Source organism: Mycobacterium sp. ACS4054 (assembly GCF_001667275.1).
Taxonomy (GTDB): Bacteria; Actinomycetota; Actinomycetes; order Mycobacteriales; family Mycobacteriaceae; genus Mycobacterium.
Map to the genome: position 1 here is coordinate 57,086 of NZ_LZHV01000065.1, position 50,931 is coordinate 108,016.

General features: G+C 68.9%; 48 protein-coding genes and 1 pseudogene (1 of these 49 running past the window's edge). 22 read left to right on the forward strand and 27 right to left on the reverse strand.

Annotation, left to right across the window (positions count from 1 at the left end; translation table 11 throughout):
- From A5730_RS21585 to A5730_RS21605, 5 genes are all read right to left on the reverse strand, one after another.
- Window positions 1-857, reverse strand: partial view of a CHASE3 domain-containing protein gene (locus A5730_RS21585; RefSeq protein ID WP_369829909.1) — the 5' portion only. Its footprint begins 679 nt before the window's first position; only the first 857 of its 1,536 coding nucleotides appear in the window; its start codon is at window positions 855-857; the stop codon falls past the left edge of the window.
- 71 nt (window positions 858-928) lie between these two features.
- Window positions 929-2,119 carry a PP2C family protein-serine/threonine phosphatase gene (locus tag A5730_RS21590; RefSeq protein ID WP_067905090.1) on the reverse strand — a complete coding sequence of 397 codons (1,191 nt, stop codon included), beginning with the start codon at window positions 2,117-2,119 and terminating at the stop codon, window positions 929-931.
- A 138-nt stretch (window positions 2,120-2,257) separates the two neighbouring features.
- Window positions 2,258-3,427, reverse strand: a complete 1,170-nt coding sequence (locus A5730_RS21595; protein ID WP_067815552.1) for an acyl-CoA dehydrogenase — start codon at window positions 3,425-3,427, stop codon at window positions 2,258-2,260.
- 19 nt (window positions 3,428-3,446) lie between these two features.
- Window positions 3,447-3,965: a 5-(carboxyamino)imidazole ribonucleotide mutase gene (gene purE, locus A5730_RS21600; protein ID WP_067905093.1), complete on the reverse strand. Its 519-nt coding sequence runs from the start codon at window positions 3,963-3,965 to the stop codon at window positions 3,447-3,449.
- Window positions 3,966-3,980: 15 nt separating this feature from the next.
- Entirely contained in the window at window positions 3,981-5,234 is a 1,254-nt protein-coding gene (locus A5730_RS21605) for a 5-(carboxyamino)imidazole ribonucleotide synthase (RefSeq protein WP_082946941.1), read from the reverse strand.
- Window positions 5,235-5,331: 97 nt separating this feature from the next.
- On the opposite strand from A5730_RS21605, the gene A5730_RS21610 reads away from it, so the two are divergent.
- The gene (locus A5730_RS21610; protein WP_067905099.1) at window positions 5,332-5,991 is read left to right on the forward strand and encodes a GtrA family protein; all 660 of its coding nucleotides are present in this window, start codon (window positions 5,332-5,334) and stop codon (window positions 5,989-5,991) included.
- Here A5730_RS21610 and A5730_RS21615 read toward each other — a convergent pair.
- Genes A5730_RS21615 through A5730_RS21625 form a run of 3 tightly spaced genes read right to left on the reverse strand, consistent with a single transcriptional unit; the run spans window position 5,946 to window position 8,874 of the window.
- On the reverse strand, window positions 5,946-6,464 hold the full coding sequence (locus A5730_RS21615; RefSeq protein ID WP_055405326.1) for a PH domain-containing protein: 519 nt from the start codon (window positions 6,462-6,464) through the stop codon (window positions 5,946-5,948). The two genes, A5730_RS21610 and A5730_RS21615, sit on opposite strands and share 46 nt — an antisense overlap.
- Window positions 6,465-6,474: 10 nt before the next feature.
- Entirely contained in the window at window positions 6,475-7,281 is an 807-nt protein-coding gene (locus tag A5730_RS21620) for a biotin--[acetyl-CoA-carboxylase] ligase (RefSeq protein WP_067905102.1), read from the reverse strand.
- Between the two features lie 33 nt (window positions 7,282-7,314).
- Window positions 7,315-8,874, reverse strand: a complete 1,560-nt coding sequence (locus A5730_RS21625; RefSeq protein ID WP_067905207.1) for an MFS transporter — start codon at window positions 8,872-8,874, stop codon at window positions 7,315-7,317.
- A 242-nt stretch (window positions 8,875-9,116) separates the two neighbouring features.
- Here A5730_RS21625 and A5730_RS21630 point away from each other — a divergent pair, with 242 nt between their 5' ends.
- The 7 genes and pseudogenes from A5730_RS21630 to A5730_RS21660 all read left to right on the forward strand — a co-directional run bounded on the left by A5730_RS21630 (window position 9,117) and on the right by A5730_RS21660 (window position 16,547).
- On the forward strand, window positions 9,117-10,766 hold the full coding sequence (locus A5730_RS21630) for an acyl-CoA carboxylase subunit beta (RefSeq protein WP_067905105.1): 1,650 nt from the start codon (window positions 9,117-9,119) through the stop codon (window positions 10,764-10,766).
- Entirely contained in the window at window positions 10,763-11,014 is a 252-nt protein-coding gene (locus A5730_RS21635; RefSeq protein ID WP_067905108.1) for an acyl-CoA carboxylase subunit epsilon, read from the forward strand. The genes A5730_RS21630 and A5730_RS21635 overlap by 4 nt, the downstream gene beginning before the upstream one ends.
- On the forward strand, window positions 11,011-11,652 hold the full coding sequence (locus A5730_RS21640; RefSeq protein ID WP_067905111.1) for a nucleoside triphosphate pyrophosphatase: 642 nt from the start codon (window positions 11,011-11,013) through the stop codon (window positions 11,650-11,652). The genes A5730_RS21635 and A5730_RS21640 overlap by 4 nt, the downstream gene beginning before the upstream one ends.
- A gap of 162 nt (window positions 11,653-11,814) precedes the next feature.
- Window positions 11,815-13,215, forward strand: a pseudogene (locus tag A5730_RS21645) (serine hydrolase domain-containing protein); the annotation flags it as partial.
- Window positions 13,216-13,315: 100 nt separating this feature from the next.
- A complete protein-coding gene (locus A5730_RS21650; RefSeq protein ID WP_067905117.1) occupies window positions 13,316-14,224 on the forward strand; it encodes a class I SAM-dependent methyltransferase in 909 nt (302 codons plus the stop codon).
- A 161-nt stretch (window positions 14,225-14,385) separates the two neighbouring features.
- Entirely contained in the window at window positions 14,386-15,315 is a 930-nt protein-coding gene (locus A5730_RS21655) for a class I SAM-dependent methyltransferase (protein ID WP_067905210.1), read from the forward strand.
- Window positions 15,316-15,326: 11 nt separating this feature from the next.
- On the forward strand, window positions 15,327-16,547 hold the full coding sequence (locus tag A5730_RS21660) for a peptidoglycan DD-metalloendopeptidase family protein (RefSeq protein WP_067905120.1): 1,221 nt from the start codon (window positions 15,327-15,329) through the stop codon (window positions 16,545-16,547).
- A gap of 12 nt (window positions 16,548-16,559) precedes the next feature.
- Here A5730_RS21660 and A5730_RS21665 read toward each other — a convergent pair whose 3' ends face one another.
- Complete coding sequence (locus tag A5730_RS21665) at window positions 16,560-17,591, reverse strand: hypothetical protein (protein WP_231994754.1); 1,032 nt, start codon at window positions 17,589-17,591, stop codon at window positions 16,560-16,562.
- Between the two features lie 134 nt (window positions 17,592-17,725).
- Window positions 17,726-18,709 carry an NAD-dependent epimerase/dehydratase family protein gene (locus tag A5730_RS21670; protein WP_067905125.1) on the reverse strand — a complete coding sequence of 328 codons (984 nt, stop codon included), beginning with the start codon at window positions 18,707-18,709 and terminating at the stop codon, window positions 17,726-17,728.
- A 96-nt stretch (window positions 18,710-18,805) separates the two neighbouring features.
- Here A5730_RS21670 and A5730_RS21675 point away from each other — a divergent pair, with 96 nt between their 5' ends.
- The 4 genes from A5730_RS21675 (at window position 18,806) to A5730_RS21690 (ending at window position 22,634) form a co-directional block, all read left to right on the forward strand.
- Window positions 18,806-19,699, forward strand: coding sequence for a sulfurtransferase (locus A5730_RS21675; protein ID WP_055405331.1), 894 nt, complete (start codon window positions 18,806-18,808; stop codon window positions 19,697-19,699).
- Complete coding sequence (locus A5730_RS21680; RefSeq protein ID WP_067905129.1) at window positions 19,696-20,142, forward strand: SufE family protein; 447 nt, start codon at window positions 19,696-19,698, stop codon at window positions 20,140-20,142. Before A5730_RS21675 ends, A5730_RS21680 begins: the two co-directional genes overlap by 4 nt.
- A 99-nt stretch (window positions 20,143-20,241) precedes the next feature.
- Window positions 20,242-22,035: an acetyl/propionyl/methylcrotonyl-CoA carboxylase subunit alpha gene (locus A5730_RS21685; RefSeq protein ID WP_067905132.1), complete on the forward strand. Its 1,794-nt coding sequence runs from the start codon at window positions 20,242-20,244 to the stop codon at window positions 22,033-22,035.
- Between the two features lie 167 nt (window positions 22,036-22,202).
- Window positions 22,203-22,634 (forward strand): STAS domain-containing protein, encoded by a 432-nt coding sequence (locus A5730_RS21690; RefSeq protein WP_067905135.1) that lies wholly within the window; start codon window positions 22,203-22,205, stop codon window positions 22,632-22,634.
- On the opposite strand, the gene A5730_RS21695 is transcribed toward A5730_RS21690, so the two are convergent.
- The 4 genes from A5730_RS21695 to A5730_RS21710 all read right to left on the reverse strand — a co-directional run bounded on the left by A5730_RS21695 (window position 22,605) and on the right by A5730_RS21710 (window position 24,999).
- Window positions 22,605-23,393: an RNA polymerase sigma factor SigF gene (locus A5730_RS21695; RefSeq protein ID WP_067905139.1), complete on the reverse strand. Its 789-nt coding sequence runs from the start codon at window positions 23,391-23,393 to the stop codon at window positions 22,605-22,607. The genes A5730_RS21690 and A5730_RS21695 overlap by 30 nt on opposite strands.
- Window positions 23,390-23,827 carry an ATP-binding protein gene (locus A5730_RS21700; protein WP_055405180.1) on the reverse strand — a complete coding sequence of 146 codons (438 nt, stop codon included), beginning with the start codon at window positions 23,825-23,827 and terminating at the stop codon, window positions 23,390-23,392. The genes A5730_RS21695 and A5730_RS21700 overlap by 4 nt, the downstream gene beginning before the upstream one ends.
- A gap of 386 nt (window positions 23,828-24,213) precedes the next feature.
- A complete protein-coding gene (gene usfY, locus A5730_RS21705) occupies window positions 24,214-24,525 on the reverse strand; it encodes a protein UsfY (protein ID WP_067905142.1) in 312 nt (103 codons plus the stop codon).
- A 90-nt stretch (window positions 24,526-24,615) separates the two neighbouring features.
- Window positions 24,616-24,999 (reverse strand): hypothetical protein, encoded by a 384-nt coding sequence (locus A5730_RS21710; protein ID WP_055405178.1) that lies wholly within the window; start codon window positions 24,997-24,999, stop codon window positions 24,616-24,618.
- Window positions 25,000-25,284: 285 nt separating this feature from the next.
- Between A5730_RS21710 and A5730_RS21720 the strand changes: the two genes are divergently transcribed.
- Genes A5730_RS21720 through nei2 form a run of 3 tightly spaced genes read left to right on the forward strand, consistent with a single transcriptional unit; the run spans window position 25,285 to window position 31,315 of the window.
- Complete coding sequence (locus A5730_RS21720; RefSeq protein ID WP_067905147.1) at window positions 25,285-25,956, forward strand: TetR/AcrR family transcriptional regulator; 672 nt, start codon at window positions 25,285-25,287, stop codon at window positions 25,954-25,956.
- A gap of 33 nt (window positions 25,957-25,989) precedes the next feature.
- A complete protein-coding gene (locus A5730_RS21725) occupies window positions 25,990-30,546 on the forward strand; it encodes an ATP-dependent helicase (protein ID WP_067905150.1) in 4,557 nt (1,518 codons plus the stop codon).
- A gap of 13 nt (window positions 30,547-30,559) precedes the next feature.
- Window positions 30,560-31,315 (forward strand): endonuclease VIII Nei2, encoded by a 756-nt coding sequence (nei2, locus tag A5730_RS21730; RefSeq protein ID WP_067905153.1) that lies wholly within the window; start codon window positions 30,560-30,562, stop codon window positions 31,313-31,315.
- On the opposite strand, the gene A5730_RS21735 is transcribed toward nei2, so the two are convergent.
- Complete coding sequence (locus A5730_RS21735; RefSeq protein WP_067905213.1) at window positions 31,312-32,229, reverse strand: PHB depolymerase family esterase; 918 nt, start codon at window positions 32,227-32,229, stop codon at window positions 31,312-31,314. The two genes, nei2 and A5730_RS21735, sit on opposite strands and share 4 nt — an antisense overlap.
- Window positions 32,230-32,389: 160 nt before the next feature.
- Here A5730_RS21735 and A5730_RS21740 point away from each other — a divergent pair, with 160 nt between their 5' ends.
- Together A5730_RS21740 and A5730_RS21745 are read left to right on the forward strand one after the other, a co-directional pair.
- Window positions 32,390-32,740: a DUF732 domain-containing protein gene (locus A5730_RS21740; protein ID WP_067905156.1), complete on the forward strand. Its 351-nt coding sequence runs from the start codon at window positions 32,390-32,392 to the stop codon at window positions 32,738-32,740.
- 82 nt (window positions 32,741-32,822) lie between these two features.
- Complete coding sequence (locus A5730_RS21745; RefSeq protein ID WP_067905159.1) at window positions 32,823-33,035, forward strand: hypothetical protein; 213 nt, start codon at window positions 32,823-32,825, stop codon at window positions 33,033-33,035.
- Between the two features lie 3 nt (window positions 33,036-33,038).
- Here A5730_RS21745 and mgtA read toward each other — a convergent pair whose 3' ends face one another.
- The 3 genes from mgtA to phoU are packed head-to-tail and all read right to left on the reverse strand — an operon-like array spanning window position 33,039 to window position 37,371.
- Window positions 33,039-35,675: a magnesium-translocating P-type ATPase gene (gene mgtA, locus A5730_RS21750; protein ID WP_067905163.1), complete on the reverse strand. Its 2,637-nt coding sequence runs from the start codon at window positions 35,673-35,675 to the stop codon at window positions 33,039-33,041.
- Window positions 35,672-36,670: a magnesium transporter CorA family protein gene (locus A5730_RS21755; protein WP_067905166.1), complete on the reverse strand. Its 999-nt coding sequence runs from the start codon at window positions 36,668-36,670 to the stop codon at window positions 35,672-35,674. The genes mgtA and A5730_RS21755 overlap by 4 nt, the downstream gene beginning before the upstream one ends.
- Before the next feature lie 35 nt (window positions 36,671-36,705).
- Window positions 36,706-37,371, reverse strand: a complete 666-nt coding sequence (gene phoU / locus A5730_RS21760) for a phosphate signaling complex protein PhoU (RefSeq protein WP_067905169.1) — start codon at window positions 37,369-37,371, stop codon at window positions 36,706-36,708.
- A gap of 212 nt (window positions 37,372-37,583) precedes the next feature.
- On the opposite strand from phoU, the gene A5730_RS21765 reads away from it, so the two are divergent.
- Together A5730_RS21765 and A5730_RS21770 are read left to right on the forward strand one after the other, a co-directional pair.
- Window positions 37,584-38,201 carry a DUF5994 family protein gene (locus A5730_RS21765; protein WP_067905216.1) on the forward strand — a complete coding sequence of 206 codons (618 nt, stop codon included), beginning with the start codon at window positions 37,584-37,586 and terminating at the stop codon, window positions 38,199-38,201.
- Between the two features lie 102 nt (window positions 38,202-38,303).
- Window positions 38,304-38,492, forward strand: a complete 189-nt coding sequence (locus A5730_RS21770) for a hypothetical protein (RefSeq protein WP_055405509.1) — start codon at window positions 38,304-38,306, stop codon at window positions 38,490-38,492.
- A 16-nt stretch (window positions 38,493-38,508) separates the two neighbouring features.
- On the opposite strand, the gene A5730_RS21775 is transcribed toward A5730_RS21770, so the two are convergent.
- On the reverse strand, window positions 38,509-38,913 hold the full coding sequence (locus tag A5730_RS21775; protein WP_067905219.1) for a CBS domain-containing protein: 405 nt from the start codon (window positions 38,911-38,913) through the stop codon (window positions 38,509-38,511).
- A 108-nt stretch (window positions 38,914-39,021) separates the two neighbouring features.
- On the opposite strand from A5730_RS21775, the gene A5730_RS21780 reads away from it, so the two are divergent.
- The gene (locus tag A5730_RS21780; RefSeq protein ID WP_067905171.1) at window positions 39,022-41,349 is read left to right on the forward strand and encodes a heavy metal translocating P-type ATPase; all 2,328 of its coding nucleotides are present in this window, start codon (window positions 39,022-39,024) and stop codon (window positions 41,347-41,349) included.
- Here the strand turns inward: A5730_RS21780 and A5730_RS21785 are convergent.
- The 8 genes from A5730_RS21785 to A5730_RS21820 all read right to left on the reverse strand — a co-directional run bounded on the left by A5730_RS21785 (window position 41,338) and on the right by A5730_RS21820 (window position 49,937).
- Window positions 41,338-42,489 carry a PPE family protein gene (locus A5730_RS21785; protein ID WP_067905221.1) on the reverse strand — a complete coding sequence of 384 codons (1,152 nt, stop codon included), beginning with the start codon at window positions 42,487-42,489 and terminating at the stop codon, window positions 41,338-41,340. The genes A5730_RS21780 and A5730_RS21785 overlap by 12 nt on opposite strands.
- A 121-nt stretch (window positions 42,490-42,610) precedes the next feature.
- The gene (locus A5730_RS21790) at window positions 42,611-43,750 is read right to left on the reverse strand and encodes a PPE family protein (RefSeq protein ID WP_067905173.1); all 1,140 of its coding nucleotides are present in this window, start codon (window positions 43,748-43,750) and stop codon (window positions 42,611-42,613) included.
- 210 nt (window positions 43,751-43,960) lie between these two features.
- Complete coding sequence (locus A5730_RS21795) at window positions 43,961-44,767, reverse strand: MBL fold metallo-hydrolase (protein ID WP_067905176.1); 807 nt, start codon at window positions 44,765-44,767, stop codon at window positions 43,961-43,963.
- A 33-nt stretch (window positions 44,768-44,800) separates the two neighbouring features.
- Window positions 44,801-45,157: a hypothetical protein gene (locus A5730_RS21800; RefSeq protein ID WP_067905178.1), complete on the reverse strand. Its 357-nt coding sequence runs from the start codon at window positions 45,155-45,157 to the stop codon at window positions 44,801-44,803.
- A gap of 118 nt (window positions 45,158-45,275) precedes the next feature.
- On the reverse strand, window positions 45,276-45,734 hold the full coding sequence (locus A5730_RS21805) for a DUF2834 domain-containing protein (RefSeq protein WP_067905224.1): 459 nt from the start codon (window positions 45,732-45,734) through the stop codon (window positions 45,276-45,278).
- A 99-nt stretch (window positions 45,735-45,833) separates the two neighbouring features.
- Window positions 45,834-46,706 (reverse strand): pseudouridine synthase, encoded by an 873-nt coding sequence (locus A5730_RS21810; protein ID WP_231994758.1) that lies wholly within the window; start codon window positions 46,704-46,706, stop codon window positions 45,834-45,836.
- Window positions 46,702-48,456 (reverse strand): glycerol-3-phosphate dehydrogenase/oxidase, encoded by a 1,755-nt coding sequence (locus tag A5730_RS21815; protein ID WP_067905184.1) that lies wholly within the window; start codon window positions 48,454-48,456, stop codon window positions 46,702-46,704. Before A5730_RS21815 ends, A5730_RS21810 begins: the two co-directional genes overlap by 5 nt.
- A 65-nt stretch (window positions 48,457-48,521) precedes the next feature.
- Window positions 48,522-49,937 carry an NAD(P)H-quinone dehydrogenase gene (locus tag A5730_RS21820; RefSeq protein WP_067905187.1) on the reverse strand — a complete coding sequence of 472 codons (1,416 nt, stop codon included), beginning with the start codon at window positions 49,935-49,937 and terminating at the stop codon, window positions 48,522-48,524.
- 93 nt (window positions 49,938-50,030) lie between these two features.
- On the opposite strand from A5730_RS21820, the gene A5730_RS21825 reads away from it, so the two are divergent.
- Together A5730_RS21825 and A5730_RS21830 are read left to right on the forward strand one after the other, a co-directional pair.
- The gene (locus A5730_RS21825) at window positions 50,031-50,510 is read left to right on the forward strand and encodes a gamma-glutamylcyclotransferase (protein WP_067905190.1); all 480 of its coding nucleotides are present in this window, start codon (window positions 50,031-50,033) and stop codon (window positions 50,508-50,510) included.
- Between the two features lie 5 nt (window positions 50,511-50,515).
- Window positions 50,516-50,931, forward strand: a 416-nt coding sequence (locus tag A5730_RS21830) for an alpha/beta hydrolase fold domain-containing protein (protein WP_197506311.1), incomplete at its 3' end; no start/stop codon positions are given.

Consider the following 50,931-nt stretch of genomic DNA (forward strand, 5'->3'; position numbering starts at 1 on the left):
ACCTTGCGCAGCGGCTCCTGCAGGTCGTGCGACGCGACGTAGGCGAATTGCTCGAGTTCGGTGTTGGATCTTCGCAATTCGGCGGCCTGCTCATCCAACTGCACCTGGGCCGCACGCGATACGTCCAGTTCCTCGACCATCCGCTTGCGCATGTTCTCCACGTCAAGCGCCATGTCGCGAACGTCCTTGGGCCGCTTGGGCGGCGCGATGTTCTCCTCGAAGTTGCCGTTGGTGATCCGTCGGCACGCCGCGGCCAGCGCCGCGAGCGGCCGGGCGACGGTGTCCCGGATCAAGAATCCCAGCAGGGCGGCGGTGACGAAGAACAACAGCACCATCGCGAAGAGCGCCCGGTCGCGCCACGCGTCGGTGCGTTTGAGGTCGCCGGCCGCGGCCGCCCGCGCCGCGGACAGGTTGGCGTTCTGCCTGTCGAAAAGCGTTCGCAGATGGTCGAATTGGGCCTTGCCGCGCTCCGCGGACGGTTTGTTCGTGACGTTCTTGCCGTTGGGGATCACGTCGGCGATCACCGGTTCGGCATAGCTCGCGCGCCAATTGCCCGCGGCGTTCTCGATCGCGTCCAGGTCGCCGATCAGGTCGGGCCGCTGACCCAGCCGTCGCCGGATCTCTTCCGCCGCAGCCTGTTCGGCGTGCTGGCCGTCGTAGTACGGGGTCAGAAACTGCCGATCCCCGGCGATCAGATAGCCACGGATGCCCGTCTCCTGGTCGCGCAACGCGGCCTGCAGCTCGAAGGCCGCCACCCGCGCCGGCTGGATGTTGTCGACGAGCTGGTGCGTCATGTCGTCGGTGCGGTTCAGCAGCAGCGCGCCGACGACCGCGCCGGCCAGCACCATCACGCCCATGCTGATCAGCACGACGGCCTGCCACCCGCGCACGGTGAGCTCCGAGAGACGCAGGCCGCGCAACGTCGCGGTCACGCGGTGGTCCTTTCGATCCGCAGCACGGCGATGTCGTCGGTGAGCCCGCCGTGGGACTGGGCGAGTCCCTGGGCGCCGTCGATCAACGCGTCGACGAACTCCGGGCCGGGCTTGTCCGCGTGCGCCCGGGCCAGCTCGAGCAGGCCGTCCTCGCCGAGGCGTTGGTTGCCGCGTCCCGCGTAGCCCTCGAACAGCCCGTCGGTCAGCAGCAGCAGGCCCTGGCCCGCCGGCAGGTCCATCTCGTAGCGGGGCCAGTCGTCGGCGCGCAGCCCCAGCGCCGGGCCGCCCGGCGGCTCCACCCATTCGACGGTCCCGTCGCGCTGCAACAGCATCGCCGGGTGGCCGGCGCGGATCGCGGTGATGCGCGGGCCGTCGGCCGGGATCTCGAGGGCGAGCACCGTCGCGAAAACCCCTGTGCCCGTTCGCTCGGAGTGCAGCACCCGCTCCAGCTGACGCATCAATTCCACGCCGTGCACGCCGGCGAAGGTGAGCGCGCGAAACGCGATCCGCAGCGCCGCGCCGAGCGCGGCCTCGTGCGGTCCGTGGCCGGCGACGTCGCCGATCAGGACGTGCACCACCCGGTCGGGCGTCTGGACGACGTCGTAGAAGTCGCCACAGAGCAACGCATTCTCCCGGCTGGGCCGGTACCGGGCGACGATGTCGACCCCGGGATGGTCCAGCAGCAGGGGCGAGGGCAGCAGGCCGCGTTCCAGCAGCGCGTTCTCGCGGGCGCGCAGCTGGGTCGCGTGCAGGTCGGCGGCGATCAGCTCGGCGCGCTTGCGCTCGATCGCGTACAGCAGCGCCCTGCGCAGCATCTCGGGCTCGACGCGGCCCTTGACCAGGTAGTCCTGCGCACCCGCCGCGACCGCGGAGGCCCCGAAGTACTCGTCGTTCAGCCCGGTCAGCACGACGATCGGGACGGTGGCATCGCGCTGGGCGATGCGGTCCAGCGCGTCGATGCCGTTGGCGTCGGGCAGGTGCAGGTCCAGCAGCACGCAGTCGGGGCGGGCGGACGCCAGCTCGCGCTCGGCGTGCGCCATCGACTGCGCCCACACCACCCGGATGTCGGCCAGCGCGTCGGCGATCAGTTCCTCCACCAGCAGGGCGTCGGCACGGTCATCCTCGACCAGGAGCAACGACAGGGACTGCCAACTCGCCGCCGGCGTCACGGGAGCGCCCGCGGGCATCAAATCCCGGTCACCCGTCGACGCGCAAAGGAAGTCGCGCTGTTCACTTCGACCCCCCTGGCTGCGGAACGACCCATCTGGACGACTCTACGGTGGCCAATCGGCCCGAGAACGGTTAACCGCCGGAGATCCTATAGGTCAACGCAGCAACGCCCGCGACATGACCACCCGCTGAATCTGGTTGGTGCCCTCATAGATCTGGGTGATCTTGGCGTCGCGCATCATCCGCTCCACCGGGAAGTCGACCGTGTAGCCGGCACCGCCGAAGAGCTGCACCGCGTCGGTGGTCACCTCCATCGCCACGTCGGAGGCCCAGCACTTGGACGCCGCGGAGATGAACCCGAGGTTGGATTCGCCGCGCTCGGCGCGGGCGGCCGCGTGGTACACCATCAGCCGGGCGGACTCGAGCTTCATGGCCATGTCGGCCAGCATGAATTGGACACCCTGGTTGTCGCTGACCGGGCTGCCGAATTGCTTGCGGTCCTTGGTGTAAGCGATGGCGGCGTCCAGCGCACCCTGGGCAATGCCGACCGCCTGGGCGCCGATCGTCGGCCGGGTGTGGTCCAGCGTCGCCAGCGCGGTCTTGAAGCCGGTGCCCGGCTCGCCGATGATCCGGTCCCCCGGGATGCGGCAGTTCTCGAAGTACAGCTCGGTGGTCGGCGAGCCCTTGATGCCGAGCTTGCGCTCCTTCGGGCCGACGGTGAACCCCTCGTCGTCGGCATGCACCATGAACGACGAGATGCCGTTGGCGCCCTTGTCCGGGTCGGTCACCGCCATGACGGTGTACCAGCTCGACTTGCCGCCGTTGGTGATCCAGCACTTGGCGCCGTTGAGGATCCAGTCGTCGCCGTCGGCCTTGGCCCGGGTCCGCATCGAGGCCGCGTCGCTGCCGGCCTCCCGCTCGCTCAGCGCGTAGGAGGCCATCGCGGTGCCGTCGGCGATCGACGGCAACACCTGCTTCTTGAGCTCGTCGGAGCCGCGCAGGATCAGCCCCATGGTGCCCAGCTTGTTCACCGCGGGAATCAGCGACGCCGACGCGTCGACGCGCGCGACCTCCTCGATCACGATGCACGCCGCCACCGAATCGGCGCCCTGGCCGCCGTACTCCTCCGGGACGTGCACGGCGTTGAAGCCCGACGCGTTCAGCGCCTCCAGCGCCTCGTCCGGGAAGCGCGAGTTCTCGTCCACATCGGCGGCGTGCGGGGCGATCTCCTTCTCCGCCAGCGCGCGGATCGCCGCCCGCAACTCGTTGTGCTCCTCGGGCAACTGGAACAGATCAAACGTGGGGTCTCCGGCCCAACCAGCCATCCTGGCCTCCTCTTTGCTACTAGCCGGTAACTTTACCCTGGCGCTGCTGCAGCGCCTCATCCTTGGCCCGCACGGCCTCGGCCAGCTGCTCTTGGAAGTCGGCGATCCGCGCCCGCAGCGCGGGGTCCGACGATCCGAGGATGCGCACGGCGAGCAGGCCCGCGTTGCGGGCGCCGCCGATCGAGACCGTGGCCACCGGGACGCCCGCCGGCATCTGCACGATCGACAGCAAAGAGTCCAGGCCGTCGAGCCGGCCCAGCGGCACCGGCACCCCGATCACCGGCAGCGGGGTCGCCGACGCGACCATCCCGGGCAGGTGGGCGGCGCCGCCGGCGCCGGCGATGATCACCTCGAGGCCGCGGCCGGCCGCCCCGCGCGCGTAGTCGAACATCACCTGCGGGGTGCGATGCGCCGAGACCACCCGGACCTCGGTCGGGATGTCGAACTCCGCGAGCGCCTCGGCGGCGTCGGCCATCACCGACCAGTCGCTGTCGCTGCCCATGATCACGCCGACCCTGGGGGTGCTAGTCATGGCCATTCATGCCGCTTCTCCTCATCGCTTGGGCTCTGCATCGTCGCCGGCATGTGGATCCCATCCGTCCGACCACTGCCCCTGTGACAACCAGTGTGCCGCGAGCTCGGCACGCTCCCGCAGCGCGGGCAACTCCGCCACGTCGGCGCCGAGGAAATTGATGTGCCCGACCTTGCGGCCGGGCCGTTCCTCCTTGCCGTACAGGTGGACCCGGGCGTCGGGCATCCGCGCGAAGAGGTGGTGCAACCGCTCGTCGACGCTCATCGCCGGGGCGTCCTTCGCGCCCAGCACGTTGGCCATCACGGTCACCGGCGCGAGGGCGTCGGTGTCGCCGAGCGGATAGTCCAGCACCGCGCGCACGTGCTGCTCGAACTGGCTGGTGCGCGACCCGTCCATGGTCCAGTGGCCGGAGTTGTGCGGCCGCATCGCCAGCTCGTTGACCAGCAGCTCGCCGTCGACCGTCTCGAACAGCTCGACCGCGAGCACCCCGACGACGCCGAGCTCGGCGGCCAGCCGCAGCGCCAGCTGCTGGGCCTCGGCGGCCCGCTCGGGCGCCAGCTCCGGCGCGGGCGCGATCACCTGCACGCAGATCCCGTCCCGCTGGACGGTCTCGACCACCGGCCACGCCGCGCCCTGGCCGAACGGCGACCGGGCCACCAGCGCCGACAGCTCGCGGCGCAGGTTCACCTGCTCCTCGGCCATCACCGGCACCCCATCGCCCAGGAAACTGGCCGCGATCTCTCGCGCGTGCGACGGGTCGCGGGCCATCCGCACCCCGCGGCCGTCGTAACCGCCGCGGACCGCCTTGACCACCACGGGGCCGGCGATGAGCTGCGCGAAGGCGTCCAGTTCGTCGACGCTTCGGATCTCGGCGTAGCGGGGCACCGCGGCGCCCAGGGCCTCCATCCGTCGCCGCATGACCAGCTTGTCCTGGGCGTGCACCAGCGCCTGCGGCGGCGGCGCCACGTTGACGCCCTCGGCGACCAGCTTGTCCAGCAGTTCGGTCGGCACGTGCTCGTGGTCGAACGTCAGCACGGTGGCCCCGGCCGCGACCCGGCGCAGGTCCTCGAGGTCGGCGTGCGAGCCGATCACCACGTCGGGGGTGACCTGCGCGGCCGACTCGTCGGGCGCGGTGGCCAGCACCCGAAGTGTCTGCCCCAGCGCGATCGCGGCCTGGTGGGTCATCCGGGCGAGCTGGCCGCCACCGACCATGGCGACCAACGGCGCTGCTGCGGGGGCGCCCCCCGCCGGGGGTGTACTCGGCACGGCGTTCATGGTGTCACGGCGCGGGCGGTGTGTTGACCGGCGGTGACACCGAATCGTTATGTACGATTTTGCGTCGCTTTTGTGTCCGTCCGTACACTGACCACTTGTGCCCTTCGCCGAAGCCGCAATCGAGCGTATGCCCGGGTTTATTCAGCCCTATTTGCTGCGCCACCACGAACTGATCAAATTCGCCATCGTCGGCGGCACCACGTTCGTGATCGACTCGGCGATTTTCTACACGCTGAAGCTGACAATTCTGGACCACAAGCCGGTCACCGCGAAGGTCATCGCCGGCATCGTCGCGGTCATCGCGTCCTACGTGTTGAACCGGGAGTGGAGCTTCCGCGATCGCGGCGGCCGCGAACGTCACCACGAGGCGCTGCTGTTCTTCGCGTTCAGCGGGGTGGGGGTGCTGCTGTCGATGGCGCCGCTGTGGTTCTCCAGCTACGTCCTGCAGCTGCGCGAGCCGACGGTGTCACTGACCGTGGAGAACATCGCCGACTTCATCTCCGCCTACATCATCGGCAACCTGCTGCAGATGGCGTTCCGCTTCTGGGCGTTCCGGCGCTGGGTGTTCCCCGACGAGTTCGCGCGCAACCCCGACAAGGCCCTGGAATCCGCCCTCACCGCCGGCGGCATCGCCGAGATGCTCGAGGACGAGATCGAGGGCGGCAACGTCACGCTGCTGCGCGCCTGGCGCAACCGGGCCGGCCGGTCGGCTCAGCTGGGCGACTCGTCCGAACCGAGGGTGTCGAAGACTTCGTGATACAGCAGCGCGTGCACCTCGCGCAGCCGCGGAATGTCGTAGAACTCCAACGGATCCTGTGACGCCGATTCGATAATCAGCGTCCCGGTGCGAAACATCCGTTCGGTGATCCGGTCGCGGAATTCCACACTATTGATCCGCGCCAGCGGAATATCGATCCCGGTGCGGGTCAGCACGCCGTGCCGAAACATCACCCGCCGGTTGGTGACGACGAAATGGGTGGTCAGCCAGGTCAAGAACGGCCACAGCGTCAGCCAGCCGACGATCACCAGCCAGATGCCCCAGATCACCCCGTAGATGATGTTTTTGGCCAGCTGACCCCAATGCGTCGAGTTGAGGTACCCGGACCCGAACGACGCGAGCGCGGTGACCAGCAACAGGACCACGACCGGCCAGATCAAGCGCTTCCAGTGCGGGTGGCGGTGGACGATCACCTGTTCGCCGGCGGCCAGGACATTATCCGGGTAGCTCACCCGCCCGAAGCTACCGCAAATGCACCACGTCACCGGCCGAAACGACGACGGTCTGGCCGCCGGCCTCGATGCACAGCCTGCCCTGGTCGTCGACCGCGGTCGCGGCGCCGACGATTTCCTTGCCGCCCGGCAGGTGCGCCCGCACCCGGGTGCCGACGGTCAGGCTGCGCGCCCGATAGTCGGCGGCCAGCGCCCAGTCGGCCCCGCGTGCGGCGCGCCAGGCCACGATCCGCCGGCCCAGCTCGGACAGCAACCCGGACACCAGCCGGGTCCGGTCGGGCGCCGGCACGCCCAGGTCGAGCAGCGAGGTGGCCCCGTCAATGCCGGCTGGAGCCTCAAACACGTTGAGCCCCAGGCCGATCACCACCACCGGCCGCGCCACCTCGGCCAGGATGCCCGCGAGCTTGCCCGGCGGGTCACCCGCCAGCACGTCGTTGGGCCACTTGAGCCCCACCGGGACGCCGGCGAGCAGCGGGGCCACCGCGTCGACCACCGCCACCCCGGTGGCCAGCGGCAGCCAGCCCCAGCCGGCCGTCGGCACGTCGACGATGCTGACGCCGACCGACATCGTGATCTGCGCCCGCGGGGCGGCCGACCAGCCGCGGCCGTGCCGCCCGCGCCCGGCGGTCTGGTGCTCGGCGATCAGTACGGCCCCGGCCACGTCGGTGCCCGACGCCGCTTGCGCCAGCATGTCGGCGTTGGTGGAGCCGGTGTGCTCGACGACGTCGAGCCGGCGCCAGCCGAGTCCGGTGCCGATCAGCTCGGCGCGCAGCGCGCCCTCGTCCAGCGGTGGCCTGAGCTGATCCCGGTCTGTCATCGCCTGTCCCCCATATCCATCCCGGCCAGGTGGCTAAACAGCATGCTGCTCGCCCGGATCCGTGGTGCGGCCGTTGAGTTGCGTGCGCGGAAACCGCCTCCAACCAAGCACGAAGCCTGCCGTGAGCAACGCCGCCCCGCCGGCGACCGCCGCCCGGACGCCGCCGATGAAGTCTTTGTCGGCGACGCGCACGACCAGACGCTCCTGCGCTGATGTCATTGGGTGGCCCGGACCAATGTTTGCGGGGTGGGCGGACGGATTCGCCCCCTTCACTACGGCCGCGATGACCGCTTTGCGTTCGGCGGGATCGGCGATGACGGGGTCCAGCCGGGCCGGCAACGTCGCGCTCAGCCAAACCGCGAGGACGGAGCCGAAAAGTGCGACGCCGAAAATGCTGCCGAGCGACCGCTGCAGATTGATCAGGCCGGCGCCCATACCGGCTCGGTGATCGTCAACCTCGGTCATCGCCAGCTGCACCAGTGGCGTGGCGCAGCCGCCATACCCCGCACCGAAAAGCGCCAGCCCCACGATCACCACGGGCATTGCGCGTCCGATGCCGGCCGCGAACAGCGCCAACCCGATGATCGACGCCGCCAGACAGACCAGCGCCGGCAGCCGTGGGCCCCAACTTTCCACCGCCCGGCCAGCCAGCACGCTCGCGACCCCGAATGCCACCGGGACCGGCAACAACAGCAAACCCGCGTGCATGGGAGAGAACGCGCGGACGTTTTGGAAATGCTGGGTGGCCACCATCAACAATCCGAAAAAGCTGGACGCCACCAGGAAGTAGACCAGCAGCGCCGACCGGTACACCGGCCGCGTAAGCAACTGAAGATCGATCAACGGGAATGCCGCGCGGCGTTCGTGCCGAACAAACAGACACAGCAGCACGAGAGCCAGCAGCAGCGTCGTCCCGACGACGGCAAGCTCCCGATGCATGCGCGGGACCTCGATCAGTGCGTAAGCGATCATCGCGATCGCCGGGGCGAACATCAGCTGACCCGGCCAGTCGAGTTGGGTCGGATCGGGATCCCTGGACTCGGCGACGGCAACCAGCGTGAGGAGCGCGACGATTGCCCCCATCGGGACGTTCACCGCGAAGACGCTGCGCCATCCGAAGTTCTGGACCAGGAACCCACCCAGCGCCGGGGAAACGGCTGCACCGACGCTCCCGATGGCCATCCAGCCGGCGATCGCCCGCGCTTTCAACCCCGGGTCGGGAAACGCGTGACTGAGCAGGGCGAGAGACAACACCGAAATGAACGCCGCCCCAACGCCCTGAACGATGCGCGCCACCGTGAACAGTCCAAGACTGACCGGTAGCGCGCACACCACGGAGGAGACGACGAACACCGCGAGCCCGATCAGAAAACCGCGCTTGCGACCGTACCGATCACCCAGCAAGGCGCAGCTCATCAGCACGGCAGCCATCCCCAGGCTGTAGCCCGCGACCGCCCACTGAAGGCCTCGCTCACCCGCCTTGTACGCCGCCTGGATGCTGGGCAGCGCGACGTTGACGACGTTGACGTCCACACACACGACGAAGATGCCCAGCCCGGCCGCGACCACGGTCATCCGCTGGCGCGCCGTCATCGCCGGATGGGCACGCTGCACCTCGGTCATTGCGACAAGCTTTTCGCGACGGGTTCCGGACGGTCGCCCATCACGCCCTCCTTGCACGGACCCCGGGTGGTAGCCCGATTTCGGCGGTAGTGACGAATCGCCGCGCAGCTAATTTTGCTCGTCTCGCCTGACTTGGGCGGCTTTTTGCCTACCACCTACATGAACGGGCCCTTCATTGGGAGCCGGGTAAGCCGCCGCTAAGCTCGACTCCCATGACGAGCGTTACCGACCCCTCTTCTCACACCGCAGAGCCGGCTGCCGAACACACCATCGACATCCACACCACGGCGGGCAAGCTCGCCGAGCTGCACAAGCGCCGGGAGGAGTCGCTGCACCCGGTGGGTGAAGAGGCCGTCGACAAGGTGCACGCCAAGGGCAAGCTGACCGCCCGCGAGCGCATCTACGCCCTGCTGGACGAGGACTCGTTCGTCGAGCTCGACGCGCTGGCGCGGCACCGCAGCAAGAACTTCGGCCTGGAGAACAACCGCCCGCTCGGCGATGGCGTGGTCACCGGCTACGGCACCATCGACGGCCGCGAGGTGTGCATCTTCAGCCAGGACGCCACCGTGTTCGGCGGCAGCCTCGGCGAGGTGTACGGCGAGAAGATCGTCAAGATCCAGGAGCTGGCGATCAAGACCGGCCGCCCGCTGATCGGCATCAACGACGGCGCCGGCGCCCGGATCCAGGAGGGCGTCGTCTCGCTCGGCCTGTACAGCAAGATCTTCCGCAACAACATCCTGGCCTCCGGCGTGATCCCGCAGATCTCGCTGATCATGGGCGCCGCCGCCGGTGGGCACGTGTACTCCCCCGCGCTGACCGACTTCGTGGTCATGGTCGACCAGACCAGCCAGATGTTCATCACCGGGCCCGACGTCATCAAGACCGTCACCGGCGAGGACGTCACCATGGAGGAGCTGGGCGGCGCCCACACCCACATGGCCAAGTCGGGCACCCTGCACTATGTCGCCTCCGGCGAGCAGGACGCCTTCGACTGGGTGCGCGACCTGCTGAGCTACCTGCCGCCCAACAACGCCACCGACCCGCCGCGCTACGCCGAGCCCGTCCCCGAGGGCGCCATCGAGGACAACCTCACCGACGAGGACCTCGAGCTGGACACGCTGATCCCTGACTCGGCGAACCAGCCGTACGACATGCACGAGGTGATCACCCGCATCCTCGACGACGACGAGTTCCTCGAGATCCAGAACGGCTACGCCACCAACATCGTCGTCGGGTTCGGTCGCATCGAGGGCCGCCCGGTCGGCATCGTGGCCAACCAGCCCACCCAGTTCGCGGGCTGCCTGGACATCAACGCCTCGGAGAAGGCGGCGAGGTTCGTGCGGACCTGCGACTGCTTCAACATCCCGATCATCATGCTGGTGGACGTGCCGGGCTTCCTGCCGGGCACCGGCCAGGAATACAACGGCATCATCCGGCGCGGCGCCAAGCTGCTGTTCGCCTACGGCGAGGCCACCGTCCCGAAGATCACCGTCATCACCCGCAAGGCCTACGGCGGCGCGTACTGCGTCATGGGCTCCAAGGACATGGGCTGCGACGTCAACATCGCCTGGCCGACGGCCCAGATCGCGGTGATGGGCGCGTCGGGCGCGGTCGGCTTCGTCTACCGCAAGCAGCTGGCCGAGGCGGCCAAGGAGGGCAAGGACGTCGACGAGCTGCGGTTGCAGCTGCAGCAGGAGTACGAGGACACGCTGGTGAACCCGTACGTCGCCGCCGAGCGCGGATACGTCGACGCGGTGATCCCGCCGTCGCACACCCGCGGCTACATCGGCACGGCGCTGCGCCTGCTGGAACGCAAGATCAGCCACCTGCCGCCGAAGAAGCACGGGAACATCCCGCTGTGAGCAACGAAAACGGTTCCGAGCTAACCGAAACCACGCACCACGAGCCGCACATCCAGGTGCTCAAGGGCCACCCCACCGACGAGGAGCTGGCCGCCCTGGTCGCCGCGCTCGGCGTCGTCGGCGGGGGCGTGCCCGAACCCCGCGAGCCCGAGCCCACCCGCTGGGGCCTGCCGGTGGATCGGCTGCGTTTCCCGATGTCCAACTACCAGCGGCTCACCATGCAGCAGATGACGCACATGAGGCATTGAGCCGCCTGGTCCTGGGCTCGGCGTCGTCGGGCCGCCTGAAGGTGTTGCGCCAGGCCGGCGTCGATCCGCTGGTCGTGGTTTCCGGCGTGGACGAGGACGCGATCGTCGCCGGGCTGGGGGCCGCCGCCGCGCCGGCCGAGGTGGTGTGCGCGCTGGCGACGGCCAAAGCCGAGCGCGTGGCGGCCGAGCTGGACGCCGCGGCCGCCGCGGATTGCGTTGTCCTGGGCTGTGATTCGATGCTTTACCTCGACGGCGAGCTGTGCGGCAAGCCCGGGTCCCCCGACGCCGCGGCGGCCCAGTGGCGCCGCATGGGCGGCCGGTCCGGCCGGCTGCACACCGGGCACTGCCTGCTGCGGCTCAGCGGTGGCGCCATCACCCATCGGGAAATCGAATCCGCCTGCACCACAGTACATTTCGCCACACTCACGGACGCGGACCTGCGGGCGTACGTCGCCGCCGGGGAGCCGCTGCACGTGGCCGGCGGGTTCACCCTGGACGGACTGGGCGGCTGGTTCGTCGACGGCATCGACGGCGACCCGTCCAACGTGATCGGCGTGAGCCTGCCGCTGCTGCGCTCGCTGCTTCAGCGGGTGGGCCTCTCGGTGGCCGACGTGTGGACTGCGGATACACCCGGTTAGGCCCGCACGCGCAATCCCGCTCCGGCAAAAGAACCGAGAAGTCGTTTATCCAAGTTCAGTTATATTGATGGCCATGTGGACGGTAACGCCGGGGGCAGGACAGGGCGCCGCGGCCGTCATGTCCGCCGATGCTCTCGGGTGTAACCGTTGATTCGCCGCACAGACCTTGGCGAAGCGTTCGACGAGCTCGATGCCAAGATCAACGCGGGCATGGCGGCCTATTCGATTCCCGGTGTCGCGGTTGCTGTTTGGTCCGGCGGCCGAGAATACGTGAAGGGCTACGGGGTCACCAATGTCGATTATCCGTTGCCCGTCGATGGCGACACCGTCTTCCGCATCGGTTCCACCACAAAGACTTTCACTGGCACGGTGATGATGCGGCTGGTCGACCAGGGCGAGGTAGATCTGGATTCACCCGTGCGCCGCTACCTCCCCGACTTCGCGGTAGCCGACCGGTCGGCAAGCGCCACGGTGACCGTGCGCCAACTGCTCAACCACACTGCAGGCTGGGACGGTCGCGATGGGCAGGACTTTGGACCCGGCGATGACGCGGTGGCGCGCTACGTCAACGCGATGGCACGTCTACCGCAGCTGACTCCTCCGGGAACCGCGTTCGCCTACAACAATTCAGGTCTTGCGGTGGCGGGCCGCATCATCGAGCTCGTCACCGGAACAACCTACGAGTCTGCGGTGCGCAAGCTGCTGCTCGACCCCCTACAGCTGGCTCACACGCACTATTTTTCCGACCAGATAATCGGGCTGAATGTGGCGGCATCGCACAAGGTGGTCGATGGCAAAGCCCTTGTCGCTACCGAGTTTTGGGCGTTTCCGCGCAGCTGCAACCCCACGGGTGGGTTGATGTCCACCGCGCGAGAACAACTGCGCTACGCACAGTTCCACCTCGGCGACGGCAGGGCGCCCGACGGCAAGCGGATTCTGAGCCGACAATCGCTGCAGGCAATGCGCTCGAACCCGGGCGCGGGCGGAACACTTTTTGTCGAGTTGACCGGGATGGGGGTGACCTGGATGCTGCGCCCCTCCGCGGAGAATGTGACCGTCGTCGAGCACGGGGGCACCTGGAAGGGGCAACGCTCCGGTTTCGTCATGGTGCCCGATCGCAATTTCGCCATGACCGTGCTCACCAATTCCGATGGCGGATTTCATATGATCAATGATCTCTTCGCCTGCGACTGGGCCTTGCACAGATTTGCTGGGGTCACCAATCTCCCCGCCGTACCGCAGCACCTTGGCGCCGCCGACCTAGCGCCCTACGAGGGCCGCTACATCGCCGAGCAAGTCTCGCAAAATGGCAGCGTCGAGCAAACGGTCATCGACTTCCGGGCAAGGGACGGCCAGCTCGCCGGAACCCTGGACATCGTCGATGCCGGCGCGGATAGCCAAATCAGCACCGAACTGGGCCTCGCCTTCTACCGGTCCGACTATGGACTCGACCTCGGACCCGACAACAAGCCCACCGGCAGTCGATCCAACTTCGTCCGCGGAGCGGACGGCAACATCGCCTGGTTCTGTAGCCAGCACGGGCGCCTGTTCCGACGCCTGTAGCGCGGCACGGGGAAGTCAGCAGTGCAGGCGGCCGGGCGAATGCGCGCATGCCGCCTCGGTTTCGGCACCTCGGTGCGTCGGCCATGGCTAAGGTGGGCTGATGTCCCGCCCGGACGACGACAACTGGGATCTGGCGTCCAGCGTCGGTGTCACCGCGACGATTGTCGCCGCCGGGCGGGCGATGGCCACCAGGGATCCGCGCGGTCTGATCAACGATCCGTTCGCCGAACCTCTGGTCCGTGCGGTGGGGCTGGACTTCTTCACCAAGCTGATGGACGGTGACCTCGGCATGTCGACAATCGCTGATGTCTCACCGGCGGTGGCGCAGGCAATGGTCGAGGGAAATGCGGTCCGCACGAAGTACTTCGACGACTACATCCGCACCGCCACCGAAGGTGGAATTCGGCAAGTGGCGATCCTCGCGTCCGGGCTGGACGCCCGAGCCTATCGGCTGCCCTGGCCGACCGGGACCGTGGTGTACGAGATCGACCAACCCCAGGTGGTGGAGTTCAAGACGACGACCTTGGCGGACCTGGGCGCCGAGCCCTCCGCTACTCGGCGCGCCGTGCCCATCGACTTGCGCGCAGATTGGCCGAGGGCGTTGCAAGCCGCCGGGTTTGACGCGGCAGCACCGACGGCGTGGCTGGCCGAGGGATTACTGATTTATCTAAAACCGCAGGACCAGGATCGGCTGTTCGACGACATCACCGCACTCAGCGCGCCCGGCAGCACGCTGGCCACCGAATTCGTGTCCACTATCGCGAACTTCGAAACCAAGCAAGCGCGGACCATATCCAACCCATTCCGCGACCATGGCGTCGACGTCGACTTGGCAGCGTTGATCTACACCGGTCCGCGCAACCACGCCCTCGACTACCTAGGCGCCAAGGGCTGGCAACTCGAAGACATGCCGCTCGCCGAACTGTTCCAGCGCAGCGGCCTCGATGCGCCCGCTGCAGACGACAGCACCATCTTCATCAGCGGCACCTTGACCGACCGGCCATGGTAACCAAACACCCGTCAGCCGTGTCCCCCGATCGTGGGACGAAGCGTTCATCACCATTGCAGGCCGATCGGCGGAGTTCCGCGAGGCGGAATCCTCCTAGATTCGAAGCGTGCACCTCGGCGGTCCCTCACCCGATGCAACCCCCACCGCAGAAAGGCGGATTTGTGATGCGCAAAGACGGCGATAGCTGGGATCTAGCCAGCCATGTCGGCGCGACCGCGACGCTGGTGGCCGCAGGCCGCGCCAGGGCCACCAATTCGCCCGAGCCGTTGATCGAGGACCCGTTCGCCGAACCGTTGGTCCGCGCGGTGGGTATCGAATTCCTTGTCAAATGGGCGACCGGAGAGCTTCGCGCAGCCGACGTCGACGAGCCGGAAGCGGCCTGGGGTCTGCAGCGCATGACCACCGATTTGGTGGCCCGCACTCGCTATTTCGACCAGTTCCTCAACGACGCGACGGCCACCGGAATTCGGCAGGTGGTGATCCTGGCGTCTGGCCTCGACGCGCGGGGCTACCGACTGCCATGGCCGAAGGGCATGGCGGTGTTCGAGATCGATCAGCCGGAGGTGCTGCGGTTCAAGGCCGAAACGCTGGCACGGCTGGGCGCCGAGCCCACGGCGCAGCTGCGGATGGTGCCGGCCGACCTGCGGGACGAATGGCCGGTCGCGCTGCTGGGTAGCGGATTCGACCCCGCGTTACCGACCGCCTGGATCGCGGAAGGATTATTCGGTTATCTCCCCCCCGATGCTCAGGATCGCCTGCTGGACAACGTCACCGGTCTCAGCGCCCCGGGAAGCCGGATGGCCATCGAGGCGTTCGTGGGCTCGGCGGACCTGGACTCCGGGCGGGTACAACAGATCATCCGCGGTGCGACTCGCACCTGGCGCGACCATGGATTCGATCTGGACATCTGCTCGCTGAACTATCTCGGGGCCCGCAACGAGGTCTCCGGTTATCTCGACAATCACGGGTGGCAGTCGACGGGGACCACGGCCGCGCAGCTGCTCGCCGATCACGGCCTGATCGGGATGCCCGGCGATGACCACTCGCCCTCCGACAAGCCGAGCTACTACACTTCGGTTTTGGCGGCTTAAAGGGGAATACATTGCGGATTCTGGCGGTCACGCGTGCCCACAATGCCGGGAAGACCCTGGCCCATACGTTGGACTCGCTGGCCTCCTTCAGTGACGACATCTACGCGATCGACGACCGCAGCACCGACGACACCCCCGCGATTCTCGCGAACCACCCCGCGGTCACCAATGTTGTTCGCGCACGGGCAGATCTACCGTCCACACCATGGCTGATCCCCGAGTCTACCGGGCTGGAACTGCTGTACCGGATGGCCGATTTCTGTCGCCCGGACTGGGTGGTGATGGTCGACGCCGACTGGACTTTCCAGATGGACGTCGACATCCGTGAGGTGCTTGCGCGCTCGCCGGACGACGTAGCGGCGCTGATGTGTCCGATGGTTTCCCGTTGGGATGATCCGGAATACCCGGACATGGTGCCGGTGATGGGCACCGCCGAGGCGATGCGCGGGCCGTTTTGGCGTTGGTACCCGGGTCTGTATGCGGGGCCCAAGTTGATGCACAATTCGCACTGGCCGGCCAACATCACCGAGCACGGTCGAATCGGGCAGCTGGACGGAATCCGCTTGACGCACAACGGCTGGTCGACGCTCGAGGAACGGATCTCGCGCGTCAAGCACTACATGCGGCTTGATCCGGATTTTCGGCACAACTTCGGAGTGGCCTACGATCGATCCCTATTGTTCGGCTACACACTCGACGAGGTCAGCCTCCTCAAAGCGGACTACCAGCGGCGGGTGCGCGGCGACTTCGATCGGAGCGAAGCGTGTGCGCGGCTGCCGATCGAGGCGGAGCCACGCGCAATCGGCCGCGGATACGGGAGCCGCACGGACGGTTTCCATCCCGGCGTCGACTTCGCCGCTGACCCCGGCAGCCCGATCTACGCCGTAATATCCGGAACTGTCTGCTGCGCAAGCACTATCGATCACCTTTGCTCAGTGGTCATCACGAACGACGACACCGAAATCCGCTACGTGTTTCGGCCTTGCGACGGCAAACGAATCGCACTCGGTGATCGGATAAGTGCGGGAACCCGGATCGGCAGCATAGGTGCGGAAGACCAATCAACGGACGGTTACCTGCATTTCGAGACGCGGGTTGGGCGCAAACATGTCAATCCGCTTCGCTATCTGGGGAACATGGGGCTGCGGCCCTGGCCGCCGCCGGGGCGGCTGCGCGCGGTATCGGGCAGCTACCCGCCGGCCACACCATGCACGATAACCGCCGACGAATAATCTCGGGCGAGCTCAGCGCGGCGCGTGGACTGTCGGTTGATACGCCTCGATTCGTTCCAGCAAACTGCGGGCGGCCCGGATCGTCGAGCGCACCTCCTGCAGCAGTTTGGCGGGATGCTGCAGGTCCATGTCGTGCAGCCCTTCGTAACGGTCTATGCCGAAACCTACGGTCTCCATCCGAATTCCGAACGGCAGGGCCAGGGTTCGAAGCGCGTCGAAATTCTGATAGGGGACGAACGGCTGGCCGGTCACCAACAGACAACTCGATCGCTGCATATCCAGCGTCCGGGCGGTGAAGGTAAAGGTGTCTGCGGAGGTGGCGCGGCGGTTGTTGGGGTCAGGCGACGGCGCCTCGATCAGTGTGATGGGCAGCCCGAGGTCATTGCTGTCTTCGCCGAAGCGCCAAAGCATCTGGCCCCGATGCGGGCCGCCGGGACGCCGCCGCCCATGCCGTACCGCCTCGCGAGTATCCACCCCGAACGCGCCTGCCGCAGCAGCCGCCAGCAGATCGAACTCGGTACGCGCGCCCGGCGCGCAGGATGCGACCGCGTCGTCTTCGGATGGCAGCAGCCGCCGAGACGCCGCGGCCAGCACGATATGACCGATGCGATTCTCGCCCGCTAGCTCCCGCGCCAGCTGGGCCCGAAGCATGTTCGAGTATCGTCCGGTGCCGATTACCAGCATGTAGTCGAATGTTGTTCCCGTGGAACGTGTTTCATCCGTGAGGCCCAGCTGTCGTGCCAGCGCGGTGACCCTTGCCAGTTGCCAGTCTGGCAGGTCCAGACGGGGGATCATCCACCTTGCCCCGCCACCGGCGTCTTGGCACCGCACTTGCTCGCCGCGGAGTGCCCTGGTCCGGCTCCGGTAATCCCATACCGCGCTGAACACGTCCAGGGAGGCCAACCGGGCTGCCAGGCTGTCGTGCCGCGGGAAAACTCCGCCGAACATCGCCACCAACTGCGCCAACGCGTCGTGGGAACTCCAGGCATCGACCTCCGTGACCAGTGATGCCAAAAACTCATCATCCAACTCGCTGCAACGCATCGCCACCTCAGTCGCATCGTTTACTTCGATTTCTGGCTCTCTGCACACGCCATAAAACCAGCCGCATGGAAAAGCCTAACTGCGGTGATCTATGTCAAGGCGCACTTTTTTGGCGACACTCGCTATCGCGGGGCTCACCGGGGAGCCAAGGCGCCGCTGAACCCGTCTTGCTCGTAGGCGTATTGGGGCTGATCCTTCGCCCACTGGATATAGCGGTCGATGCCTTCCCAGATGCCGACTTCGGGCCTGAATCCAATGCTTTTCGCGAGCTCGATATTCGCCGGGAAACGAGCGACCTCACCGGCGCGTGCTTCACTGTGCGCGATCTTGGCGTCGAACTTTCCGGCGATGTACTCGACAATATCCTTCACCCGAGTGTTTTGGCCGCTGGCGAAATTGATCGCTTGCCCGCGAAGCGCGGGGTTGTGCAAAACCAAATTGTATGCGCGGACGATATCGCTTACGTACAGGTAGTCGCGTGTTGACGAACCGTCGCCGAAGATGGTGAGGGCTTCGCCATTGATGGCCTGACGGACGAGTCGCGGAATCAGCGCACCGAAACGCCCGGTCTTCTGGCGCACTCCAAAGATGTTGAACGGCCGGACAATCGTGACGTCAAGACCATAGGAGCGGTAGTAGGAGTAGCACAACCGATCGGCCGCCGCCTTCGAAGCGCCGTAGGGGCTGTTCGGTTTCAGCTCCGCTCTCTCGTCAAGAAGCTCGCCCTCCTGCAGATGGTGTCCGTCGCCATACACTTCGCAGGTGGACACGTAAATCAGCCGGTTCTTGTAGCGCCGGACCGCCTCGAGCACACGGTAGGTTCCCATGACGTTGGTTTCGAGAAAGCTTTCCGGTTCACCGAGAGACTGGTCGACGTTGATATTGGCGGCCAGATGAAAAACCACGTGGTGATCGCGCACCGCGCGATGGACCGTTTCCCCATCGGTAACCGAACCCGAGATGAAGGCCGCTCGCTCGTGCGAACGAAAGTCACTTGTGTTTCGGGTCGCGCTTTTCGATGACGTATTCAGGACAGTGACCCAATGCCCGTCGGCCAGCAGTGACTCCGATAGATGACTTCCCTGGAAGCCGGCGCCCCCCGTGACAAGTATCTCCATCTGCTGGCCTCTCGCGTATTTCGCAGTAAGTGGGAGCTTAATCGATGCCGACTCCCACCAGCCCCGCTTTTTCAGCCTGACGGTAGGCTCGGTGACGTGGCATTACCCCCCGATCCAAGCCCGACGCTGTCCGACTACGCCCACCCCGAACGGCTGGTCACCGCCGACTGGGTCTCCGCCAACCTGGGCACCCCCGGCCTGGTGATCGTCGAATCCGACGAGGACGTCCTGCTCTACGACGTCGGCCACATCCCCGGCGCGGTCAAGATCGACTGGCACACCGACCTCAACGACCCGAGGGTCCGCGACTACATCAACGGCGAGCAGTTCGCCGAATTGATGGACCGCAAGGGCATCTCGCGCGACGACACCGTGGTGATCTACGGCGACAAGAGCAACTGGTGGGCCGCCTACGCGCTGTGGGTCTTCACGCTGTTCGGCCACCCGGACGTGCGCCTGCTCAACGGCGGGCGCGACCTGTGGCTGGCCGAGCGCCGGGAGACCACCCTGGACGTGCCGACCAAGACCTCCACCGGCTACCCCGTCGTCGCGCGCAACGACGAGCCCATCCGGGCGTTCAAGGACGACGTGCTCGCCATCCTGGGCAGCCAGCCGCTGATCGACGTGCGTTCACCGGACGAGTACACCGGCAAGCGCACCCACATGCCCGAATACCCCGAGGAAGGCGTGCTGCGCGGCGGTCACATCCCCACCGCCCGGTCCATCCCGTGGGCCAAGGCGGTCGACGAGAGCGGCCGCTTCCGCAGCCGCGCGGAGCTCGAGGAGCTCTACGACTTCATCGACCCCGACGACAAGACGGTCGTCTACTGCCGCATCGGCGAGCGGTCCAGCCACACCTGGTTCGTGCTCACCTACCTGCTGGGCAAGCCCGGGGTGCGCAATTACGACGGATCGTGGACCGAGTGGGGCAACACCGTGCGCACGCCGATCGTCGGGGGTGAAGAGCCGGGGACAGTTCCGGTCCGATGAGCCTGCCCGCCCCGCTGGCCGAGGTCGTGTCCGACTTCGCCGAAGTGCAAGGCCAGGACAAGCTGGCGCTGCTGCTGGAATTCGCCAACGAACTCCCGCCCCTGCCACCCGAATTGGAGGAGCGGGCCATGGAGCCCGTGCCCGAGTGCCAGACGCCGCTGTTCCTCCACGTTGACGCCAGCGACCCGGACCGGGTGCGGCTGCACTTCAGCGCGCCCGCCGAGGCGCCGACCACCCGGGGGTTCGCCTCGATCCTGGCCGCCGGTCTCGACGAGCAACCCGCGGCCGACATCCTGGCGGTGCCCGAGGATTTCTACACCGACCTGGGGTTGGCCGCGCTGATCAGCCCGCTGCGGTTGCGCGGGATGTCGGCGATGCTCGCCCGCATCAAGCGGCGGCTGCGCGAATCGGGCCAGAATTCCGGCACCGCCTCACCGGCCTGACGGCGCGGCGCTTAGACTTCCCAGTCAGTGTAAGAAACTCTCTTAAAGAAGCCCACGGCGGAAACACGTCCGCTTGAGATATGCCAAACAGGAGGCGCAGTGGCTAGTCACGCCAGCTCGAGGATCTCCAAAGTGCTTGTCGCCAACCGCGGCGAGATCGCTGTCCGGGTGATCCGCGCGGCCCGCGATGCGGGTCTGGCCAGCGTGGCGGTGTACGCCGAACCCGACGCCGACGCGCCGCACGTGCGGCTGGCCGACGAGGCGTTCGCCCTGGGTGGCCAGACCTCCGCGGAGTCGTACCTGGACTTCGGCAAGCTCCTCGACGCGGCGGCCAAGTCGGGAGCCAACGCGGTGCACCCCGGCTACGGGTTCCTCTCGGAGAACGCCGATTTCGCGCAGGCGGTCATCGACGCCGGCCTGATCTGGATCGGCCCCAGCCCGCAGTCCATCCGCGACCTCGGTGACAAGGTCACCGCCCGCCACATCGCCGCGCGCGCCCAGGCGCCCCTGGTGCCCGGCACCCCCGACCCCGTCAAGGACGCCGACGAGGTGGTCGCCTTCGCCGAGGAGTACGGCGTGCCGATCGCCATCAAGGCGGCCTTCGGCGGCGGCGGCCGCGGCATGAAGGTGGCCCGCACCATCGAGGAGATTCCCCACCTGTACGAGTCGGCGGTCCGTGAGGCCGTCGCCGCCTTCGGCCGCGGCGAGTGCTTCGTCGAGCGCTACCTGGACAAGCCGCGCCACGTCGAGGCGCAGGTGATCGCCGACCAGCACGGCAACGTCATCGTGGCCGGCACCCGCGACTGCTCCCTGCAGCGCCGGTTCCAGAAGCTGGTGGAGGAGGCGCCGGCGCCGTTCCTGACCGACGCCCAGCGCAAGGAGATCCACGAGTCGGCCAAGCGCATCTGCAAGGAGGCGCACTACTACGGCGCCGGGACGGTGGAGTACCTGGTCGGCCAGGACGGCCTGATCTCGTTCCTGGAGGTCAACACCCGCCTACAGGTCGAGCACCCGGTCACCGAGGAGACCGCCGGCATCGACCTGGTGTTGCAGCAGTTCAAGATCGCCAACGGCGAAAAGCTGGACCTCACCGAGGATCCCACGCCGCGCGGCCACGCCATCGAGTTCCGCATCAACGGCGAGGACGCCGGCCGCGGCTTCCTGCCGGCGCCCGGCCCGGTGACCAAGTACGAGACGCCCAGCGGGCCGGGGGTCCGGCTGGATTCCGGTGTCGAGGCCGGTTCGGTGATCGGCGGCCAGTTCGACTCGATGCTGGCCAAGCTGATCGTCTACGGCGCCACCCGCGAGGAGGCCCTGGCCCGCTCGCGCCGTGCCCTGGACGAGTTCCACGTCGAAGGGCTGGCCACCGTCATCCCGTTCCACCGCGCCGTGGTGTCCGACCCCGCGTTCATCGGCGACGAGAACGGCTTCTCGGTGCACACCCGCTGGATCGAGACCGAGTGGAACAACACCATCGAGCCCTTCACCGGTGGCGAGCCCCTCGACGAGGAGGACGCCCGGCCCCGCCAGACGGTGGTGGTGGAGGTCGGCGGCCGCCGGCTCGAGGTGTCGCTGCCCGGCGATCTGGCCCTGTCCAACGGCAGCGCGGGCGAGGCCGGTGTCATCCGCAAGAAGCCCAAGCCGCGCAAGCGTGGGGCCCACTCGGGTGCGGCGGCCTCCGGTGACGCGGTGACCGCCCCCATGCAGGGCACCGTGGTCAAGGTCGCGGTCGAGGAGGGACAGGAGGTCGCCGCGGGTGACCTGGTCGTGGTCCTCGAGGCGATGAAGATGGAGAACCCGGTCACCGCGCACAAGGACGGGGTCATCACCGGACTCGCGGTGGAGGCCGGCGCGGCCATCACCCAGGGCACGGTGCTCGCCGAAATCAAGTAACCGGGCGAACAATAATCCCCGGAAACAGTTGTCGGGCTCGCCCTGCGCGGGTACCGTTCGGGGCAGGTTGAGTTCACAGCCGTCCGGATCACGTCAAGGCGCGCGGGGCAGGTGAATTCCCTGTCCTGAAAAAGCACTCCTGACGTCTTCGCGCATCCTGCTTTCGGATGGAGTCAGTAATGTCTGTGGCCCAATCTTGGCAACACAGCCGCCCGGCGCATTTCACCGCGCGCTGGGAACCCACGGGGACCCTGATCACGGTCGACGGTGAGCTCGATGCCGCCAACGCCGACCAGCTGGTGGCCTACGTGCGGCACGGCATCGGTCGCACCCGGCGCGTGATACTGGACCTGCGTGGCCTGAAATTCATTGGCACAGCCGGGTTTTCGTCACTGCACCGGATCAACGTGGTGTGCTCGGGCGCCCAGGCGTCCTGGGCGATGGCGCCCAGCCCGGCGGTGGCGCGTCTGCTGCGGATCTGCGACCCCGACGGCACTCTGCCGGTGACGACGCCCGCGCTCGAGCCGCTGTTGGGACAGCTGTGGGACGGCGAGGAAGAGCCGCGCTCGCTACTGCAATTGGTCACGCAGCCGCGTTAGCGACTTCGCCAGCAGGCGGGAGACGTGCATCTGCGAGATGCCGACCCGTTCGGCGATCTGTGTCTGCGTCATCGACTCGAAGAACCTGAGCACCAACACCGTTCGTTCCCGCTCGGGCAGCGCCTCGAGCAGTGGCCTCAGCGACTCCTGATCCTCGATGCGGTCCAGCCCGGTGTCGACGTCGCCCAGGGTGTCGGCGATCGCGCGGGCCTCGTCCTCCTCGCTGCCGCCCCCGCTGTCGATGGACAGGGTGTTGTAGGAGCTGCCCGCCACCAGGCCCTCGACGACCTCCTCGCGGTCCATGCCCAGCTCGGCGGCGAGTTCGGTGGCGGTGGGCGCCCGGCCCAGGCGTTGCGACAGCTCGGCGGTGGCGGTGCCCAGCCGCAGGTGCAGTTCCTTCAGGCGCCGCGGCACCTTGACCGACCAACTGTTGTCCCGGAAGTGCCGGCGGACCTCGCCCATGATCGTGGGCACCGCGAACGACACGAAGTCGGACCCGGTCTCCACGTCGAAGCGGACCACCGCGTTGACCAGACCGACGCGCGCAACCTGCACGAGGTCGTCGCGCGGTTCGCCGCGGCCCTCGAACCGGCGGGCGATGTGATCGGCGAGCGGCAGGCAACGCTCGACGATCTTGTCCCGTTGACGCTGGAATTCCATCGAGTCCGGAGCGACATCGGCCAACTCGCGGAACATGTCCGGGACATCGGCGTATTCGTTCGGGCGCGAGACGGAACCGCCGGCAGCTGGTGGGGTCACCTGCTGGAGGCCGCCCGTCGCGCCGTCAGCGTGATACCGAAGACGCTGCCGGTTTGGTTGGGTTCGCGACCATCGTGGAAGGTCTGGACGTCGTCGGCCAGCGACGTCAGCACGTGCCAGCTGAAGCTGCCGGGCGCCACCACGTCGTGGGTGTCGCACGCCGCGGACGCCTCCACCACCAGTTGGTCGTCCTGCGGGTCGACCACGACCACCAGGGTCGCGTCGGGGGTGGCACAGCGGATCAACCGGGTGCACACCTCGTCCACCGCCAGGCGCAGGTCGGCCACGGCGTCGAAGTCCAGGTCCTCGAAGGTGCCGATCGCGCCGACCAGCGTCCGGAGCATCGCGAGGTTCTCCAGGCGTGCCGCGACGTGCAGCTCGACGGCGCGATGGCCACGCTGGCGTTTGTTAGTGCGCAATCCCGCGTCGTTCATGTGGTCTCCCGGCAATGGTTGACTGACACTACTACCACCCCTCAGCCCGCCGTGTACCGGCCGTTCGAGCCGATTAGTCATGGCTGCCGCCGTATCCGGCACAACAAAAGCGCGCCTGAACCACCGATCCGGTTCGGGCGCGACGGCTCAAGCGCGTGGCGGTGATCGCCGGAATCGCGCTGGTCGTGATCGTTGTTCTCGCTATAAGCATCGATATCGGTGTCGTCGTGATCCTGGCCCCATGATGGGGTGACCACGCTGACGCAACCCCTCTGGCACTCATCATGGTGCCCAGTTGATACCCACTCGGGGAGGTGGGTAACCCCTCGCGTTTGCTTCCCGGCAAAAACAGGACGGACCTCGGGTCGGCCGCGCCGACGGGGCTCCTAACTGGCGGGTCGCTGCCGGTAGACCTCGGGGTGTTCGGCGTACCAGCGATCGGCGATCCGCCGAATCCGCCGGTGCTCCACCGCCACCCACGCCAGCCCGAGGACGGCGGCGATGATCGCGAGCACGCCCGCGGTCATGCCCTCGTGGTGGTGTCCGGTACCGAAGGCCGCCAGGCTTCCGCACCCCCCGATCACGCCGGCCACCACCAGCAAATAACCGGGCCAGTGCAACACGTCGATCAACGACTCCCCGGCGAGCGGCCGCGTTGTCCTCAGATGGTCGACGGGGTCATGAAAGGTGTCTCCCATGGCTGCTCCTAGTGGAGATCTCTTGCGCAGCTCAATACGGGTTGCACCATCAACGGTAGATCGCCCGGAAGGCTTTTGGCGAGACCCTCCTCAGAGAGGCAGCGCCGGACCCGCGATCGGGGCCACGCCCAGCGCCACCATCAAGACCATCAGGGTGAACAGGAACCAGCCCGCGCCGTGCCAACCCCACCAGGTGCCCTGCGCCTTCCACACGCGATAGGTGCGCAGGAACGCCCACAGCCCGGACGCCAGCAGGATCAACGGTCCCCCCACCGCCAGCAGCGTCCGCTGCGGCGCGCCGCAGGCGACCGTGTCGACGCCATTGCTCGGGCAGGTGCTCACCCACAGCGCGGCCATGACCAGAAAGACCACCGCCGCAGCGGCGGCCACGACAGCGAACCGGATGGCGGCGCGCACCTCGCCGTCTTCCTGTCCCAAGCGGTCACCGCCGGACCGCTCATCCGCCTTGTGCATTCGTGCCCCTCATATCCCCCATGTGGCCAACGCATTGTTCATCGTTTGCTACGTCGCAATAGTTACCGCGCAATGACGAATTGTCCGGCGACCGGCCGGGCAACCGCGCTGGCACCAAGCGGAAAGCGCATGGGTTCAAATACCCGTCGGCAAACCCGGCAAAACCGCCCCGGCGCGTCGACGTCACCGTCAATTACTCCGACGAATCATCGCTGGCCCGGGGCTTGGAGGCCGGAAAGACACAATGTGGTTGGTGTCTCAGCACCGATGAGTACTATCTCTGACATGCCGACAGCCCGAAGGCGCTTGTCCCCCGAGGATCGACGCGCTGAGCTGCTCGCGTTGGGGGCGGAAGTCTTCGGAAAGCGACCCTACGACGAGGTGCGGATCGACGAGATCGCCGAGCGCGCCGGAGTGTCGCGGGCGCTGATGTATCACTACTTCCCCGACAAGCGGGCCTTCTTCGCCGCGGTGGTCAAGGACGAGGCCGATCGGCTGTACGAGACCACCAATATGGACGACGCCACCGGCCTGACGATGTACGAAGAGGTGCGGACCGGCGTCATGGCCTACATGGCCTACCACGAGCAGAACCCCGAGGCCGCCTGGGCGGCGTACGTCGGGCTGGGCCGGTCGGACCCGGTTCTGCTGGGCGTCGACGACGAAGCCAAGAACCGCCAGCTCGAACACATCATGAGCCGCATCCACGACCTGGTGGCCGACATCTCGGGGGCCAAGCTGGAGGCCGAGGTGGAGCGCGACCTGCGGGTGATCTGTCACGGCTGGCTGGCGTTCACCTTCGAACTGTGCCGCCAGCGCATCATCGATCCGACGATCAACGCCGAACGCCTCGCCGACGCGTGCGCGCACTCGCTGTTCGACGCCATCGCCCGGGTGCCGGAGATACCCGAGGAACTCTCGCACGCGATGGCGACGGCCCGGATCCAGCCGCGCTGACCTTTTGTCGGTGGGCCTTGGCACCATGGTTGGGTGACCACCCGTGAGCCGTTGAGCCGTTTCAGCGCGACCACGCGCGAATGGTTCACCAGCACGTTCGCCGGGCCCACCACCGCGCAGGCGCAAGCCTGGGACGCCATCGCCGACGGCGACAACACGCTGGTGATCGCGCCGACCGGATCCGGCAAGACGCTCGCCGCGTTCCTGTGGGCCCTGGACAAGCTCGCCTCCGATCCCGCCGGCCCGGCCGACAAGCCGCGCGGCACCCGCGTGCTGTACGTGTCCCCGCTCAAGGCGCTGGCGGTCGACGTCGAACGCAACCTGCGCACCCCGCTGGCGGGCCTCACCCGCATCGCCGAGCGCCACGGCCTGCCGCCGCCCGACATCAGCGTGGGCGTCCGCTCCGGCGACACCCCGCCCGCCGAACGCCGCCAGCTCATCGCGCGGCCCCCCGACGTGCTGATCACCACGCCGGAGTCGCTGTTCCTGATGCTCACCTCGGCCGCGCGCGAAACCCTGGCCGGCGTGCAGACAGTGATCGTCGACGAAATCCACGCCATCGCCGCCGGCAAGCGCGGCGCGCACCTGGCGCTGTCGCTGGAGCGGCTGCAGGATCTGTCCCACGAGCTGCGGGACGCGCCGCCCGCGCAGCGCATCGGGTTGTCGGCGACGGTGCGCCCGCCCGAGGAGCTCGCCCGGTTTCTGTCGGGAGCAAGCCCGACCACCATCGTGGCGCCCCGCGCGGCCAAGACCGTCGAGCTGACGGTGCAGGTGCCGGTGCCCGACATGGCCAACCTGGCCAACAACAGCATCTGGCCCGACGTCGAGGCGCGCCTGGTCGACCTGATCGAGGCGCACAACTCGACCATCGTGTTCGCCAACTCGCGGCGGCTGGCCGAGCGGCTCACCGCGCGGCTCAACGAGATACACGCCGAACGCTGCGGGGTGGACCTGTCCGGCGAGACCAACCCGAAGGTGGCGGGCGGGGCGCCCGCCCACATCATGGGCAGCGGCCAGACCTACGGCGCCGAGCCGATACTGGCGCGCGCCCACCACGGCTCGGTCAGCAAGGAGCAGCGGGCGCTGGTCGAAGAGGACCTCAAGCGGGGACTGCTCAAGGCGGTGGTGGCGACGTCGAGCCTGGAGCTGGGCATCGACATGGGCGCCGTCGACCTGGTGATCCAGGTGGAGGCGCCGCCCTCGGTGGCCAGCGGCCTGCAACGCATCGGGCGGGCCGGCCATCAGGTCGGGGAGGTGTCCCAGGGGGTGCTGTTCCCCAAGCACCGCACCGACCTGATCGGCTGCGCGGTGACCGTGCAACGGATGCTGGCCGGCGAGATCGAGACCATGCGGGTGCCCGCCAACCCGCTGGACATCCTGGCGCAGCAGACCGTGGCGGCCGCCTCACTGGAGCCCCTGGACGCCGACCGGTGGTTCGACACCGTCCGCCGCAGCGCCCCCTTCGCGACGCTGCCACGCAGCGTGTACGAGGCCACCCTGGACCTGCTGGCGGGCAAGTATCCGTCCACCGAGTTCGCCGAGCTGCGTCCCCGCCTGGTCTACGACCGCGACACCGGCACGCTGACCGCGCCGGTCGCCGCGCAGCGGCTGGCCGTCACCTCGGGCGGCGCCATCCCCGACCGCGGCATGTTCACGGTCTACCTCGCCAGCGAGGCGGAGAAGCCGTCGCGCGTCGGCGAACTGGACGAGGAGATGGTCTACGAGTCGCGGCCCGGCGACGTGATCTCGCTGGGCGCCACCAGCTGGCGGATCACCGAGATCACCCACGACCGGGTGTTGGTGATCCCCGCGCCCGGCCAGCCGGCCCGGCTGCCGTTCTGGCGCGGCGACGACGCCGGCCGGCCGGCGGAGCTGGGGGCCGCGCTGGGCGCGTTCACCGGGGAGCTGGCCGGGCTCAACCGCGACGCCTTCGACGCCCGCTGCGCGGGCCTGGGCTTCGACGCCTACGCGACCGACAACATGTGGTCGTTGCTGGACGAGCAGCGCACCGCCGCCGGGGTGGTCCCCACCGACACCACCCTGCTGGTCGAGCGGTTCCGCGACGAACTGGGCGACTGGCGGGTGATCCTGCACTCCCCGTACGGGCTGCGGGTGAACGGGCCGCTGGCGCTGGCGGTGGGGCGGCGGCTGCGGGAACGCTACGGCCTCGACGAGAAGCCGACCGCCTCCGACGACGGCATCGTGGTGCGGCTGCCGGACGTCCTGTCCGACACCGGCGAGTCCCCGCCGGGCGCCGAACTGTTCGTCTTCGACGCCGACGAGATCGATCCCATCGTCACCGCCGAGGTGGGCGGCTCGGCGCTGTTCGCCTCCCGGTTCCGGGAGTGCGCGGCACGGGCGCTGCTGCTGCCCCGTCGCCACCCGGGTAAGCGGTCGCCGCTGTGGCACCAGCGCCAGCGGGCGGCCCAGTTGCTGGACGTGGCCCGCAAGTACCCGGACTTCCCGGTGGTGCTGGAGACCATCCGCGAATGCCTGCAGGACGTGTACGACGTCCCCGCGCTGACTTCGCTGATGGCCGGGATCGCGCAGCGCAAGGTGCGGGTGCTCGAAGCCGAGACGGCGCGGCCGTCGCCTTTCGCGTCGTCGCTGCTGTTCGGTTACGTCGGCGCGTTCATGTACGAGGGTGACACCCCGCTGGCCGAGCGCCGGGCCGCCGCGCTGTCGCTGGACAGCACGCTGCTGGCCGAGCTGCTCGCCGCCGGCGAGCTGCGCGAGCTGCTCGACGCGGACGTCATCGCCGCGACGGGCCGCCAGCTGCAGCACCTGTCGGAGGACCGGGCGGCGCGCGACGCCGAGGGCGTCGCGGACCTGTTGCGGCTGCTGGGTCCGCTGACCGAGGACGAGGTCGCCGCCCGGGCCGGCGGTGCCGAGGTGGGCGGCTGGCTCGAAGGCCTGCTCGCGGCCCGGCGGGCCCTGCCCGTGTCGTTCGCCGACCGCGGCTGGTGGGTCGCCATCGAGGACATCGGCCGACTGCGCGACGGGGTCGGGGTGCCGGTGCCGCTGGGCGTGCCGGCCGCCTTCACCGGGGCGGTGGCCGACCCGCTGGGCGAGCTGCTGGGCCGCTACGCGCGCACCCACACCCCGTTCAGCACCGCCGAGGCCGCGGCCCGCTTCGGGCTGGGGTTGCGGGTCACTGCCGACGTGCTGGGCCGGCTGGCCGCCGACGGCCGGCTGGTGCGCGGCGACTTCGTCGCCGCGGATCACCCTGAGGGGGCCGGCGGCGAGCAGTGGTGCGACGCCGAGGTGTTGCGGGTGTTGCGGCGGCGCTCGCTGGCCGCGCTGCGCGCGCAGGTCGAGCCGGTGAGCACCGCCGCGTACGGGCGGTTCCTGCCGGCCTGGCACCGGATGCCCACCGGGCATTCGGGCCTGGACGGGCTGATGTCGGTGATCGACCAGCTGGCCGGTGTCCGGATGCCGGCCTCGGCGATCGAACCGCTGGTGCTGGGTCCCAGGGTCCGCGACTACAACCCCGCGATGCTCGACGAGCTGCTCGCCGCCGGGGAGGTGACCTGGTCGGGCGCCGGGTCGATCTCGGCCGGCGACGGCTGGCTGGCGCTGCACGTGGGCGAGTCCGCGCAGTTGACCCTGGCGGCGCCGGCCGAGATCGACTTCAACAACGCCCACCGCGCGATCCTGGACACCCTCGCCGGCGGCGGCGCGTACTTCTTCCGCCAGCTGGGCCAGGACGGGATCCCCGACGCCGAGCTCAAAGCCGCGCTGTGGGAGCTGATCTGGGCCGGCTGGGTCACCGGTGACACGTTCGCGCCGGTGCGCGCGGTGCTCGGCGGCGCCGGGAGCCGCAAGCGCTCGGCCCCGGCGCACCGATCGCACCGGCCGCCGCGGCTGAGCCGGTACAGCGTCGCGCACGCGCAGTCCCGCCCGTCCGACCCGACGGTGGCGGGCCGATGGTCGGCCCTGCCGGTGCCCGAGCCCGATTCCACCATGCGCGCCCACTACCAGGCGGAGCTGCTGTTGGGCCGGCACGGCGTGCTGACCCGCGGCGCGGTGACGGCCGAAGGAGTCACCGGCGGGTTCGCCACGCTCTACAAGGTGCTGAGCACGTTCGAGGAAGCCGGCCGGTGCCAGCGCGGCTACTTCGTCGAGTCGTTGGGCGGCGCCCAGTTCGCGGTCGCGTCGACCGTCGACCGGCTGCGCACCTTCAGCGAGGGCATCGACCCGGAGCGCCTGGAATACCGGGCGGTCGTGCTGGCCGCCGCCGACCCGGCCAACCCCTACGGCGCCGCGCTGCCGTGGCCCGGCTCGGGCGCGGAGGGCGCGCGGCCGGGCCGCAAGGCCGGCGCCCTCGTCGTGCTGGTCGACGGCCACCTCGCCTGGTTCCTCGAGCGCGGCGGCCGGACCCTGCTCACCTTCACCGACGACCCCGCGGCGCACCGCGCGGCGGCCGCGGCGCTGGCCGACTTGGTCGCCTCGCGGCGCGTGGCGTCGATTTTGGTCGAGCGCATCGACGCCGCGCCGGCGCTGCAACCGGGCGGGCCCGGGTCCGAGGCGGCGGGCGGGCTCGTCGACGCCGGGTTCGCCCGCACCCCGCGCGGGCTCCGGCTCCGGTAGGGCCGCAACAGCCATGCCCGAAGGCGACACCGTTTGGCACACCGCGGCCGTCCTGCGCCGGCACCTGGTTGGCCGCACCCTGACGCGCTGCGACGTCCGCGTCCCGCGGTACGCCACCGTCGACCTCACCGGACAGCCCGTCGACGAGGTGCTCAGCCGGGGGAAGCACCTGTTCATCCGGGTGGGCCCGGCCAGCATCCACTCGCACCTGAAGATGGACGGCAGCTGGCGGGTCAGCGAGCGGCCGGTGCGCGTCGACCACCGGGCGCGAATCGTCCTGGAGGCCGGACCCGTCCGGGCGGTCGGCGTGGACCTGGGCGTGCTGGAGATCCTCGAACGCGACCACGACGGCGACGCCGTCGCGCACCTGGGGCCCGACCTGCTCGGCGAAGATTGGGACGCCGCGCTCGCCGCCGCCAACCTGGCGGCCCAGCCGGACCGGCCGCTGGCCCAGGCGCTGCTCGACCAGCGGGTGCTGGCGGGGATCGGCAACGTGTATTGCAACGAACTGTGTTTCGTCAGCGGCCATCTGCCCACCGCGCCGGTGAGCGCCGTGGCCGACCCGCACCGTCTGGTCTCCCGCGCCCGGGACATGTTGTGGCTGAACCGGTTCCGCTGGAACCGCTGCACCACCGGCGACACCCGGGCCGGCCGGCAGCTGTGGGTCTACGGGCGGGCCGGCCAGCGTTGCCGTCGCTGCGGCACCCCCATCGCCTACGACGGCTCGGGCGAGCGGGTGACGTATTGGTGCCCGTCCTGCCAGCGCTAATCCCGAGCGTGCGCCAGGAAGAACTGCGCGATCGCTTCCGACCCGTCGAGCGCCCGGGTGGTGGGCCCGATGATCGCCTTCGGCAGGTACTGCCGGCCGCCCGGCCAGGTGTGCCCGCCGCTGTCGATCTGGTAGAAGACCACCTCGGTGGACGCCGCGCACCCGGTGGAGTCGAAGCGGCGCACCGCGGTCCCGTCGCCCACGTTGGGCAGCGCCTGGACCGACGGATCGCCTTGGCACCCATCGGCCGAACGCCACTTGTTCACCATGCTGTCGGCGGAGATGGAGTGGCTGACCCCGCCGCGGCCGCGCACGACCCCGCCTTTGAACGGCACCAGCGGGTCGGCGGTGCCGTGCGCCTCCCACACCGACACCGGCCGCGACGGATTGCACGCCACCCCAACCCCCAGGGTGCCCGCCACCGGAGCGACGGCGGCGAACACGTCGGCGCGGTCGCATGCCAACCGGTTGGACATGAAGCCCCCGTTCGACATCCCGGTGACGAAGACGTGCCCCGGGGGAATGCCGTAGTCGTCCCGCAGCTTGCCGACCAGCCCCACCAGAAAACCGACGTCGTCGATGTGCCGGCGATCCGCCGGCGACGCCCCGCGCCCGTCGGCCCAGCTCTTGTCGTAACCGTCGGGGTAGACGACCAGCAGGTTGTGGGCGTCGGCGACGGTGTCGAAGTCGGTCAGACCCCGCTGCCCGTTCCCGGTCCCGCCGCCACCGTGCAGGCTCAGCACCAGGCCGACCGGCGTCCCCGCCGGCACGTGCAGCAGGTAGGTTCGGTCCATGCCGCCGGAACGGAACGTCCCGGATGCGTCCCGGGCGGCGGCCGCAGACACATGCCGCACGCCGCAGCCGACGAGGCACACCGCCAGAAGGGCCAGCAAAGACCAGCGCACGTACGGCATCTTCACCTACACCGACGGCGCCGACGCGAAAGCCGATCCGAGTGTGGCGATGGCCGCAATATGATTGATCCTGCACCGCGCGGTCCCGCAACATGAGAATGTTCGGGCAGCCCCCGCTGTCAGCGAGCAACGGCACTTCGATGTCACGGGAGTATCAGAAATGACGAGCACCCAGGTACGCAACCCCAGCCGGTCGCGGCTGCTGGTGGCTGGCGGCGTCGTCCCGGCGGCCGGGCTGCTGAGCGTGCTGGGATTGACCGCGTCCGCCCACGCCACGGCCACCGATGACGCCTTCCTCGCCGCGCTGACCGCCAAGGGCATCAACTACGAATCACCCGAGACCGCGATCCGGTCGGGGCATCTGGTGTGCCAGGAGCTGGACTCGGGCCAACCTCCGCAACAGGTGGCGAACGACGTCATGAGCAACAGCCACCTCGACGGCTACCACGCCGGCTATTTCGTGGGCGTGAGCATCCGGGCGTACTGCCCGAAGTACGGGGCGCAGGCCTGAAAGTTAACAGGCAGTTGACAGATTCGTGACAAGTGCGCGAATAAAATCGACCTGGACATAATCCTGAGAACTCGAAGGCCAAATGATTCCCAAACTTTTGGTCGGCGTTGCACTTGCGCTCGGCGCTGCTGGTTGGACGGCAGCAACCGCAACCGCCGACCCAAGCCCCTTCAACACCCTCAGCTGCAGCTGTCAAGAGACCGCTCCGGCGGGCAGCACGACCTTGATTGACAAGGTCGACCGGGGAATCCAGCAAGGCCTTTTCGACGTGCCGGTCATCGACGTCGAACACTAAAGCTCAGGCCCGCCGCCGCATCCGCCGCTCGATGTAGTGGTAGCGCGCGGCCCGTCGCCGGACGCGAAACGCGTGCCCGCGGGTGCGATGCGGCTGGCCGACATGGTTCATCGGCTCGGCGTAGAACATCAGCTTGGCGAGCTCGACCAGGACCAGGTACACGATCACGAAGCCGCCCAGCACGGCAAAGAACTGCCACGGCAGCGGCGTGAAGCCCAGGGTGTGCGCCACCGGTGAAATGGTGATCAGGGCGCCGATCGCGACCACGCTGACCGTGGTGACGGCCAGCAACGCGCTGGGCCGGCTGCGGAAGAACGGCACCATGCGCGTGCGGATCGCGAAGATGATAAGAGTCTGCGTCGCAAGCGATTCCACGAACCAGCCGGTGCGGAACTCGACCGCGCCGGCGTTCAGCACGCCCAGCATCAACCCGAACGTGAGGAAGTCGAACAGCGAACTGATCGGACCGAAGATCAGCATGAACCGGCGGATGAAGGCGACGTTCCAATGCGAGGGCGCCTGCAGCTGCGCCGCGTCGACCCGGTCGGTGGGGATGGCCAGCTGCGAGGTGTCGTAAAGCAGGTTGTTCAGCAGGATCTGGCTGGGCAGCATCGGCAGAAACGGCAGCAGCGCCGACGCGGCGGCCGCGCTGAACATGTTCCCGAAATTGCTCGACGTGCCCATCAGCACGTACTTGATGGTGTTGGCGAAAATGCGCCGGCCCTCGGCCACCCCGGTGGCCAGCACGCCCAAATCCTTTTCCAGCAGCACCACGTCGGCCGCGTCCTTGGCCACGTCGGTGGCGCTGTCCACCGAGATCCCCACGTCGGCGGCGTGCAGGGCCAGCGCGTCGTTGACACCGTCGCCGAGGAAGCCGACCGATCGCCCCTTGCGGCGCAGCGCGGTGATCAGCCGGGCCTTCTGCTCGGGCGAGATGCGCGCAAAGATCGTGTTGTGCTGCGCGACGCCGGCGAACGCGTCGTCGTCCAACGGGTCGAGTTCGGCGCCGGTGACCGTGCCCTTGGACGCCAAACCCAGGTCGGCGCACACCTTTTCGGCCACCCGCGGATTGTCCCCGGTGGCAATCTTCAGTTCGATGCCCAGGTCAGCCAGCTCGGAAAGCGATTGGCGCGCAGCGGCTTTGGGCTCATCGGCGAAGACCAGAAATCCCGCGAGCGACAACTCGCATTCGTCCGCCCCGGTCAGCGTCGTCATCGCCGGGGCCGGTTTGACGGCCACGGCCACCACCCGGCGCCCCGCGGCGAACAACGCCGCCAGCGTTTCCTCCGCCTCCGGCGGGACGGCGTGGCACTGGGCCAGCACCTGCTCGGGCGCCCCTTTGACCACCAGCACCCGATTTCCGCCGTCATCGATCAGCGCCGAGGTTGCCCGGCGTTCGTGGTCGAACGGCAGCACCGCCACCCGCTGCGCGGCCTCGCCGACCAGTTGATGCGCCTGCGGGGACTCCCACAGCGCGGCGTCGAGCGGATTGGCGCTGGCGCCACCGGTTTCCGGGTCCACGTCGGTGGCCAGCAGACCCGATCGGCGCACCGAGTCGCTGTGCGCACCGGCGGCGTCCACCGAGTCGACCAACCGGATCCGGCCTTCCGTCAGCGTGCCGGTCTTGTCGGTGATGAGGATGTCGATGTCGCCGAGGTCCTCGATGCACACCAACCGCTTCACCAGCACCTTGGCCTTGGCCAGCTGCCGCGACCCGGTCGCCAGGCCGGTGCTGACGACGGCGGGCAGCAACTGCGGGGTGATGCCGACGGCGATCGCCAGCGAGAACAGCACGGAGTCGATGATCGGCTTGCGCAGCAGCAGATTGCTGATCAAGATGACCACCATCAGCGCGACGGCCACTTGCAGCAGCAGGTAGGAGAACCGCCGCAGCCCCACCTGGAACCCGGTCTCGGGTTGGTGTTCGTCCAAACCCGCTGCGATGCGGCCGAATTCGGCGTCCTTCCCGGTCGCGTACACCACCCCGACGCCCTCGCCCGCGCTGACGATGGTGCCCATGAAGGCCAGGTTGGTCGCGTCGGCCAGGCCGGTTTCGGACGGCACCGGTTGGGGCGACTTCTCCGACCCGGTCGACTCCCCGGTCAGGATGCTTTCGTTGCACTCCAAACCGTTGACCTCGATCAGCCGGACATCGGCCGGCACTGCCTCGCCCAGCGACAGCCGGATCACGTCCCCCGGCACGAGCGCGGTGACCGCGAGCGAGACGAACTGCCCGTCGCGGCGCACCACGGCGTTGTGGTGCACGCTGGCATGCAGGTCGGCGGCCGCCCGCTCGGCGCGGTATTCGTTGATGAACCCCAGGCCGATGCTGGCCACCAGGATGATCCCGATGATCACGGCCTGCATGCTGTCGCCGAGGAAGTACGAGACGACGGCGGTGCCGGCCAGCAGGATCAGCACGGCGTTGCGCAGCTGACGGCCCAGCACCGCAAGGACATTGACGCGATGGGTGCGCACCGCGTTGGGTCCGTAGCGCTCCAGCCGCGCGGCCGCCTCCGCGCCGGACAACCCCGCGGGGGAACTGCCCAGCCGGCGCAGCACCTCGTCGACCGGAGCGGCGGCGACGAGTTTCGCGCTCAAGGCCGCCGAGTCCGGCCGCAGATCCGCGTCGGCGGTCATAGCCAGTCGCGACGTTTGAACATCACGTAGATCACCACCATCAGGATGAAGATGAGACAGGTACTCGCAATGAATCCGGCGAGGTGGCCGAAGCCCGGATAGGGCACGTTCTGACCATAGAAGCCCGTGATCGCGGTGGGGACGGCGATGATGGCCGCCCACCCGGTCAGCTTCTTCATGATGGTGTTCAGCCGGGCGTCTTGCAGCGACAGGTTGGTTTCGAAAATGGTTGTGACCATGTCGCGCAACGACTCCGTCCACTCCGAGACGCGCAGCACGTGGTCGTAGAGGTCCGCGTACAACGGGTCCAGTTCCGGGGCGGTGCCGACCTCGTGGCGGTGGTGCTGGATCGAGTTGACCACCTCGCGCATCGGCAGGGCCACTCGCCGCAGGCCCACCAGGTCTCGTCGCATCTGAAAAGTCCTGCGCTGGAAGCTGGCCCGGCCCGGCCTGCCGTCGAACAGCTCGTCTTCGATGGCTTCGACACAGTCGTCCAGGGCCTCGACCGCGGCGAAATGACTGTCGACCACGACGTCCAGCAGCCCGTGCACCAGGGCGCCCACCCCGTACTGCTGGGCGCCGATCTCCTCCCAGCGCCGCGTGACCGCGGCGATGTCGAAGTCGGGAGTCAGGCGCACCGTGATCAGACCGCGGGGCAGGACGAAGGCCGAAATCCGCTGCATGGACAGCATTCGTTGCGGCTCGTCGGTAACCTCCGCCGCGACGTGCACGGCATAGACGGTGAAGAACGTGTGCGTTTCGTACCCGGTGGCCTTGACGCGCTCGGCGGCCGCCACGGCATCTTCGACGGCCCACGTGTTGAGCCCGAGTTCGGAGGCCAAGCCGCACAACGCGTCGTGGTCCGGCTCGCACAGATCCACCCACACCAGGGCGTCGGGCTCGCGGAGGTACTCGGAGATGTCGTCGAACTGAAACTCGTCCTGTGGCTTACCGTGACGCCACAGGCGACCTTGGATGTGGGGCGCGACCTGCACGAGGCCATCCTCTCAGCCGGAGCTCGCGGCGTCCCTCAGTAGGTGGTGATCTCGTCCGGCGTGGGCAGGTCGCCGCTGACCATGAAGATGACGCGACGACCCACCTCCACGGCATGGTCGGCGAAGCGCTCGTAGAAACGGCCCAGCAACGCCGCGTCCACGGCGACGGGAATATTGTGCGTCCAGTCCCGATCCAGCAGCACGCTGACCAGCTGGCGGTAGAGCTCGTCCATCGCGTCGTCTTGTTCGCGAAGCCGCGCGGCCTGCTGCGGGTCGTGCGAAGCCAGCACCTGTTTCGCGTTGGCGCACAGGCCAATTGCCACCTCGGCCATGTCGGCGAAACACGCGCGGACTTCGTCCGGCAGCGCCCGATTCGGGTGCTCGCGCCGGGCGATCTTGGCGATGTGCACGGCCAGCGCCCCCATCCGCTCGATGTCGGCGCTGATCTGGATCGCGCTGAATATCGCCCGCAGCTCACCGGCAACCGGTTGTTGCAGCGCCAGCAAGGCGAACGCCTCTCGTTCCGCTCGGCCCCGCATCACGACCATCCGGTCGTGGTCGCGGATGACCGCTTCGGCGGCGTCGAGGTCGGCCTCCAGCAGCGCCTCGGTCGCCCGGCGCATGGCTTCGTTGGCCAGCCCGCACATCTCGCTGAGCAGGACGCTCAACTCGCCCAACTGCTGGTGATAAGCGGATCGCATAGCGCAACGGTGGCCAATGCGAGCGCATTTCACAAGGGACGAAAGCCACCCGTTAAGCCGCCGTCGGCGCCGGGTGGCCCAAAGCGGCTGCGGTTACGCGTTGTTCATGCGCGGTAAACGGTGCGTACACCCGTCGGAGTCGCGGGTTGGCCGCGGCGGCCGTACCGTTTTCGACGACGGCATCCCGCGGAGTCAGCGAGCAGGTGATGGAAATGGAGCGCGACAATCGTTTGCAGCTCAAGCCCTATCGATCCGTGTCGGAACATCTCGATGGGGCGTGGTGGCCGCGGTCGACCAGTCTGGTCGACGAATTGCCGGAGCTGGTCACGTCGATGTCGGACCGGCTGGGACAGGTGGCCTTGGTGGGCTACCGCCGCAACGGCTGGCACGAGACGCCGCCGCTGGCCGAAGTCGGCGGGCACACCATCGAGTTGCTGGGCTTCACCAGCGACGAGCCGGCCAGCCTCATCCTGATCGGGGAGAACGGGCATCACCTCACCCTGCACGTGATCCGGCCGGACACCAGCGAGGACCTGGCCCGCCAGGCGTTACAGCAAGCGGGAACGCCCGCCGACTCCGACGGCGTGCCGGTGGGCCGCGCGACCGTGGCGCGGTCGGTCGCCGACGTCGCCGACAAGCTGGCAAAGCACGAGGGGCTCGACGACGACCGCCGGACCGCCGAGATCAAAAGCTGGTGCGAGGAAGCCGCCCAACAGTTCGTCGACGCACCGGTCCAGACCTTCGTGCCCATCCTGGTCGAACACATCGTTCGCAACCGCATGATCGAAACCCGCAGAAAAGCCCCGCAGCCCGCGAACAGCCGCCGCTGAGCAGGCCTTTCACCGCCGCCATAGCGCAGCCTCAGCCGGCACAAATTGTGAACACAGAGGACTCCCAGATTCGTCGGCGCCCATTAGGGGAAGATGTGTGCTATGGGCAGCGAGAAGTGGCCCTCGGAGGTGTGGGCCGTTGAGTACGCCACCCTCACCGGGGAGCGAGAAGTGGCGGTCATGGCGGGGCTGTCCGAAGCGTTGATGTGGATGGACAACTTGGCGCGCACCAGCGCCGCGTCGCCGGTGTTGCTGCGATCCGACACCCGCTTCGAGCGATTCAGCTCCTGACGCGACGCCGCCTGAATTACGAATCGAAAGCCGTGTAGACGCCCAGCAGGTCGCGGGCGGAGACAATGCCGACCAGCGCGCCGTCCCGCTGCACCAGCACGTGGCGGATGTAGCGGTCCATCATGCGGGCGGCGACCTCGTCGACGGACGCGTCGGCGTCGCACCACACCAGCTTCGTGCTCGCCACCTCGGAGACCGCGGCGGTGGCCAGATTGCGCCCAGCGGCGACCGCGCGCACGATGTCACGCTCGCTCACCAGCGCGACCGGCCGCGCGTCGTCGCCGACCACGACGGCCCCCACGTCGCAGGTGACCATGGCCCTGGCGACGTCGGCGATGGTGGCGTCCGCGGGCACGCGGGCCACCGGGTCCCCGGTGATGGTGGAGATCGGCATGGTCCCAGCCGAAGATATTTCAGTCACGTGCACCATCTCGCCACAAGGCGGCGGCCCTTTCTAGTGACCAGAGTCCCCAATCCGCGTCCATCCGGCCCTAGCCGCCGGCCGGAACGCGCGATCAGGCTGACAGGCATGGCACGCGAGCCCGTTCGGTGGGTCGAGCCCGCCCTTGCCGCGGTGACGGTGGTCGCATTGGCGGCCGGCGGTATCGCCTGGCTGGGCGGGGCGCCGCGGGTCGCCGACGGCTGCTGGATCGCGGGCACGGTCGTGGCGGTGGTGCCCGCGATGGTGTGGGTGCTGGCCGGCCTGCGCCGGGGTCGCCTCGGGGTCGACGTGATCGCGGTGTTGTCGCTGGTCGGCACGCTACTGGTGGGCGAGTACCTCGCCGGCGCGTTGATCGCGGTGATGCTGGCCGGCGGACGTGCCCTGGAGGCGGCCGCCGAGCGCCGCGCCTCCCATGATCTGCGGGCGCTGCTGGAGCACGCGCCGAGGTTCGCCCGCCGCCGCGTCGGCTCGGCCGTCGACGTCATCGCGCTGGACGACGTGGCGGTCGGCGATGTGCTGGTGGTCGGCCCGGGCGAAGTGGTGCCCGTCGACGGACGCATTTCCGATGCGGTCGCCGTGCTGGACGAATCGGTGCTGACCGGCGAACCGCTGCAGGTGGAGCGCGGCCTCGGCGAGCCGGTGCGCAGCGGGGTGGTCAACGCCGGCACCGCCTTCGAGATGCAGACCACGGCCACCGCCGACGCCAGCACCTACGCGCAGATCGTCCGCCTGGCCGCGGAGGCCGGGGCGCAGAACGCGCCGGTGGTGCGGCTGGCCGACCGGTACGCGGCGTGGTTCCTGCCGTTGACGCTGTGCGTGGCCGCCGCGGCGTGGCTGGCCAGTGGCTCGCCGGTGCGGGCGGTCGCGGTGCTGGTGGTGGCGACGCCGTGCCCGCTGTTGCTGGCGGCACCGGTCGCGATCGTGTCCGGGCTGTCCCGGGCGTCGCGCCGCGGCGTGGTGATCCGCAGCGGCGGTGCCCTGGAAAACCTAGGGCACGCAACGACTTTGGTGATGGACAAGACCGGCACCCTGACGATGGGTCAGCCCACGGTCGTCGACGTCGCGGCCGCGCCCGGCCACGACGCGATCGAGATCCTGCGGATCGCGGCGTCGGTGGATCAGATGTCTCCGCACGTGTTGGCCGAGGCGATCGTCACCGCGGCGCGGGCGCGCGGCCTGCCGCTGTCGCTGCCGACCAACGTGGTCGAGGAACCCGGCCGGGGCGTCACCGCCACGCTGGACGGAAGGCGCGTGCACGTCGGCAAGTTCGCGCGCGACACCAACCCGGACTGGGCCAGGGCGGTGGTGAACCGCGCCCTGCTCGACGGCGCCGCGATCGCCTGGGTCTGTCTCGACGGGCGCCCCACGGGCGCGGTGTTGCTGCGCGACCCGCTGCGTCGGCACGCGCCACGCACCCTGCGCCGGTTACGGGACGCCGGGCTGAACCGGCTGGTCATGCTCACCGGGGACCGCGCCGAGCCCGCCCGCGAGGTGGGCGCCGTGCTGGGCCTGGACGAGGTGTGCGCCGAACAAAGCCCGGCGGACAAGGTGGCCGCCGTGCGCGCGGAGCGGGAGCGCGCGGTAACGGTGATGGTCGGCGACGGCGTCAACGACGCACCCGCGTTGGCCGCGGCCAGCGTCGGCGTGGCGATGGGCGCCCGCGGTGCCACCGCGTCCTCGGAGGCCGCCGGCATCGTGTTGACCACCGACCGGCTGGAACGGCTCGCCGACGCGATGGACATCGCCCGCTGGTCGCGCCGCATCGCGGTGCAGAGCGCGGTCGTCGGGATGGCGCTGTCGCTGGTCGCTATGGTCGTCGCCGCCTTCGGGTGGCTGCCGCCCGCCGTTGGGGCGCTGGTGCAGGAGGCCATCGACGTCGCGGTGATCCTCAACGCGCTGCGCGCCCTGCGCGGCAATCCCGGCATCGAGGTGGACCTGCCGGCACCGACCGAACAGATGCTGCGGCGCTTCGACGCCGAGCACGACGAACTTCGCGACTCCGTGGATTCGTTGCGGGACGCCGCCGACCGGTTGGCCGCGGCGGCCGACGAGTCGGCCCTGGCGGCGATCAGCCAGGCCCACCGGGTGCTCGTCGAGCGGATACTCCCGCACGAACGCGCCGAGGAGACGGAGCTCTACCCCGCCCTCGCGCACCCGCTCCGCACCAGCGAAGCGACCGCGACGATGAGCCGCACCCACGCGGAAATTCAGCGGCTCTCCGACCGGATCGGCGCCCACCTGGCGCTGGCCCACGGCGGCGGAGGGATCGGCCCCGACCAGGTCGACGACCTCCTCGCGTGCCTGTACGGGCTGCACGCGTTGCTACGCCTGCATTTTCTGCAGGAGGAGGAGAGCTATTTCACCCTGGCCGACGATCAGCCCGGTGAACCCTTGGCGCACAAGCTATCCCGCTGACGGGGGCCGTTTCATGACCGTGCCGGGAAGCTCGGCGCCGATTTCGATGCCGTCGTAGTCTCGCCCGTCGCCCCCTCGAGACCCCTTGCCGCCCAACGGCGGCCGCACCGGGGCCACCGGCAGACCCGGCAGCTGCGATCCGCCCGACGGCAGGGCGGACACCGCGGAGGCGAGTTGCACCGGCGGTTGCACGCCGGGCAACATCCCGACCGTCGCCGGGGGCATGCTCAGCTTTCCCACCAACACGGAGGCACCCAGCGCCCCCCGAGGCGCCAGCATCGACCCCCCTGAGTTGAGGGCGTTCGCAAGGCTGGCGTTCGCCGACGACAGCGCGGCCGAACCCTCCGCGAGGCCCTGGCCGATGTCGGAGCCGACTCCGGAAAGCGCTTTGGCCGCATTCAATTGCGCGAGGTAGCTGAGCAGGTTGACGGGAAAGCCGCCCGCGATGAACTGATTGCCCCAGGTGCTGAAGTAACTGAACCAGCCCTTGTTGGGGTCGAAGGGGCTGACGTTCAGGGCGTCGAGCACCGAACCCGACGTGGCGGCGAACGTGTTGACCGCGGTCTGGCTGTTGCCCGCGGCCGACACCACTGTGGCCTGGGTGGCGGCGCCCGAGGGGTTGGCGACGGGCGGCGGCGGCGTGAACGGCGTGGGCTTGACGGCGCTGAGCGCGGTGGCGCTGTAGCGGTACATCGCCGCCGAATTGCTCACCCACATGGCGTTGTACTCGGCTTCGGTCTCGGCGATGGCCGGCGCGTTGATCCCGAAGAAGTTGGTGGCCAACAACATTGCCAGCCGCGCCCGGTTGGCGGCGACGACGGAGGGGTGCACCACCGTCCAGTGCGTCAATTCGAATGCCGCCGTTACGGTTTCGACGGACGCGGCGATTTCCTGGCACTGCGCCGCGGTGGTCCGCAGCCAGGCGATGTAGGGCTCGAAAGCCCGGGCCATGGCCGTCGACGACGGGCCCTGCCACGTCCCCGCCAGCGACGCCAGCTCCGAGGTGTAGCCGCTAGCGGCCCCCTCCAGTTCGGCGGCGAGTTCCTGCCATACGCCCGCGGCTTCGATCATCGACCAGGCGCCGGGTCCGGAGTGGATCAGCGCCGAGGTGATCTCGGGCGGCAGCAGCCCGAAATCAATCATGTTCGCGCCCCACGCGACAGGGCACGCGTGAACGGCAGCCGCCGTTCAATTGCGCCGCAAATAAACTATCCGGCGGCGAAATTCTGCTTCCGGAGTAGTGAGGAACCATCGTCGTCCCTCATCCTCCGCTGGGCGGTCTGTGTATCACCTTCTTCGGGATTTCCGCCCCGTACTCAAGGTCGTCGAACTTCTGCTGCTTGCGCTTGCGCCAACCGCTGCCCGCCGAGTTGGAAGTCGGCGCCATCATGGGCATCAGCGGCATCCCGGTGAGCCCGGGTTCGGCCGGCAGGGGCGACACCGAGGACGCGAGTTGCACCGGCGTTTGCGTCGCCGGCAGCAGCCCCACCACGGCCGGCGGCGCGGTCAGCTTGCCCAGCGATACCCCGACCCCCATCGCGCCGGAGGCCGCACCGCCGGGCGCGGCGGAGACGGCCCCGGCCAGCCGGGTGATGGACGACGCCAGCGCGCCCTCGCCCTCGGAGAGCCCCAGGCCGATGTCGCCGCCCACGCCCTGCAGCGCCTGGGCGGAGGTGTTCTGCGCCAGGTAGCTGAGCAGGTTGATGGGGAACCCGGACGAGATGAACTGGTTGCCCCAGGTGCTGAAGTAGCTGAACCAACCGGCGTTGGGGTCGAACGGCGTGACGCCAAGCTGGTCGATGACGTTCCCGGTGCTCGCGGCGGGGGCCAAGGCGGCGTTGGCGGCCACCACGTTGGCCTGCTTCGCCGAGGCGGACGGGTCGGCGATGGCGAGCGGCGAGTTGAACTGGGACAGCTGGCCCGTGGCCTGCGACGAGGCCGCCTGATACCGGGCCAGGGCCGCCGAGTTGTTGGCCCACATGGTCTGGTATTCGTCTTGGGTCACGGCGATCGCGGCCGTGTTCTGGCCGAACCGGTTGGTGGCCAGCAGTTGCGCCAGGCGGGTCCGGTTGGCGGCCACCACGGCGGGCAGCACCACGGCCGAGCGGACGGCGGTGAACGCGGCCGCGGCCGACTCCGCCGAGGTGGCCATCTGGTGGGCCTGCTCCGCGGTGGTACGCAGCCAGATGAGGTAGGGCTGCACGGCCTGCAGCATCGCCATCGAGGACGGCCCGTCCCACGACTCAATCAGCGACGACAACACGGACGCATACACCGCGACCGAGTTCTCCAGTTCGACGCCCAGACTCTGCCACGCGCCGGCAGCCTCGATCAGCGACCCTGCTCCGGGACCGGAGTGGATCAGGGTCGAGGTGACCTCAGGTGGCGCGAATAAGTCCATCACATCTCACATTGTCTACGCCGAGTACGCGGCCGGAAAATTTCGCTGACTAAGTTGCAAAGAGACCGGAAACATTACGCTCCCCCCCAGGGTGCCGCCCGAATCCTTCCCCGTCGAGTACCGGATGTGACGAACGATATACCCGTGACGTTAGGGTAACCAAAGTTTTTACCGGTGTCGGCCCTTTTTAGGCAGGTGGCGGCGGATTTCTCAGACGGTCACCGACCCGCCGCGGGGCACCTCGATGATCCGGTCGGCCAGGTCCCGGCGCTGCATCTCCCGCGTGAAGTCGGCCAGCGGTGACGCGAAGACGCCATAGTCGTCGAAGTGCACCGGGATGGCCTTCGGCAGCCTCAGCAGGGCGACCAGGTCCGCGCCCTGACGACCGTCCATGGTTACCGTCAGCCCGAACGGAAGCCGCGGGCCTGCCGGCAGGCGGGTGCCGCCCAGGTGCAGCACGCCGGCGTCGATGGCGTCGAAGCGGGCCGGGATCTCCTTGAGGTCCTCGACGAGCAGGGTGTCGCCGGAGATGTAGAGCCGGCGCGGCGGCGACCCGTCGGCCCCGGCGAATTCCAGCATGGTGCCCATCACCGGCGGCAGCAGCCGCTGCGTCCAGCCCGGACCATGCCGCCCCGGCAGCGACGTCATGGTGGCGGTGGTGTCGCCCTTGGTGATGCTGTGCCGCCCCCAGGTGTCCAGTCCCCGCGCGTTGGCGAAGCCGCGGCGGTGCAGGCGGGTGGCGGCGTGCGGGGTGGTGACGACGGGCAGGCCGTGGTCGAGGTCCCGCTGCGACACCCGGTCCCAATGGTCGCCATGCATGTGGGAGAGCACGATCGCGTCCACCGGCGGGAGCTCGTCGATGCGCAGCGCCGGTTCCTTGAGGCGCCTGGACACCAGCCCGTGGCCTAGGTAGGCGTGTTGCCCGCGATGCAGGAAGTTGGGGTCGGTCAGCAGCGTCAGCCCGCCCGCGGCGATCAGCGTGGTGGCGTTGCCCACGAACGTAACGGTGATGTCCATCCCCGCGGGCTACCCGATCGCGGGCGGCTCACGCTACAGGCCGGGCAGGCAGATGGGCGCCCCGTAGCAGGGCGGTGGGCCCAGCGGCTGGCGGGGGGCGTCGCCCTCCCACACGAATTGGCCGACGTTGCCCATGCCCCCGACCGGGACCCAGTACCAGTGGTGGCAGACGCCCATGTCCCACCGCACATCCGGCATGGGCAACGGCTGGCCCGGGCACCAGTCGTGCGGGACGGTGAAATTGTCCAGGGGCGTTGGGCCGATGACTTGCGGGGCGGGACTGGGCTGCGCCTGGGCGGCGCCCGCGGCCAGCCCCAAACCGGCTACCGCCACGCCGCCGGACAGCAGCGCCCCGGTGATGACCTTCCTGACCGTGTGATTGTTCGACATTGCCGCGCGCCTTTCCTCGACGCTGTGATGCTGAGGCTCAGTATCCGCTCGCGCCGCTCGGATCAGCAGACAATGGACGGATCGCTACCGATCCCGGGAACGGGCCGTCGTCGACAGTTCAGCCCATGTCGACCCAGGTGGTCAGGGCTAGAGCCCCAGCGCCGGTCACGGCCAACAGGATCACATCGAATGGGCGAAGGCGCGGAGGTTCTGCCGCGCCGATCCGCATCTCGCGGGCGATGAGAAAGAGCGGAACCGTCACGCTGATGGCGACGAAGGCTCCGGCGACGATGTAGAGCCAGACGAATCGCACGCCGTGCTTCCTGGCCTCGACAACCATGAGGATGACGACGGACACGCTGAGCATCAGCGCGTCGGCGGTGATGTTGCGCGACGCGGCATTGACCCTGGTGTCCTGCCAGAAAGTGCCGAAGAAGGCGGCGCCGCTGTGTGTGTAAGCGATGGTCTGGCTCCATGTCGCAACGAGCGCCAGGAGCGCGATCACCGCGTACACCGCGCACAGCACTTTGCGAGCGAGGGGCATCGATGCGGGTTGAACCGTCTCGGTCGTTGTCATGGACACACGCTAGGGGAACGCCAACCCCTAGCTGGTGGGATTGACCCGGATATTGGTGCGGCAGCAGCACTTGAGGTTGCTCGCGTGGGTGGGCTGTGCTCAGCCCAGCGTCCGCCGGCTGACGAACTCGCGGCGCTGTCCCGTCAGCGGATCGTCGAACTCGATGCGCTGCGCCAACAACCGCAGCGGCGTGCTGAAGTCGTCGGCCGGCACGTCGATGACGTCGGGATACAACGGGTCACCCTCGATCGGCACCCCCAGCGCTGCCATGTGCACGCGCAGCTGATGGGTGCGCCCAGTGCGCGGGGTGAGCCGGTACAGGCCGTCGGGGGAAACCAGTTCCACCAGCGTTTCGGCGTTCGGCACGCCCGGCTCGGTGGCGGCCTGTAAAACCCCGCGCCGCTTGACGATTCGGCTGCGCACCACCAGCGGCAACGCCAGAGCCGGATCGACGGCGGCGCGGGCCAGGTACGTCTTGCGCACCAACCCCCGCGCGAACAGCGTCTGATAGGCGCCGCGCACCTCGCGGCGGGACGTGAACAGCAGCACCCCGGCGGTCAGCCGGTCGAGCCGGTGGGCCGGGCTCAGCTGCGGCACGCCCAGTTCCCGGCGCAGCCGCACCAGCGCCGTCTGCGCCACATGCCGGCCGCGGGGCATGGTGGCCAGGAAGTGCGGCTTGTCGACGACCACGATGTCGTCATCGCGATGAAGGACCGGGATGTCGAATGGGACCGAAACCTCTTCCGGCAACTCGCGATACAGAAAGATATGCGACCCCGCGGGCAGCACGGTGGCCTCGTCGATCACCGCGCCGCCGGCGTCGACCACCTCTCCCGCAAGGACTTTGGAACGGGCGGCGGCGCCGAACCGGGCGGTCAGCTCGGCCAGCACCGGCCCGCCGCGCAGCCGAACCCGCGCCGGGCCCAGCCCGTCCCGCACGGGAAGTGGCGCGGGCCTCAATGCCGGCTCAATTCAGGGGTACCGGCTCGAGGATCTCGGCGCGCGCCTCCGGGGCGCTCGCCCGCAACTCGTCCGCCGACACGTCGTCGGGCTGGGCCTGCGACAGGATCTCGGCCTCCACCCGCGCGGAGTAGTTCGCCACCTCGCGCTCGACGTCCGCCGCCGACCACCCCAGCACGGGCGCGACCACGTCCGCGACCTCGCGGGCGCAGTCGACGCCGCGGTGCGAGTACTCGATCGAGATGCGCATCCGGCGGGCCAGGATGTCCTCCAGGTGCAGCGCCCCCTCGGCGGTGACGGCGTACAGCGCCTCCACCTTGAGGTAGCCCGGCGCCTCCTTGATCGGGCTGAGCAGGTCGGCGTTTCCGGCCGCCAGGCCCAGCACGTCGCCGATCAGCGACCCGTAGCGGTCCAGCAGGTGCCGCACCCGGTACGGATGCAAACCCTGCAGCGCCGCAACGTGTTCGGCCTGATTGACCAGCGCGAAGTAGCCGTCGGCGCCCAGCAGGCTGACCTTCTCGGTGATCGAGGGTGCCACCCGGGCGGGGATGAACTGGGCCGCGGCGTCGATCGCGTCGGCGGCCATCACCCGATAGGTGGTGTACTTGCCGCCGGCGATGGCCACCAGGCCGGGCGCGGGCACCGCGACGGCGTGCTCCCGCGACAGCTTGGAGGTCTCCTCGCTCTCCCCGGCCAGCAGCGGCCGCAGGCCGGCGTACACCCCGTCGATGTCGGCGTGGGTCAGCGGAATGGCCAGCACGGCGTTGACGGTGGTGAGGATGTAATCGATGTCGGCCTTGGTGGCCGCGGGGTGGGCCAGGTCCAGGTTCCAGTCGGTGTCGGTGGTGCCGATGATCCAGTGGCTGCCCCACGGGATGACGAACATCACCGACTTCTCGGTGCGCAGGATGATGGCGACGTCGCTGACGATGCGGTCGCGCGGCACCACCACGTGCACGCCCTTGGACGCGCGGACCTGAAATCGCCCACGTTGCTTGGACAAGGCCTGGATCTCGTCGGTCCACACCCCGGTCGCGTTGACCACGACGTGGCCGCGGACCTCGGTGACGGCGCCGTCCTCGGAGTCGCGGACCCGCACGCCGGTCACCCGGTCGCCCTCGCGCAGCAGCGCGACCACCTGGGTCGAGGAGCGCACCACCGCGCCGTAGTGGGCGGCCGTGCGCGCGACGGTCATGGTGTGGCGGGCGTCGTCGACGACGGTGTCGTAGTAGCGGATGCCGCCGATCAGCGAGCTGCGCTTCAGGCCCGGGCACAGCCGCAGCGCCCCCGCGCGCGTCAAATGCTTCTGTGCCGGAACGGATTTCGCCCCGCCCAGGCTGTCGTAGAGGAAGATGCCCGCCGCGGTGTACGGACGCTCCCACCACCGGTGGGTCAGCGGGAACAGGAACGGCAGCGGCTTGACCAGGTGCGGGGCCAGCGTGGTCAGCGACAGCTCCCGCTCGTAGAGCGCCTCGCGCACCAGCCCGAATTCCAGCTGTTCGAGGTAGCGCAGCCCGCCGTGGAACATCTTCGACGAGCGGCTGGACGTGCCCGACGCGAAATCACGGGCCTCGACCATCGCCACCTTGAGCCCGCGGGTGGCGGCGTCCAGCGCGCAACCCGAACCCACCACGCCGCCGCCGATCACGCCGACGTCGAACTGCTCGGTGCCGAGCCGCTCCCAGGCCACCTCGCGATGCTGCGGTCCCAGCACGGCCGCCGGCGAGCCCAGCTCGCTGGGCGCGTGGATCGGATCGGTCACGGCAGCGAACTCCTCACCGGAAACTTCCGTCGGTTACTCGCCAGTAGGACGATGTCGAACCCAGGCTAGTCGAGATCGTCGTGGGCCATCAGGCGACGAGCGGCCTCGGTGATCGATCCGGACAACGACGGGTAAACGGCCAGCGTCTGCGCCAGCTCGTTGACGGTGATGCGGTTCTGGACGGCCACGGCGATCGGCAGGATCAGCTCGGAGGCGATCGGCGCCACCACCACGCCGCCGATCACCACCCCGGTGGACTTGCGGCAGAACACCTTCACGAAACCCTGTCGCAGGCCGGACATCTTGGCCCGGGCGTTGGTGCGCAGCGGCAGCGTGATCGTGCGGGCCGACACCGAGCCGTCGTCGATCATGGTTTGCGGCACGCCGACGGCCGCGATCTCGGGCCGGGTGAACACCGTCGCCGCCACCGTGCGCAACCGGATCGGGCTGACGCCCTCGCCCAGCGCGTGGTACATCGCGATCCGGCCCTGCATGGCGGCCACCGAGGCCAGCGGCAGCAACCCGGTGCAGTCGCCGGCCGCGTAGATGCCCGCCACCGAGGTCCGCGACACCCGGTCCACGGTCAGATAGCCGCCGCGGCCCAGCTCGATGCCCACCCGGTCCAGGCCGAGGCCGCCGGTGTTGGGCACCGAGCCGATGGTCATCAGGGCATGGCTGCCCTCGACGGTGCGCCCGTCGGCCAGGGTGACCAGCACGCCGTCTCCCGCGCGGGTGACCGACTGGGCGCGGGCGTTCTTGACCAGCTGGACGCCGCGCTCGGAGAACGCCTCCTCCAGGACCGCGGCGGCGTCGGCGTCCTCGTAGGGCAGCACCCGGTCCCGGCTGGCGACCACCGTCACCGGCACGCCCAGCTCGGTGTAGGCGTGCACGAACTCGGCGCCGGTGACACCCGACCCCACCACGATGAGGTGGTCGGGCAGGGCTTCCAGGTTGTAGAGCTGCCGCCAGGTCAGGATGCGCTCGCCGTCGGGCTGGGCCGACGGCAGGATCCGCGGGCTCGCGCCGGTCGCGATCAGCACCACGTCGGCCTCGTACTCGCTGGTGGTGCCGTCCGGCGCGGTGGCCTTGAGGCGGTGGCAGGCCAGCCCGGGCGTGGGGTCGATCAGCTCGCCGCGGCCGGCCACCACGTGCACGCCCATGCCGAGCAGCTGTTCGGTGATGTCGGCCGATTGCTCCGTGGCGAGTTGCTTGACCCGGGCATGAATCCGCGGCAGCGAGATCTTGGCGTCGTCGATGTCGATGTCGAAACCCAGCCGCGGCGCCCGGCGCAACTCGGTGCGCAGCCAGGTCGAGGCGATGAACGTCTTGGACGGCACGCAGTCGTCCAGCACGGCCGCGCCGCCGATGCCGTCGGAGTCGATCACGGTGACGTGGGTGGTGTCGGGGTGGGAGGTGGCGGCCACCAGCGCGGCTTCGTAACCGGCCGGGCCGCCACCGAGGATCACGATGCGGGTCACCACAGCCCCAACCTAGCGGGGGAACACGGGCGCCCGCACCGCGGCGACGACCCTCGTGAGAAGACCGCCCGTGCGCGTGACGTCTAAGATTTCCCCGTGCCGCTCTACGCCGCCTACGGGTCAAACATGGATCCTGAGCAGATGCTCAAGCGGGCACCCCATTCGCCGATGGCCGGAACCGGCTGGTTACACGGCTGGCGGCTGACGTTCGGCGGCGAGGACATCGGCTGGGAAGGCGCGCTGGCCACCATCGTCGAGGATCCGACGTCCAAGGTGTTCGTCGTCCTCTACGACATGACCCCGGCCGACGAGAACAACCTCGACCGGTGGGAGGGCTCGGAATTCGGCGTGCACAAGAAGATCCGCTGCCGGGTGGAACGCATCTCGTCGGACACCAGCACCGACCCCGTGCTGGCGTGGCTGTATGTGCTCGACGCCTGGGAGGGCGGCCTGCCGTCGGCCCGATATTTGGGTGTGATGGCCGATGCGGCCGAAATCGCCGGAGCGCCAGCCGATTACGTTCACAACCTGCGGACCAGGCCGGCCCACAACATCGGCCCGGGCACCGGCTCGTAGGGCCCGTGTCGATTCTGTCCACGCCGGTGGTCGCAGACGCGCTGGCGCGTGCGTTCGCCGCCGTCGTCAACCCGGCTCCCAAGGCCGCGGTGCGCTTCCCCGAAATTCCCGGCGAGACCTCGCAAGTCACCATCCCCACCCGGCACGGCCCGGTGCCGGCGACCGTCTACCACCCGCCGGCCGGCACGACGAACCCCCCGGTGTACGTCAACGTGCACGGCGGCGGCTTCGTGATCGGGCATCCACAACAAGACGACCCGTGGTGCCGCTACCTGGCGGCCCACGGGGGCGCGGTGGTGGTCAACCCGGACTACGTGCTGGCGCCGCGGCCCGCCGTTTCCCCCGCGCCGCCGGACGGGGTAGCCCAAGTGCGCGGGGGGGGCCCCCCCGCCCCGGCGCGGGGCGGGCCCCCGGGGGGGGG

What these genes read in the sequence shown, in the direction of transcription:
- A5730_RS21590 (WP_067905090.1), bottom strand. Translation starts at nt 2,119, where the DNA reads ATGCCCGCGGGCGCTCCCGTGACGCCGGCGGCGAGTTGGCAGTCCCTG.
- A5730_RS21595 (WP_067815552.1), bottom strand. Translation starts at nt 3,427, where the DNA reads ATGGCTGGTTGGGCCGGAGACCCCACGTTTGATCTGTTCCAGTTGCCC.
- purE (WP_067905093.1), bottom strand. Translation starts at nt 3,965, where the DNA reads ATGGCCATGACTAGCACCCCCAGGGTCGGCGTGATCATGGGCAGCGAC.
- A5730_RS21605 (WP_082946941.1), bottom strand. Translation starts at nt 5,234, where the DNA reads ATGAACGCCGTGCCGAGTACACCCCCGGCGGGGGGCGCCCCCGCAGCA.
- A5730_RS21620 (WP_067905102.1), bottom strand. Translation starts at nt 7,281, where the DNA reads ATGACAGACCGGGATCAGCTCAGGCCACCGCTGGACGAGGGCGCGCTG.
- A5730_RS21625 (WP_067905207.1), bottom strand. Translation starts at nt 8,874, where the DNA reads ATGACGGCGCGCCAGCGGATGACCGTGGTCGCGGCCGGGCTGGGCATC.
- A5730_RS21630 (WP_067905105.1), top strand. Translation starts at nt 9,117, where the DNA reads ATGACGAGCGTTACCGACCCCTCTTCTCACACCGCAGAGCCGGCTGCC.
- A5730_RS21650 (WP_067905117.1), top strand. Translation starts at nt 13,316, where the DNA reads ATGTCCCGCCCGGACGACGACAACTGGGATCTGGCGTCCAGCGTCGGT.
- A5730_RS21665 (WP_231994754.1), bottom strand. Translation starts at nt 17,591, where the DNA reads ATGCGTTGCAGCGAGTTGGATGATGAGTTTTTGGCATCACTGGTCACG.
- A5730_RS21670 (WP_067905125.1), bottom strand. Translation starts at nt 18,709, where the DNA reads ATGGAGATACTTGTCACGGGGGGCGCCGGCTTCCAGGGAAGTCATCTA.
- A5730_RS21680 (WP_067905129.1), top strand. Translation starts at nt 19,696, where the DNA reads ATGAGCCTGCCCGCCCCGCTGGCCGAGGTCGTGTCCGACTTCGCCGAA.
- A5730_RS21690 (WP_067905135.1), top strand. Translation starts at nt 22,203, where the DNA reads ATGGAGTCAGTAATGTCTGTGGCCCAATCTTGGCAACACAGCCGCCCG.
- A5730_RS21700 (WP_055405180.1), bottom strand. Translation starts at nt 23,827, where the DNA reads ATGAACGACGCGGGATTGCGCACTAACAAACGCCAGCGTGGCCATCGC.
- usfY (WP_067905142.1), bottom strand. Translation starts at nt 24,525, where the DNA reads ATGGGAGACACCTTTCATGACCCCGTCGACCATCTGAGGACAACGCGG.
- A5730_RS21710 (WP_055405178.1), bottom strand. Translation starts at nt 24,999, where the DNA reads ATGCACAAGGCGGATGAGCGGTCCGGCGGTGACCGCTTGGGACAGGAA.
- A5730_RS21720 (WP_067905147.1), top strand. Translation starts at nt 25,285, where the DNA reads ATGCCGACAGCCCGAAGGCGCTTGTCCCCCGAGGATCGACGCGCTGAG.
- nei2 (WP_067905153.1), top strand. Translation starts at nt 30,560, where the DNA reads ATGCCCGAAGGCGACACCGTTTGGCACACCGCGGCCGTCCTGCGCCGG.
- A5730_RS21735 (WP_067905213.1), bottom strand. Translation starts at nt 32,229, where the DNA reads ATGCCGTACGTGCGCTGGTCTTTGCTGGCCCTTCTGGCGGTGTGCCTC.
- A5730_RS21740 (WP_067905156.1), top strand. Translation starts at nt 32,390, where the DNA reads ATGACGAGCACCCAGGTACGCAACCCCAGCCGGTCGCGGCTGCTGGTG.
- A5730_RS21745 (WP_067905159.1), top strand. Translation starts at nt 32,823, where the DNA reads ATGATTCCCAAACTTTTGGTCGGCGTTGCACTTGCGCTCGGCGCTGCT.
- mgtA (WP_067905163.1), bottom strand. Translation starts at nt 35,675, where the DNA reads ATGACCGCCGACGCGGATCTGCGGCCGGACTCGGCGGCCTTGAGCGCG.
- phoU (WP_067905169.1), bottom strand. Translation starts at nt 37,371, where the DNA reads ATGCGATCCGCTTATCACCAGCAGTTGGGCGAGTTGAGCGTCCTGCTC.
- A5730_RS21765 (WP_067905216.1), top strand. Translation starts at nt 37,584, where the DNA reads ATGGAGCGCGACAATCGTTTGCAGCTCAAGCCCTATCGATCCGTGTCG.
- A5730_RS21770 (WP_055405509.1), top strand. Translation starts at nt 38,304, where the DNA reads ATGGGCAGCGAGAAGTGGCCCTCGGAGGTGTGGGCCGTTGAGTACGCC.
- A5730_RS21780 (WP_067905171.1), top strand. Translation starts at nt 39,022, where the DNA reads ATGGCACGCGAGCCCGTTCGGTGGGTCGAGCCCGCCCTTGCCGCGGTG.
- A5730_RS21790 (WP_067905173.1), bottom strand. Translation starts at nt 43,750, where the DNA reads ATGGACTTATTCGCGCCACCTGAGGTCACCTCGACCCTGATCCACTCC.
- A5730_RS21795 (WP_067905176.1), bottom strand. Translation starts at nt 44,767, where the DNA reads ATGGACATCACCGTTACGTTCGTGGGCAACGCCACCACGCTGATCGCC.
- A5730_RS21800 (WP_067905178.1), bottom strand. Translation starts at nt 45,157, where the DNA reads ATGTCGAACAATCACACGGTCAGGAAGGTCATCACCGGGGCGCTGCTG.
- A5730_RS21805 (WP_067905224.1), bottom strand. Translation starts at nt 45,734, where the DNA reads ATGACAACGACCGAGACGGTTCAACCCGCATCGATGCCCCTCGCTCGC.